At 38.0% G+C, this 57671-nt stretch carries 49 protein-coding genes and 3 pseudogenes (1 of these 52 only partly in view); 18 read left to right on the plus strand and 34 right to left on the minus strand.

Features of this window, described 5'->3' with window-relative positions; all coding sequences use genetic code 11:
• Positions 1–648: the 3' portion of a glutamine amidotransferase gene (locus KTI79_RS02155; protein ID WP_032054078.1), read on the plus strand. The gene continues 75 nt to the left of window position 1, outside the view; the window shows 648 of its 723 coding nt (coding positions 76–723); its start codon lies off the left edge, out of view; its stop codon occupies positions 646–648.
• A 146-nt stretch (positions 649–794) separates the two neighbouring features.
• Positions 795–908 (plus strand): hypothetical protein, encoded by a 114-nt coding sequence (locus KTI79_RS02160; protein ID WP_079284197.1) that lies wholly within the window; start codon positions 795–797, stop codon positions 906–908.
• 77 nt (positions 909–985) lie between these two features.
• Here KTI79_RS02160 and KTI79_RS02165 read toward each other — a convergent pair whose 3' ends face one another.
• Complete coding sequence (locus KTI79_RS02165; protein WP_032054079.1) at positions 986–2713, minus strand: glutamine--tRNA ligase/YqeY domain fusion protein; 1728 nt, start codon at positions 2711–2713, stop codon at positions 986–988.
• A 167-nt stretch (positions 2714–2880) separates the two neighbouring features.
• On the opposite strand from KTI79_RS02165, the gene KTI79_RS02170 reads away from it, so the two are divergent.
• Both KTI79_RS02170 and KTI79_RS02175 read left to right on the plus strand, forming a co-directional pair.
• Entirely contained in the window at positions 2881–3390 is a 510-nt protein-coding gene (locus tag KTI79_RS02170) for a peptidylprolyl isomerase (protein ID WP_002122280.1), read from the plus strand.
• Positions 3391–3405: 15 nt separating this feature from the next.
• The gene (locus KTI79_RS02175; protein WP_032054080.1) at positions 3406–4125 is read left to right on the plus strand and encodes a UDP-2,3-diacylglucosamine diphosphatase; all 720 of its coding nucleotides are present in this window, start codon (positions 3406–3408) and stop codon (positions 4123–4125) included.
• A gap of 7 nt (positions 4126–4132) precedes the next feature.
• Here KTI79_RS02175 and KTI79_RS02180 read toward each other — a convergent pair whose 3' ends face one another.
• Positions 4133–4363: a hypothetical protein gene (locus KTI79_RS02180; RefSeq protein ID WP_032054081.1), complete on the minus strand. Its 231-nt coding sequence runs from the start codon at positions 4361–4363 to the stop codon at positions 4133–4135.
• A 139-nt stretch (positions 4364–4502) separates the two neighbouring features.
• On the opposite strand from KTI79_RS02180, the gene nfsB reads away from it, so the two are divergent.
• Positions 4503–5156, plus strand: coding sequence for an oxygen-insensitive NAD(P)H nitroreductase (nfsB, locus tag KTI79_RS02185; RefSeq protein ID WP_032054082.1), 654 nt, complete (start codon positions 4503–4505; stop codon positions 5154–5156).
• Positions 5157–5192: 36 nt separating this feature from the next.
• Here the strand turns inward: nfsB and KTI79_RS02190 are convergent, their stop codons facing one another.
• From KTI79_RS02190 to tsaE, 5 genes are all read right to left on the minus strand, one after another.
• Entirely contained in the window at positions 5193–6053 is an 861-nt protein-coding gene (locus tag KTI79_RS02190; protein ID WP_032054083.1) for a DMT family transporter, read from the minus strand.
• Between the two features lie 141 nt (positions 6054–6194).
• Positions 6195–6710 (minus strand): RNA chaperone Hfq, encoded by a 516-nt coding sequence (gene hfq, locus KTI79_RS02195; RefSeq protein WP_016140609.1) that lies wholly within the window; start codon positions 6708–6710, stop codon positions 6195–6197.
• 93 nt (positions 6711–6803) lie between these two features.
• The gene (gene miaA, locus KTI79_RS02200) at positions 6804–7748 is read right to left on the minus strand and encodes a tRNA (adenosine(37)-N6)-dimethylallyltransferase MiaA (protein ID WP_032054084.1); all 945 of its coding nucleotides are present in this window, start codon (positions 7746–7748) and stop codon (positions 6804–6806) included.
• A 6-nt stretch (positions 7749–7754) separates the two neighbouring features.
• Positions 7755–9704 (minus strand): DNA mismatch repair endonuclease MutL, encoded by a 1950-nt coding sequence (mutL, locus tag KTI79_RS02205; protein ID WP_032054085.1) that lies wholly within the window; start codon positions 9702–9704, stop codon positions 7755–7757.
• Positions 9697–10170: a tRNA (adenosine(37)-N6)-threonylcarbamoyltransferase complex ATPase subunit type 1 TsaE gene (gene tsaE / locus KTI79_RS02210; RefSeq protein ID WP_032054086.1), complete on the minus strand. Its 474-nt coding sequence runs from the start codon at positions 10168–10170 to the stop codon at positions 9697–9699. The genes mutL and tsaE overlap by 8 nt, the downstream gene beginning before the upstream one ends.
• A gap of 120 nt (positions 10171–10290) precedes the next feature.
• Between tsaE and KTI79_RS02215 the strand changes: the two genes are divergently transcribed.
• The 3 genes from KTI79_RS02215 to KTI79_RS02225 all read left to right on the plus strand — a co-directional run bounded on the left by KTI79_RS02215 (position 10291) and on the right by KTI79_RS02225 (position 12160).
• Positions 10291–11199 carry a pseudouridine synthase gene (locus KTI79_RS02215; RefSeq protein ID WP_032054087.1) on the plus strand — a complete coding sequence of 303 codons (909 nt, stop codon included), beginning with the start codon at positions 10291–10293 and terminating at the stop codon, positions 11197–11199.
• Positions 11200–11309: 110 nt separating this feature from the next.
• A complete protein-coding gene (locus KTI79_RS02220; protein ID WP_002122138.1) occupies positions 11310–11618 on the plus strand; it encodes a type II toxin-antitoxin system RelB/DinJ family antitoxin in 309 nt (102 codons plus the stop codon).
• 98 nt (positions 11619–11716) lie between these two features.
• Complete coding sequence (locus tag KTI79_RS02225; RefSeq protein ID WP_002122286.1) at positions 11717–12160, plus strand: GNAT family N-acetyltransferase; 444 nt, start codon at positions 11717–11719, stop codon at positions 12158–12160.
• On the opposite strand, the gene KTI79_RS02230 is transcribed toward KTI79_RS02225, so the two are convergent.
• Together KTI79_RS02230 and KTI79_RS02235 are read right to left on the minus strand one after the other, a co-directional pair.
• Positions 12153–12857 carry a pseudouridine synthase gene (locus KTI79_RS02230; protein ID WP_032054088.1) on the minus strand — a complete coding sequence of 235 codons (705 nt, stop codon included), beginning with the start codon at positions 12855–12857 and terminating at the stop codon, positions 12153–12155. The two genes, KTI79_RS02225 and KTI79_RS02230, sit on opposite strands and share 8 nt — an antisense overlap.
• Positions 12858–12960: 103 nt before the next feature.
• On the minus strand, positions 12961–13179 hold the full coding sequence (locus KTI79_RS02235; protein ID WP_032054089.1) for a hypothetical protein: 219 nt from the start codon (positions 13177–13179) through the stop codon (positions 12961–12963).
• A 250-nt stretch (positions 13180–13429) separates the two neighbouring features.
• Here KTI79_RS02235 and KTI79_RS02240 point away from each other — a divergent pair, with 250 nt between their 5' ends.
• Positions 13430–13882 carry a DUF441 domain-containing protein gene (locus KTI79_RS02240; RefSeq protein WP_016140600.1) on the plus strand — a complete coding sequence of 151 codons (453 nt, stop codon included), beginning with the start codon at positions 13430–13432 and terminating at the stop codon, positions 13880–13882.
• A 61-nt stretch (positions 13883–13943) separates the two neighbouring features.
• On the opposite strand, the gene KTI79_RS02245 is transcribed toward KTI79_RS02240, so the two are convergent.
• The 3 genes and pseudogenes from KTI79_RS02245 to KTI79_RS02255 form a co-directional block, all read right to left on the minus strand.
• The gene (locus KTI79_RS02245) at positions 13944–14864 is read right to left on the minus strand and encodes a LysR family transcriptional regulator (RefSeq protein WP_002122195.1); all 921 of its coding nucleotides are present in this window, start codon (positions 14862–14864) and stop codon (positions 13944–13946) included.
• 288 nt (positions 14865–15152) lie between these two features.
• Positions 15153–15950 (minus strand): annotated as a pseudogene (locus tag KTI79_RS02250) (DUF4198 domain-containing protein).
• Positions 15951–16102: 152 nt separating this feature from the next.
• Complete coding sequence (locus tag KTI79_RS02255) at positions 16103–16531, minus strand: hypothetical protein (protein ID WP_032054136.1); 429 nt, start codon at positions 16529–16531, stop codon at positions 16103–16105.
• Positions 16532–16756: 225 nt separating this feature from the next.
• On the opposite strand from KTI79_RS02255, the gene KTI79_RS02260 reads away from it, so the two are divergent.
• Positions 16757–17956 (plus strand): MFS transporter, encoded by a 1200-nt coding sequence (locus KTI79_RS02260; RefSeq protein ID WP_032054137.1) that lies wholly within the window; start codon positions 16757–16759, stop codon positions 17954–17956.
• A 26-nt stretch (positions 17957–17982) separates the two neighbouring features.
• Here KTI79_RS02260 and KTI79_RS02265 read toward each other — a convergent pair whose 3' ends face one another.
• From KTI79_RS02265 to KTI79_RS02295, 7 genes and pseudogenes are all read right to left on the minus strand, one after another.
• Positions 17983–18966 carry an ion transporter gene (locus KTI79_RS02265; RefSeq protein WP_057074548.1) on the minus strand — a complete coding sequence of 328 codons (984 nt, stop codon included), beginning with the start codon at positions 18964–18966 and terminating at the stop codon, positions 17983–17985.
• A gap of 123 nt (positions 18967–19089) precedes the next feature.
• Positions 19090–19524, minus strand: coding sequence for a hypothetical protein (locus KTI79_RS02270; protein WP_032054139.1), 435 nt, complete (start codon positions 19522–19524; stop codon positions 19090–19092).
• 228 nt (positions 19525–19752) lie between these two features.
• Entirely contained in the window at positions 19753–22392 is a 2640-nt protein-coding gene (locus tag KTI79_RS02275) for a bifunctional aconitate hydratase 2/2-methylisocitrate dehydratase (protein ID WP_032035482.1), read from the minus strand.
• A gap of 253 nt (positions 22393–22645) precedes the next feature.
• On the minus strand, positions 22646–23008 hold the full coding sequence (locus tag KTI79_RS02280; protein ID WP_079284201.1) for a hypothetical protein: 363 nt from the start codon (positions 23006–23008) through the stop codon (positions 22646–22648).
• Between the two features lie 135 nt (positions 23009–23143).
• Complete coding sequence (locus KTI79_RS02285; RefSeq protein WP_032054141.1) at positions 23144–24379, minus strand: lactonase family protein; 1236 nt, start codon at positions 24377–24379, stop codon at positions 23144–23146.
• A 318-nt stretch (positions 24380–24697) separates the two neighbouring features.
• Complete coding sequence (locus KTI79_RS02290; RefSeq protein WP_086376117.1) at positions 24698–29206, minus strand: translocation/assembly module TamB domain-containing protein; 4509 nt, start codon at positions 29204–29206, stop codon at positions 24698–24700.
• 26 nt (positions 29207–29232) lie between these two features.
• Positions 29233–31737: pseudogene (locus KTI79_RS02295) on the minus strand (autotransporter assembly complex protein TamA); the annotation flags it as partial.
• Between the two features lie 394 nt (positions 31738–32131).
• On the opposite strand from KTI79_RS02295, the gene KTI79_RS02300 reads away from it, so the two are divergent.
• Positions 32132–33454, plus strand: coding sequence for an MFS transporter (locus KTI79_RS02300; RefSeq protein ID WP_079284202.1), 1323 nt, complete (start codon positions 32132–32134; stop codon positions 33452–33454).
• 3 nt (positions 33455–33457) lie between these two features.
• Positions 33458–34093, plus strand: coding sequence for a 2-polyprenyl-3-methyl-6-methoxy-1,4-benzoquinone monooxygenase (gene coq7 / locus KTI79_RS02305; RefSeq protein ID WP_032054145.1), 636 nt, complete (start codon positions 33458–33460; stop codon positions 34091–34093).
• Positions 34094–34139: 46 nt separating this feature from the next.
• Here the strand turns inward: coq7 and KTI79_RS02310 are convergent, their stop codons facing one another.
• Positions 34140–34688 (minus strand): DUF2799 domain-containing protein, encoded by a 549-nt coding sequence (locus tag KTI79_RS02310; protein ID WP_032054146.1) that lies wholly within the window; start codon positions 34686–34688, stop codon positions 34140–34142.
• 407 nt (positions 34689–35095) lie between these two features.
• Between KTI79_RS02310 and KTI79_RS02315 the strand changes: the two are divergent.
• Positions 35096–36516, plus strand: a pseudogene (locus tag KTI79_RS02315) (glutamine synthetase family protein).
• A 75-nt stretch (positions 36517–36591) separates the two neighbouring features.
• Here KTI79_RS02315 and KTI79_RS02320 read toward each other — a convergent pair.
• From KTI79_RS02320 to KTI79_RS02360, 9 genes are all read right to left on the minus strand, one after another.
• The gene (locus KTI79_RS02320; protein WP_032054148.1) at positions 36592–37308 is read right to left on the minus strand and encodes a response regulator; all 717 of its coding nucleotides are present in this window, start codon (positions 37306–37308) and stop codon (positions 36592–36594) included.
• Positions 37309–37319: 11 nt separating this feature from the next.
• Positions 37320–39974, minus strand: coding sequence for a sensor histidine kinase (locus KTI79_RS02325; RefSeq protein WP_032054149.1), 2655 nt, complete (start codon positions 39972–39974; stop codon positions 37320–37322).
• A 38-nt stretch (positions 39975–40012) separates the two neighbouring features.
• On the minus strand, positions 40013–40618 hold the full coding sequence (gene kdpC / locus KTI79_RS02330) for a potassium-transporting ATPase subunit KdpC (RefSeq protein WP_032054150.1): 606 nt from the start codon (positions 40616–40618) through the stop codon (positions 40013–40015).
• A 13-nt stretch (positions 40619–40631) separates the two neighbouring features.
• The gene (gene kdpB / locus KTI79_RS02335; RefSeq protein WP_086376118.1) at positions 40632–42671 is read right to left on the minus strand and encodes a potassium-transporting ATPase subunit KdpB; all 2040 of its coding nucleotides are present in this window, start codon (positions 42669–42671) and stop codon (positions 40632–40634) included.
• A gap of 8 nt (positions 42672–42679) precedes the next feature.
• Entirely contained in the window at positions 42680–44389 is a 1710-nt protein-coding gene (kdpA, locus tag KTI79_RS02340; RefSeq protein ID WP_086376119.1) for a potassium-transporting ATPase subunit KdpA, read from the minus strand.
• 258 nt (positions 44390–44647) lie between these two features.
• On the minus strand, positions 44648–45085 hold the full coding sequence (locus KTI79_RS02345) for a 2-amino-4-hydroxy-6-hydroxymethyldihydropteridine diphosphokinase (RefSeq protein WP_032054153.1): 438 nt from the start codon (positions 45083–45085) through the stop codon (positions 44648–44650).
• Positions 45042–45422 carry a dihydroneopterin aldolase gene (gene folB / locus KTI79_RS02350; RefSeq protein WP_086376120.1) on the minus strand — a complete coding sequence of 127 codons (381 nt, stop codon included), beginning with the start codon at positions 45420–45422 and terminating at the stop codon, positions 45042–45044. The genes KTI79_RS02345 and folB overlap by 44 nt, the downstream gene beginning before the upstream one ends.
• A 15-nt stretch (positions 45423–45437) precedes the next feature.
• On the minus strand, positions 45438–46736 hold the full coding sequence (locus KTI79_RS02355; protein WP_005306693.1) for an ABC1 kinase family protein: 1299 nt from the start codon (positions 46734–46736) through the stop codon (positions 45438–45440).
• A gap of 58 nt (positions 46737–46794) precedes the next feature.
• Positions 46795–47571, minus strand: a complete 777-nt coding sequence (locus KTI79_RS02360; RefSeq protein ID WP_032054155.1) for a HesA/MoeB/ThiF family protein — start codon at positions 47569–47571, stop codon at positions 46795–46797.
• Between the two features lie 169 nt (positions 47572–47740).
• Between KTI79_RS02360 and KTI79_RS02365 the strand changes: the two genes are divergently transcribed.
• Positions 47741–48319, plus strand: a complete 579-nt coding sequence (locus tag KTI79_RS02365) for a flavin reductase family protein (RefSeq protein ID WP_031948802.1) — start codon at positions 47741–47743, stop codon at positions 48317–48319.
• 92 nt (positions 48320–48411) lie between these two features.
• Here KTI79_RS02365 and KTI79_RS02370 read toward each other — a convergent pair whose 3' ends face one another.
• A complete protein-coding gene (locus KTI79_RS02370) occupies positions 48412–49548 on the minus strand; it encodes an acyl-CoA dehydrogenase family protein (RefSeq protein ID WP_032054156.1) in 1137 nt (378 codons plus the stop codon).
• Between the two features lie 19 nt (positions 49549–49567).
• Positions 49568–50338, minus strand: a complete 771-nt coding sequence (locus KTI79_RS02375; protein WP_032054157.1) for a 3-hydroxyacyl-CoA dehydrogenase — start codon at positions 50336–50338, stop codon at positions 49568–49570.
• Between the two features lie 169 nt (positions 50339–50507).
• Between KTI79_RS02375 and KTI79_RS02380 the strand changes: the two genes are divergently transcribed.
• From KTI79_RS02380 to KTI79_RS02390, 3 genes are all read left to right on the plus strand, one after another.
• The gene (locus KTI79_RS02380; RefSeq protein WP_032054158.1) at positions 50508–51536 is read left to right on the plus strand and encodes an AraC family transcriptional regulator; all 1029 of its coding nucleotides are present in this window, start codon (positions 50508–50510) and stop codon (positions 51534–51536) included.
• Between the two features lie 242 nt (positions 51537–51778).
• On the plus strand, positions 51779–52753 hold the full coding sequence (locus KTI79_RS02385) for an aliphatic sulfonate ABC transporter substrate-binding protein (RefSeq protein WP_032054159.1): 975 nt from the start codon (positions 51779–51781) through the stop codon (positions 52751–52753).
• Positions 52754–52756: 3 nt separating this feature from the next.
• Positions 52757–53596, plus strand: a complete 840-nt coding sequence (locus KTI79_RS02390; protein ID WP_086376121.1) for an ABC transporter permease — start codon at positions 52757–52759, stop codon at positions 53594–53596.
• A gap of 2 nt (positions 53597–53598) precedes the next feature.
• Here KTI79_RS02390 and prmC read toward each other — a convergent pair whose 3' ends face one another.
• From prmC to KTI79_RS02405, 3 genes are all read right to left on the minus strand, one after another.
• The gene (prmC, locus tag KTI79_RS02395) at positions 53599–54414 is read right to left on the minus strand and encodes a peptide chain release factor N(5)-glutamine methyltransferase (RefSeq protein WP_032054160.1); all 816 of its coding nucleotides are present in this window, start codon (positions 54412–54414) and stop codon (positions 53599–53601) included.
• Positions 54414–55502: a peptide chain release factor 1 gene (gene prfA, locus KTI79_RS02400; protein WP_002119588.1), complete on the minus strand. Its 1089-nt coding sequence runs from the start codon at positions 55500–55502 to the stop codon at positions 54414–54416. Before prfA ends, prmC begins: the two co-directional genes overlap by 1 nt.
• A 290-nt stretch (positions 55503–55792) precedes the next feature.
• Positions 55793–56632, minus strand: a complete 840-nt coding sequence (locus KTI79_RS02405) for a type 1 glutamine amidotransferase domain-containing protein (protein WP_032054161.1) — start codon at positions 56630–56632, stop codon at positions 55793–55795.
• A 119-nt stretch (positions 56633–56751) separates the two neighbouring features.
• Between KTI79_RS02405 and KTI79_RS02410 the strand changes: the two genes are divergently transcribed.
• Positions 56752–57657 carry a LysR family transcriptional regulator gene (locus KTI79_RS02410; RefSeq protein ID WP_086376122.1) on the plus strand — a complete coding sequence of 302 codons (906 nt, stop codon included), beginning with the start codon at positions 56752–56754 and terminating at the stop codon, positions 57655–57657.
• Positions 57658–57671: the final 14 nt, after the last annotated feature.

Consider the following 57671-nt stretch of genomic DNA (forward strand, 5'->3'; position numbering starts at 1 on the left):
GAAGATGTGTTTTATCAACTTGGATTTCGCGTCCGTTATTTTGAAGCGGGCGTAGATGATTTAACTCCTGCATTTTCACACGATGGATTAACTATTATTTTAGGTGGACCAATCGGGGTTTATGAAACTGAAGATTATCCGTTTTTAAAAGATGAAATCGCTTTACTCAAACAACGCTTAGCTGCAGATAAACCTACACTTGGTATTTGCTTAGGTGCGCAGCTGATTGCTCATGCGCTTGGCGCAAAAGTATATGCAGGGCATCAGAAAGAAATTGGTTGGGGACCACTGAGCTTAAGCCTACGTGCCAATCAGGTGTTATCTCCTTTGCTTAATAATGTACATGTTCTACATTGGCATGGCGATACTTTTGACCTGCCTGAAAATGCTGTGCTACTAGCTAGCTCAGAGATTTATACCAATCAGGCATTCGAAGTTGGGAATAATATTCTTGCATTGCAATTCCATATTGAAACGACAGAAGAAAATTTTGAGAAATGGTTGATTGGCCATACATGCGAACTTCGCAATGCTAATATCTCAATTCCAAAACTTCGAGAAGAAAACTTACAATATGCTCAAGCACTCGAACATGCAGCATTTGAAGTAATTCAAAAATTTCTAAAACGCATTGGATATAGTGGTTAATCGCTTTTTACTACTATAAATAAGTTCAAATGCTTTTTTATTAACCAAAAGGTAGAGTAAAAATCTATCTTTTGGAACATTTTATATTAAATTAAGTCTAATGCTTCACGCTACTTTTACTCACAAATATAAATAGTTAAATCATTATGGAAATCCTGAAATTTATCAAAAGCTTTAATACGGTGAATACCTATTTATCGCTAGCGTCTATTCTTCTTCTAACAACAGTTATTTATTTTTATGTGATTAATCCTACTTAGCCATACGCAAAAGTAATCTTTAAAAGTAAATATCAACCTAAATAAAAAGCCCAACTGAGTTGGGCTTTTTATTTCTCTTACTTTTTCTCAGGCTTAAAGCTGTCTTTTAAATCAAGAATACGGTTGAAAACTGGTTTCTCTGGTGAATGATCATATTGATCAGCGACAAAATAGCCTTCACGCTCAAATTGGAAACGATCCTCAGGATTCGCTTGTGCCAAAGCTGGCTCAATGACAGCTTGTACCACTTTTAATGATTCAGGATTAAGATTTGCCAAGAAGTCATCATCTGCATCAGGTGCGGCTTCTGTGAACAAACGATCATAGATACGTACTTCAGCAGGAACACCTTTAGTTGCAGATACCCAGTGAATCACGCCTTTAACTTTACGGCCTTCCGGATTCTTTCCTAGAGTTTCAGGGTCAATTGAACATTTCAGCTCAATCACCTCACCGTTTGCATCTTTAATTACTTCATCACATTTAATGACGTAGGCATGGCGTAAACGCACTTCACCGTCAGGAATTAAACGTTTAAAGCCTTTTGGCGGTACTTCTTCAAAATCTTTACGGTCAATATAGATTTCCTTAGTTAAAGGAATCACACGATCACCCATATCCACATTAGGATGGCGAGCATGCGTAAGATCCATATCTTCAGGTAAATTAGTTAAAGTCACTTTAAGTGGACTTAAAACAGCCATACCACGCGCAGCAGTATTTTCTAAAGATTGACGAATACAGAACTCAAGCATTGCAACATCTACAATACCGTCAGTTTTTGACACGCCTACACGTTTACAGAAATCACGTAAGCCTTCAGGAGTAAAGCCACGACGACGCATACCGACTACGGTTGGCATACGTGGGTCATCCCAACCATTTACATAAGCACCTTCCACCAATTTACGTAATTTACGTTTTGACGTAATAGTGTAGTCCACGTTTAAACGTGAAGATTCGTACTGATGCGGAACAGCTTTAGATTTTACTTTTTCTACGATCCAATCATAAAACGGACGGTGATCTTGGAATTCCAATGTACAAAGTGAATGAGTAATCCCTTCAATGGCATCAGACAATGGATGAGCATAGTCATACATTGGGTAGATTTTCCATTTATCGCCAGTTTGGTGATGCTCTGAATGCAATACGCGATATAAAATCGGATCACGCATATGTACATTTGTACTTGCCATATCAATCTTGGCACGTAAAACCGCTTCTCCCTCTTTAAACTCACCGCTACGCATTTTTTCAAAGCGAGCAAGATTCTCTTCAATAGATGCATCACGGTATGGAGAGTTTTTACCTGGCTCAACAAAGCTACCGCGGTTTAACTTAATTTCTTCTGGAGATTGTAAATCTACATAGGCATCGCCTTGTTCAATAAGTTGAACTGCCCATGCATATAATTGATCAAAGTAACCTGATGCATAGCGTGGTTCACCATTCCAGTTAAAACCAAGCCATTTCACATCATTCGCAATACCATCAACATATTCTTGTTCTTCAGCATCAGGGTTTGTATCGTCAAAACGCAAATTACACAAACCATCAAATTCTTCAGCCACACCAAAGTTCAAGCAAATCGCTTTTACATGGCCAATATGTAAATAGCCATTTGGTTCTGGTGGAAAACGCGTTACGATCTGCTTTGCACGACCCGTTGCTAAATCATCAGTAATGACTTGGCGAACAAAATCTAAGCCAGCCTGTTGTTCTTGCTGCGCAGAATCGACAGAGGCATGAGTATTCGGTGTCGGGTTATTTGGCAGGTTCGAGACAACATCATTAGGCTTCATAGTGTATCAATCACTTCTTTGTAGATAAATTTCGAAAAATTTAAACGCTATCTTCATTTTTCACAAAGATTTTAACGTTTTTTACTTGCCTTGTAGTTTACAGTTTGCTTATGCTTCTCTCAACCAAAAACCCATGGTCATAAGCCCATGTTTAGGAGATTAATGTAATGAGTTTTCCTCAAGTCGAATTAAACACCAATAAAGGTCGTATTGTTCTTGAACTAAATACTGAAAAAGCACCAAAAACAGTAGCAAACTTTTTAGAATATGTACGTGACGGTTTTTATGACGGCGTTATTTTCCACCGTGTCATTGATGGTTTCATGATCCAAGGTGGCGGGATGGATGAAAACTTCAAAGAAAAAGCAACTCGTGATTCTATCGAAAACGAAGCTGACAATGGTTTAAGCAATGATGTTGGTACGATTGCTATGGCACGTACTCAAGCACCTCACTCTGCTTCTGCACAGTTCTTCATTAACGTAAAAAACAACTCTTTCTTAAACCATACCTCAAAAACTGCTCAAGGTTGGGGTTATGCTGTATTTGGTAAAGTTGTTGAAGGTATGGATGTTGTTGAAGCGATCAAAGGTGTTCGCACTGGCAACCGTGGCTACCACGCTGACGTTCCTTTAGAAAACGTTGTAATCGAATCTGCTAAAATTATTTCTGAATAATTTTAGGAATAAGCTGTGACTTATCTGTTTATTTCAGATCTACACTTGTCACCTGAACACCCTCGACTTGTTCGAGGGTTTTTAGATTTATTGGTGCATTATCAAAATAAACAAACACAGCTTTATATTTTAGGTGACTGGTTTAACGCTTGGATTGGTGATGATTACTCAGCACCATGGCTCGATGAAATTGTTGAAGCATTAAAAGACTTTAACAAAAAAGGAAATCGGATTTACTTTCAAGTTGGTAATCGTGATTTTGCCTTAAATCAGGTTTTCCTTAATAAATTTAACGGTGTATTACTACCCGACATTTATTATCTTAATATTGCTGGACATCATTACCGTCTAGAACATGGTGATGCCCTATGTACAGATGATATTTCTTATCAAAGATTTAAGAAGATTATTCGAAATCCGCTCTTAGTTGCTCTTTTACGTCGTACACCACTGAGTTTTCGAACCAAACTGGTTAATGGCTTTCGTAAAAGAAGCTCCGCTGATAAACAGCAAAAAAGCTATGAAATTATGGATGTGAATGAACAAGCTGTTATTTCTGCTTTAGAGGATGCAGATATACTGATTCATGGACATACTCATCGCCCTTCAATTCATCAGGTACAAGCTAAACAACGAATTGTTCTTGGCGATTGGCGTGAAGATCAAGCTTATATTTTAGAAATTGATCCGTCTTCCAATATGCAACAGCTTGAATTGATGATCTGGAATTATTAGCTAGAAATTAGCCACTTTTTATTTGAACTTTCAATTCTTTAATTTTGTTATTTAAATCAAAATCCCAAATCATACATAAACAGGTAATGAGTACAAATTTCCAGTTTATATGTGCATACTTTTGATATTCGATATATAAAATCAAAAGACTCAAAATAAATGCAAAAATGATAAAGGTTTTAACGATTCTAAATTCTCGCAGCTTACTCTTTTCATCTCTTGGTATTAAATCAATCATTTTCAATAGATTATTAAAACTTTATATAAACATTATATTTCTTTATAAAAATACATAGGAAATGTTTTTGAATAAAATAGCGTATGATGGCAAAGATTAAATTCTCTCAATTGGCATAAGATTGATATGGAGCACACCTATGGACCTATTGAATTCTGTTAAAAGTCGTTATACAACAAAAGCATATGATCCAAATAAGAAAATACCTCAAGAAAATTTTAATAAATTATTAGAAATATTACGTTTCTCTCCCTCTTCAGTAAATATTCAGCCTTGGCACTTTGTAGTTGCAGACAATCTTGCTGCTAAAGAACGTATCGCAAAAGCATTAACAGGAAAGTATGCTTACAATGCTCCTAAAGTGCTTGAGTCATCACATACAATTGTATTCTGCACAAAAACAGATATTTCACCTGAGTATTTAAATCAACTACTTGAGCAAGATGATTTAAGTGGCCGTTTTAAAGATGAAAAAGCTAAACTAGGCCAAAAAGATACTCGCCATGGCTATGTTGAGTTTTATCGGAATGAACAGAAAAATTTATTCGGATGGATGGAAAACCAAACATTCATTGCTTTAGGACAGTTACTGTTTGCTGCTGGCTTAGAAGGAATTGACGCAACTCCTATGGGTGGCTTTGATGAAGAAGTTTTAAATACTGAACTCGGTTTAACTGAAAAAGGCTTAAGAAGCTCGGTGATTGTTTCGCTAGGCTATCGTAGTGAAAATGACTTTAATGCCAAACTTCCTAAATCACGTTTGCCAGATGAAGTGATTTTCACATACTTATAATAATCTCAGTAGTTCAAGAGATTCGACTCTCTTGAGCTATCCAGCCATCGCACTTGCCAAACAAATTACACCACTTATTCCTAAAAGAATCCCCAAAATAGTAGGCCATTTTAATTTTTCTTTATATAAGATGACTCCACTGACAACCCCCAATAACACTACAAGAATATTCATACTTGCAAAAACAATTGCAGGTGAATCTTTTAAAAGAATATGAGCCTTTACATATAAAGCAATATTCAAAAAATTAAGTATGCCTAATACCAAACCAGCTAGCGTGCTTTTAAATTGCCACTTTTGATTTTTCTGTATAAGTAAATATGAAATCGATAATATAAAAGCAGTAATAAAAATAAGATTTAAAATAAGTGTAAACTGAAGTCCTAAACTACTTGTATATTTTAAGAGAATGTCTACTGCTGCATAACCACACCATACACTTAATAGAGCAAATATCGCTTTTCGAGATTGGTGATTTGAGAAAGAATTCATTTGTCCAAATAAGACAAGTAAGACTGCAAAAATTCCTAGACCTATTCCCCACAGTTTTAATGCATTAAATTGCTCATGAAAAAGGAAATATGCTGCAAGTAAAGAAAGAAAAACCGAAAGTCTTTGGGCAAGTTCCGTCTTAACAATTCCGGCATATTCTAATGATTTAGCAAGACATAAAAAAATACTAGGTAAAATTATTCCTAAGGCAATAATTAGCCACCAAGGCGTATGTCGTATTGAAACATGTTGAATATCAGGCTGAAACCACAAAAAACAAAGCAGACTTGCGCTTGCATAATTCCATGCAATCATTTGTAAAGGTTGATAACCTTTTTTCTTTAAATTTTTTAATAGGATAGACACCAAGACACTGCTTAAAGCAGCAGCTAATATTAACATCATTTATTAAAGCCCTATTTATTTAAATATACTAACTATCATGTTCAAATCATTACCTATGACCAGTTAAATATTTGGAATAAACTTTTAAATACACATAAAAAAACCAGTCATTATCTGACTGGTTTCTTTTTTAGATTTCAATTAACGATTATTTTCGTCGTCTTGACCATCTTCAAATTTAGTATCGTTGTCAAAACCACCTTGATGGCCACCGAAGCCGCCTTGACCACCGAAGCCACCTTGACCACCGAAGCCACCTTGACCACCGAAGCCGCCACCTTGACCACCGAAGCCGCCTTGACCACCGAAGCCGCCTTGAGCGCCGCCGAAGCCACCTTGAGCACCGCCGAAGCCACCGCCTTGAGCACCACCGAAGCCGCTACCTTGACCACCAAAACCGCCTTGAGTGCCGCCTTGTGCTGGGAAGCCTGTACCTTGAGCGCCTGCTGGACGTGGGTTACGTGCTGGAACAACAGTTGAAATCGCGTGTTTGTAAACCATTTGACTTACAGTATTTTTTAATAAAACAACATATTGGTCAAAAGATTCAATATGACCCTGTAATTTAATACCGTTCACAAGGAAAATAGAAACAGGGATACGTTCTTTACGGAGAGAATTTAAGAACGGATCTTGTAAAGTTTGACCTTTAGACATTTTTAACTCCAAAAAAAATTTTTAAATCAGCGCAAAAAAACTATCTTTATTTTTCAACTAAAAATTATAAAAAGACAGTGTGCAAATTTTGCTTTATCCATAAGAGTTTCGCAAGTCTTCTTTCGCCTGCTTTATCGTCAAGTAAGTTTTAAAATCGTGTATTTCTTGCAAAGAACGTAACCACGTATATTGACGTTTGGCAAGTTGTCGTGTTGCAAATAAAGCTTTATCCTCCATTTCACGTTTACTTTTGAGACTTAAGTCACTTTTTAATAAAAATTCTAGTGCTTGTCGATAACCCACTGAACGCATTGAGGGTAAATTTTCATCTAAATCGTATTTTTCAATTAGAGCTTCAACTTCACTCAAAAAACCGATATCCCACATTTTGCTTAATCTTTGCTCAATGCGTTGATGTAATTCTACCCGATCTGGAAGCAAAGCATAGTTATGAAATATGTATCGATATGGTACGTTTTTTGGTTGCTCTGCCTGTAATTTAGTAATTGGCTCGCCTGTAATTTTATAAACTTCTAAAGCACGAATAATCCGTTGTTTATCAGTTACATTAAACTTTATAGCAGCGGCCGGGTCTACAGAAACTAACTCATCATAAACGGCTTGCCATCCTTCATTCAAAGCTTTTTCTTCAATTGCTGCTCGAACCTCTGCATCTGCGCTTGGCAAATTACCAGACAAACCCTCTAATAATGCCTTGAAATACAACATTGTCCCTCCTACTAAAATAGGAGTTTTCCCACGCGAATGCATTTCATCAATTAATTTACATGCATCTTCGACAAATTGAGCAGCCGAATAGACTTCTAAAGGAGTAATAATATCAATGAGGTGATGAGGATAGAGCGCTTGTTCTTCACGCGTTGGCTTAGCAGTACCGATATCCATATCTTTATAGACGAGTGCGGAATCAACAGAAATTAGTTCAAAATTTCCACGCTCATATAATTCACATGCCAAAGCGGTTTTCCCGCTCGCAGTTGGTCCCATTAAATTGATGACGGGCAATTGATTTGACATGTAAAACTACTCTCCTCGAGCAAATAATTTATCTAGTTGAGATAATGGAAATGCACGCCAAGTTGGCCGCCCATGGTTACATTGGCTCGCAAATTCGGTTTGTTCCATTTGACGAAGTAAAGCGTTCATTTCTGAAAGACTAAGTTGTCGATGTGCACGCACTGCCCCATGACATGCCATTCCAGCGAGTAACTCATCTCTTTTTTGAAGTAATCCTTGTGCTTCATCATTCGGATCTAAATCATTTAAAAGTTCTGGAATGAGATTTTCAAAATCAGCTTTTTGCAAAATGGCTGGCACACCACGAACAATAACCTGCTCATCACCATATAAATCAATTTCCAAACCTAAGCGCTCAAGCTGAGGTTTTAATTCCTCAACCCTAACAGCTTGCATACGGCTAATGGAAATCACTTTAGGTATAAGCAATTGCTGAGATGTCCAAAATTCCGGTTTATCCCAAGCATTTTTCATTTGCTGTAATAAAATACGCTCATGGGCCGCATGCATATCAACAATAATTAGCCCTTCGGTATTTTGGGCTAAAATATAAATTCCATGTAGTTGAGCAATTGCGATCCCTAATGGAAACTCATCTACTTTAGCAACTGGCTCTATATCTTCATTTACCGAGAAACTCGCAGGTTGGTCGCGAAGTGGGGCTAAATAAGTTTTTAAAGCATTATTTAATTGAGCAGAACCATTATATTTGGGTGTTTGATCTGCATAGTGAATAACTTGCGGACGACTAGCGTTAAAATCGGTTAATAACTCTGTTGGTGCGTGCTGAGTCTGTGGCTCACTATCTGCATTTAAAGTTTCATTTGCTCGGTGCAATGAAAATTGTTCTTGATATTTAGGCTGCGGCTGTACTGAATAATCTGAGCTTTCATCTACTTTCATCGCTTGAGCTAGATCAGCACTCGCTGTCTGAAATTGTGCGAGAGTTTCTTTTGCATAATGCCTTACAAACTCATGCACTTCTCTTTGATTTAAAAATCGAATCTCATGTTTGGTCGGGTGAACATTGACATCAATATTTTCAGGATCGACTTCTAAAAAAAGTAAATAAGATGAATGTTGATGACCATGTAAAATACCATCATAGGCCATGCGTAGCGCATGCGAAATTGTTTTATCTTTGACAATACGACCATTTACATAGACATATTGCATGTCGGCCTGTGCACGTGCGTCTGAAGGATGACCAAGCCAACCTGATAAACGCATACTAATACTTTCAGCATCAATCCAATATGCATTTTGTACAAATTGCGAGCCTAATAATTGCTGAACTCGCTGAAAACGTAGCTCTCCGCTATCTGCTATCGGTAAATTAATTCTAATATTATCATTGTGTTCAAGCACAAAACGTATATCGAAATGCGTTAGGGCTAGACGGCGAACGATTTCTTCAATATGACCAAATTCAGTGGTTGGTTTTTTTAAGAATTTACGACGCGCAGGAACATTAAAAAATAAGTCCTGAACTCGAATATGAGTACCTTTTTGTGCTGCAACAGCTTGTACCTCTTGATGATCAAATGCTGTACCGTTTACCTCAACCTGATGGCCAATACCACTTTCATCTTGGCTACTGGTCAAAGTCAATCTTGAGACAGCAGCAATCGAAGCTAGGGCTTCACCACGGAATCCCAAACTCACAATCGCATGTAAATCTTCAGCAGTTTTAATCTTACTTGTGGCATGACGCATGACAGCAAGTGCCAAATCATCCGGATGAATACCATGCCCATTATCAATGATTTCGATTAAAGTCGAACCACCTTGAGCAATCCTTACAATCAGCTCAGTCGCGCCGGCATCGATAGAGTTTTCTAATAATTCTTTGACCACAGAAGAAGGTCGCTCAATCACCTCACCTGCTGCAATCTGGTTCGCTAACGCTGCGTCTAATGTATGAATACGACGTTGTGTTAGCTTTTCATCAGTCATGAAGCTGTTCCTGCAAAGTCTGGTACAAATTTTCTGTTGGTAAAGTTAACGTTACGAACCGGCTCAACTCATCATCTGACTTTTGAATGTCAATGATGATATCCGCTTGTGGAATTTCATCACCACCTTCAGAGGGCCATTCAAACAAAAATAAAGCATCAGTAATATCTAAATAGTCACGGATTCCCATTAATTCAAGTTCGTACGGATCATTCAGACGATATAAGTCAAAATGAAAAATTTCTTTATCATTAATTTTATATGGCTCAACGAGTGTATAAGTTGGACTTTTAACAGAGCCCTTGTGGCCCAAAGCTTGTAAGAAATAGCGCGTAAGTGTGGTTTTACCCGCCCCTAAGTCCCCAATTAAATAAATTACACCCGACTGAACATGCTGCGCCAAAGCTTGAGCTAAACGCTCAGTATCTTCTTCATGATTTAAGACCAATTTCAATGAATACGACATAGCACACATAACATGATTCGAAATAATCGATATGATAACATTGCCCTGCCTTAAAAGCCTACTTAAGCCCTAGAAGTTGGCTTTTTTTATATCAATTTTCTTAAATATTCACACTTTCTTATGTCTAGTCCAAACGAATTTCTGCCACCCATGATTGATGGAGTAAGTGCGAGTCAAGTCTACCTTCCTATGCAAACAGATGCTCAAACTATTTATGAGTATCTCTGTGGTCACTTTCCACATATTAAAACTGAAGAATGGGAACAAAGATTTCAAGACGGTCTTATATATGCAGCAAATGGGGATAAATTAACTGTAACCAGTCCATATGTCAGCAACACCCATATTTTTTATTATCGCTTTCTTGCGTATGAACCACATGTCCCTTTTAAGCATCAAATTTTATTTGAGAATGATGATTTACTGGTGGTCGATAAACCCCATTTTTTAACGATTAGCCCCACTGGACAATATGTTCAAGAAACACTTTTAGTCCGACTAAAAAAACAAACAGACAATGAATTTTTAACCCCTATTCATCGCTTAGACCGTGAAACTGCTGGCGTGGTTCTATTTTGCAAACGGGTTGAGTCTCGCGGTATTTACCAACAATTATTCGCAGAGCGCCAAGTCAATAAAATTTATCACGCTGTTGCACCTTATAAAAAAGATTTAACTTTTCCTCAGGAATTACATTTGCATTTAGATAAAGGTCATCCTTTTTACACCATGCAAGTTATAGAAAATGCAAAAACAAACACCGAGACTTATATTGAGCTGATCGAACATAACCAGATTTGGGCAAAATATCGCTTAACACCGACAACGGGCAAACAGCACCAACTTCGAGTGCATCTTAATTACTTAGAAATTCCGATTAAAAATGATCCATTTTATCCAGTAGTTCAACACAAAGCTGAAGATGATTTCTCGGAACCATTACAGCTGCTAGCTAAGCACATTTCATTTACAGACCCCGTCACAAAGGAGGGAATGTCTTTTAATTCTGAGTTTGAATTGACATTGTAATGTAACCGTAATGACAAAAAGATTATTTTTTATGCCAAAAAGCATTGAAATTACATTGCGATGGTTTAAAATAAATTCCTAAAAATTAAAATCATTTGGTTTTGTTATTCATGCGAAAAACAGAAGTTTATCAGGTTCGACTTGACTCCCAAGAAAAAAAGCAGGCTTTTGCTGTTTTTAAACAACTGGGAATTACCCCTGCCCAAGCAGTACGACTTTTTTTTAAACAGGTCGTATTAACTAAATCTATTCCTTTTGCGATCGAAAATCAGAATATTAATATGGAACAATTATTAAAACTGAGAAAAGCAAAAGCATCTTCATTAAACCAAAATTCATCAACTTTAGCTGAAGATGATGACCATGAAGATTTATTTGAAGAATTGAATGCACTTCTTGGTGAAAGCGACAAAACTTAACACTGTTGCATTTATAAACAAGTTTTAACGTCAAAAAGCTCTTTTTTTCGTTATGCTCTCTTTGTAAAAACATAATGATAAGTTACAAGGAGTGCCAAATGATCGTTAGACGAGCGACTTTTGAAGACTTAGAGCAACTCGCCGTTTTATTTGATGAATATCGCCAATTTTATGGGGCCTCTTCTAATTTTAATGAATCCCTTCACTTCCTAAAACAACGTTTTGAGAATAGAGAAAGTGTGTTCTTCATTCATATTAAAGACGATAAAATTACGGGTTTTATTTTACTCTATTTAGGTTTTTCTTCAGTTGCTTGTTCAACTTACTATATCTTAGATGATGTCTATGTTACCCCCGTTTTCCGTCGTCAAGGTTCAGCTAAACAGCTCATCGATACAGCAATCTTATTTGCAAAACAAGAGAATGCTTTGCGGATTAGTTTGGAAACTCAAAGTAACAACCATGAATCTCATCGTTTATATGAACAAATGGGATTCATTCGAGATAGTGAGTTCCAAACTTTTCATTGTTTTCTCAAATAATATTTTGAGCAAGCTGTTTTTGTTGTTCAGATAAATACACCCATTCTCCATCTTCAAGTTCAGGTAAAACCAATTGTCCTACTTGATGGCGGTACAATGCTTCTACTTTATTTCCTACAGCTGCAATCATTCTTTTGACTTGATGATAAACACCTTGATGAATCGTCATGGTTAATTGATGAGTTTCTAATATCGCTACATCCGTTGCAGCAAACACACCTTTTTCTTGATGCAAACTTACGCCTTGACTCAACATTTCAATTTGCTCAGGTGTGACTGGATCTATAGTCGTAACATGATAAACCTTTGGAACATGTTTACGAGGATGGGTTAAAGCTTGAAGATATTTACCATCATCAGTAAGTAAAAGTAAGCCTGTGGTATCTTGATCTAGACGGCCAATGGCTTGCACGCCACGTTGAATCATGATTTCTGGTAAAAGACTAAATACGCTTTGATGATGGTGAGGCTGATGTGAACATTCAAAACCTTTTGGTTTTTTTAAAGCGAGGTAAACTTTTTCTCGATATTGATAAGTTTCTCCAAAAAGAGAAAATTCTAAATTTTCTGGAGAGAATTGCTTTTTGAGATCATCTGCAACCTCTCCCTCAATACTTACAGATCCATTTTTTATTAACTGCTGACAATATTTACGTGAACCAAACCCTTGTGATTGTAAAATTTTTTCCAGCAGCATGAAGTTTTCTCATTAGAACTAAGCTGTTATTTTAACGTAGTTTCTATTTTTTGCTAAACACTACTCTCTACTGTTTTCATCTATTTGATTTAAGTCGCTTTTCTTAATCTTCCACTACTCGATAAATATTTTCGTTTTGTTCACTTTCAAACAACAATTCAGTGGTAGGCAAAATAATTTCATTATCAACAATAATATGCTCAATACGTTGGCTCAGCTTTAAAGGCTCATTTTCATGTTCCACTAAATTTTTCTTTAGTTGCGCTTTTGCATCATGAATCTGGTCAAACTGATCTTTAATTTTAATATCTATAATGTCCATAAAATTATCCTGTACTCATGAGTAATGACTATTTTTATATCACAACTTTAAGAAACTAAAATTTTTAACTTGTTAATTTATATAACATTGTGTCCAAGCGTAACCAGAAATTAAAAATCTTTATCATTTATAGATATACAATGATTTTTTATCAAAAATTAGATTTAAAATCGGCTATATCTTTTAAAGCGTTCACATCAACACTCTTAAATATTATACAATTCCACTTATTTACTTGCTCTGCACCCTCATGCTTGCCCAATTTGATGTGAATTTAGTTGTTTTACTCGTCCTGTTGATTTGCGGTTTATTAAGTCAAAATGCAGCTGTAACGATTGCAGCAGGTGTGCTTATTGTCGTTAAAATTACGCCATTAAATGAGTTTTTCCCCTATATTCAAGCCCATGGCCTTAATTTAGGAATTCTTATCTTAACGATTGGTGTACTCACCCCGATTGCCAGCGGCAAGCTCAGCGGCGAGAGTATTTTAAAATCCTTTATTAGTGTTAAATCACTGGTGGCTATCGCAATTGGCCTATTAGTCGCCTGGCTAGGGGGTCGTGGAGTAAAATTAATGTCGAGCCAGCCCGATGTGGTTGCAGGTTTACTCATTGGTACGGTTGCTGGTGTTGCTTTACTCCGAGGCGTACCAGTCGGCCCACTGATTGCAGCAGGTTTACTCTCTTTATTTATTGGTAAATAAAAGTTCGATAGAAAAAAGGTGCAATTAAGCACCTTTTTAATACTTAGGCTAATTCATTGTTTTAGCCAGAGTAATAGGCGTTTCGTTTTAAAGAGAACTTTTCCAACTGCTTTAAAAATCCTTCAAAATAACTTTTCTCTTTTTCTTCAGTTCGGTAACCTGCATATAAAGTTCGTCTTAAACCTGTAGGAGAAACACAATCTAAACGACGACTAGTAACCCATCCCTTTTGTTCATATTCATTTACAACCCAATCAGGTAAAGCAGCAATACCTCGTCCACTTGCAACAAGTTGTATCAGCATTTGGGTTAAATCTGTTGTTCGTATTTGCTTAGGCTGAATATTCGCGGGGATGAAAAGTTTAGACATAATATCTAAACGATGCTTATCAACCGGATAAGTAATTAAAACTTCTTCGGCCAACTCTTGAACTGTAATATTTTCAGCCCGCACCAAAGGATGAGTATTTGATAAGACTAACCGTGACTCATATTCAAAAATTGGAAAATACTCAATTCCTTTTAATGCAATTGGGTCAGCTGTAATCAATAAATCAAATTCTGCATTTTGTAAAAGTTCATGCGGATTGGCTTCAAAACCTGAGGCAAAGTCTAAATCAACATCTGGATATTGTTGGCGATACTGATTTAACAAAGGCATTAACCAGTCAAAACAACTATGACATTCCGATGAAAAAATAATTCTGCCAGTCTGCCCATGCACAATACGTGTAATATCACTATGAGTAATTTGAATTTGTGGCAAAACATCATCGGCTAACTTTAATAAGCGCTGCCCAACATTAGAAAAACTAACAGGTCTGCTCCGACGATTAACCACTTCTACTCCATACCAATGATCTAATTCTTTTAATTGATGGGAAATAGCAGAGGGTGTTAAACAAAGATCGTTAGCTGCCGAAACTAATGAACCATGCTCACGTAAAGCAACTAAAGTTTTAAGGTGACGAATTTCTAACATGGGCCAAGCCTAAAAAAGAGATTTATCTACAAATGGATAAAGCTCATCTTTACTTTTCCATAAAACTTTCGACAAATCTTTATTAATGAATTTTATTCACTTTAACACAGAATTAGTTAGTTTGTCTCAACATGAATTTTATTTCACTATTTTTATTTACGATGAATTTTGGTATCTCCAAAAAATTAGGAAAATTAACACGATTTTATGAAAATTTTTTAAGTAGTTAAAAAAATATGAAAACCTAAAATAGACCTTATAAAGGTCTATTTTTTAAAACATTAAAAGCTACTGTGGTGATACATTTAAACTAATAATTGTATAGCTCTGATCCTTAGGTTTTAATTTCAAATTTAAAGGAGCGGTTACTTCTACTAGATACTCTCCAGCTTTTGGAAAGCTAAGCTCAACCTGACCGTTTTTTTCTGCTTTAAACTGCTGAACTTATTTGTCAGTTGCGCCCTTTTCTCTTAAATTCACTTCAGCATAAGCTAAAGGCTGTCCTTTTTCAGTGATAGCTAATTTAACAGGCTGAGTAACTTTAATCTGGTTAGGATGTACAGAGAAACTAACTTTAATCAGTGTATTAGGAAGCTGAATATCTGAAACTTTTCCTTTAGAAAGGTAACTCTGCAATATCCACTCACGTGTTACTTGCTCTGTTTTAATTGTTTTTGTTTTAAGATCAGCTGGAATCACATATTCACGCTCTGCTTTTGGTGGAGCTTTATCAGCTGACATATCAAAAAATAGATGCCAAGCTTTTTGGTCATATACGTATTTTAAAGGGTAACTCGCCTGGGTTTGAACAATGTAGGTCCCTTCTTCAGGTAGATCTACATCAAACACAGTTACAGACTTATGCAGAGCCTCTGAGTTGACAGTTTTAAGCTCCTTTTTAGGTGTAATTACAGTAAGCTTAGCATCTTTTAAAGCATATTCACTATTTAGTGCTTCTTCAGCATAACCAGCAATTACTGGTACTTGGGTTTGTTCTGTTTTATAAGCTACAGGAGCTACATAAGGTTCGTGAGCAAAGCCTGTTGTACATATCAATGCAAGTCCCGTCATTAGAAATCTATTCATTATTACAAAATCCTGTTATACGCAAAGTTAAAAATTTCAGACAAAATATAAGCGGATACAGTATACACAAATAAAAATAATTCTTATTATCATTAATAAATTTAATTTTATACAAAAAAAGACCCGTAGGTCTTTTCTTATTTAATTTGATTTTATTGCTGCTTCACTTTTGGAAATGTCTGCTCGAAATCAATTAGCTTATAGCTTTTCACTAAATCATCTGGTCCATAAGATACTTCGTATGAGATTTCTTTACCATTAAAATATGCTTCTGTCGGAGTCCCAAACACTTCCCAAAGGCCGATTGAAGCCACATCTGCTACACCATGACCAAAAGCTCTGCCGACTTTCACCCACTTTGAATAACCTTGCTGAAAAGTATAGATCTCAACGCGTGTTCCATCACGGTATTCTGAAAGTACAGGCGCACCAAACTCGGCAATCACATAATTACGAGAGCTGCCTGGATTTAGAACATTTAAATTTTTTTTACTTGGTTGATTACCTGCCATAAATACTGCGCAACCAGACATAGATAACATAGCCATACCTATAAGGCAGGTAATAAATAATTTTCTCACGTTTTAGCATCTCTATTTTTAGATATTTATACAACTTGTTGTAATGACTAAAGTATTACGCGCTAATCATATATAATTTTTAAAAGTTTTTCGATGAATTATTCCATATAAAATTTAAATTTACCTCATTTAAATACGTAATCATTTTCTCATTAATTTAGTTTTTTATTATTCTGTTCACTTTTCCCTTATACTTCTCTTTTTTGTGTCTTCCCTTAACTTATTATGGCGTCCCCGCAATTCCCTCTTTCTACACATCAACATTATTCTCTCTTTTTGGCAATTTTCTCACTCGCTGTAGGTGGTTTTTGTATTGGAACCACTGAATTTGTCGCAATGGGACTGATTCAGGAAATTGCAAATAATTTAAATATTACAGTACCTGAAGCTGGTCACTTTATTAGTGCCTATGCATTGGGTGTAGTTATTGGTGCTCCTATCATCGCTATTCTCGGAGCCAAAGTTCCCAGAAAAACTTTATTACTCGGCTTAATGCTTTTTTATGGTGTTGCTAATGCGTGTACTGCTTTAGCTCATACCCCTGAAACTGTTTTAATCTCACGTTTTATTGCAGGTTTACCACACGGAGCATATTTTGGAGTCGGAGCCTTAGTTGCCGCTGAACTAGCGGGTCCATCAAAAAGAGCTTCTGCAGTTGCCCAAATGATGATGGGACTTACTGTCGCAACTGTCATTGGTGTTCCTCTCGCAACATGGTTAGGCCAAAACTTTGGTTGGAGAGCAGGTTTTGAGTTTTCAGCAACTATTGCTTTCGTCACTTTAATTGCTGTTGGATTCTTTGTACCCAATATCCCAGTTCAAGCTACTGCCAGTATCAAAACTGAATTAGCTGGCCTTAAAAATATCAACATGTGGTTAACACTAGCAGTAGGCGCCATCGGTTTTGGAGGCATGTTTTCAGTTTATAGCTATGTTTCACCAATTTTGACTGAATACACACAAGTTAATATCCAAATCATTCCTATCGCCTTGGCTATTTGGGGCATTGGTATGGTTATTGGAGGATTAGCGGCAGGATGGCTTGCAGATAAAAACCTCAACAAAACGATTGTAGGTGTATTAATTAGCTCAGCTATCGCTTTTGTAGTCGCTAGTTTTTTAATGAGTAATATCTATACTGCCATCGCATCTTTATTTTTAATTGGTCTCACAGTAATGGGACTAGGTGGAGCTTTGCAAACCCGTCTAATGGATGTTGCAGGCGACGCCCAAACATTAGCAGCGTCACTCAACCATTCTGCCTTTAATATGGCCAATGCATTAGGCGCATTTTTAGGAGGATGGGTACTCAGCCATCAAATGGGTTGGATCGCTCCAATCTGGGTGGGTTTTGTTTTAAGCCTTGGCGGACTGATTATTTTGCTTATCGCATTTGCAGTAGAAAAAGCCAGCAAAAAAGCTTAATTAAAGAAAAGGCTAACTTATTACTTCTAATCAGTTAGCTTTCCTCCACAGTGTGGACAATAACATTTTTTCTCACGACTGGACTCTTCTTCCTCTAATACTTTTTCACGCATAATTTGAATAATCAGGTTATGCGCTTGCTCTTTTGGCAGTCCTACTTTTTGACGAACTCGTTCTATTTCAATTTCATCATGTAAAATATCAATGCCTCGTGCTTGAAGTAACTCACGAAACTCTTGCTCCAATCTTTGATTACGTTGATTAAGCTCATTTGCGAGTCCAGACGCCAAAATACCAGCCGGTAATGCCGCAATCCCCACACCCAAAATAGTAATAAGCGCTCCTAATAACTTTCCTAGGCTAGTTACCGGAGTAACATCGCCATAGCCCACTGTAGTTAAAGTAACCACCGCCCACCACATAGATTTAGGTATTGAACTAAAAGCTTCTGGCTGAGCCTTATTTTCAACTACGTAAATTCCAGAAGCAGTCATAATAATCATGATAATTAAAATAAAGATAACGGCTTGAAAAGATCCCTTCTCACGTTTAATTACGCATAATAATATCTGTAGCGAGATGAAATAGCGTGTTAATTTTAATAAACGCAGTAAACGTAAGATCCTAAGCATACGAAGATCGATTCGTACAAAGAAATTTAGGTAAGCCGGTAAAATTGCCATCAAATCAATTATAGCTTCACCGCTTTTCATCCAGTTCAAGCGGGTTTTCCATGCAGATTGTGTCGTATCTCGATCAGCAATACTCCACAATCTTAATAAATATTCGATACTAAAAATTGCGATTGAAATATTTTCAAAGTAGTCAAACCAAATACGATAACTTGTGTACAGATCATTTACCGTTTCCAATAAAACCGCAGCGACATTGCCAACAATTAAAACAACTAAAAAATAGTTAATGCATTTACTTACCGTAGTTTCATAGTCATGGTTATGAAGATTATTATAGAAAAACTTACGCAATCCCTTCAAAGCTGAATTTTGCATATGGCTCTGACCACTTGATAATGTAGATATAGTAAGCGCTTAGTCTGTATTCACCAATATAGTCTCTAACAATTTTTACTTTTACTGACTTCAATATTTAAGCCTTAAAATTTACTTCATGCATCAATCGGCGGCTACACATCGGAATTCATTCTCTTCCCACCACATCACATCGTAGATACCGGGATGTGATTTTAAAATAATATTTATATAGTTTTGCAGCACCATAATATGATGAGTAATATCAAGTTTTCTAAATAGAAACTTTCTTAAAATTGGCGTATTTGGAGAAATAAAAATTGCGAATCCATTGCTATATTCTTCATAAACACTGATTCCAAGATACATTGTTATTTCAGGTAGAGGAATCTCAATTTGCCACCCCCATTTCTCACTATATAGTTCTATATTTAAATGATATCTATTCTTTAATATACTAAAAATATACTGTGCAATATCTTCAGTTTTTTGAACTAAAATACCGCCGTCATCAGCATGCGTTTTTTGATTATTTAATTGATAATCATCAAATTTAAATTCAACAATTGTCTTTAACATTCTTAAGTTCCCTATATAAAATACTCATATTTTTTTTAATTATTATTAAGTTCGTTCAATTATTTTAAAGCAAAAAACGTTTTAATATCTAGAGTAATATTTATTTTTACATTTTCATTAAATAAAATTTGATCTATTTATTATTTTTAAAACTAATTATGTATAAAGTCTCAGTTAAATAAAAAAGGAGCTGAATAATCAGCTCCTTTTTTGCACTAAATCGAGGTATTAAGTCAATTGAGCAGCTTGGATTTTTTTAGTATCAACTTGATCAGCTTCTTTAGTATATTCGCTCATCTTGTCGAAGTTTAAGTATTTGTAGATGTCAGCAGATGCACTGTCGATTTGTGACGCATACTGTTGATATTCTTCTGGGCTTGGTAATTTACCAAGTACCGCAGCTACAGATGCAAGCTCAGCAGATGCTAAGTAAACGTTTGCACCTTGACCTAAACGGTTCGGGAAGTTACGAGTAGAAGTCGATACACAAGTTGTGTTCGGCGCTACACGTGCTTGGTTACCCATACATAATGAACAACCAGGCATCTCTGTACGTGCACCAGCACGGCCATAGATGTTGTATAAGCCTTCTTCCATTAATTGGTGCTCGTCCATACGAGTTGGTGGAGCCAACCATAAACGAGTAGACAATGAACCACCAGGTACTTTGTCAAGTAACTGACCAGCTGCACGGAAGTGACCGATGTTCGTCATACAAGAACCGATGAATACTTCATCAATCTTGTCGCCTTGAACGTCAGAAAGAAGTTTCGCGTCATCTGGATCGTTCGGGCAGCAAAGAATTGGTTCTTTGATGTCAGCTAGATCGATTTCATAAACTTTTAAGTATTCAGCATCAGCATCAGCTTTTAACAAGCTTGGGTTATCTAACCACTTCTGCATGTTTTCAGCACGACGAGCAAGTGTACGTGCATCACCATAGCCTTCTGCAATCATCCACTTCAACATCGTGATGTTAGAACGTAGGTATTCAGCAACTTTCTCTTCAGAAAGTGTGATTGAACAGCCTGCAGCAGAACGTTCAGCTGACGCATCAGAAAGTTCGAATGCTTGTTCAACAGTCAAGTCATTTTCCATTTCTGATAAATCGATCTCAAGGATACGACCAGAGAAGATGTTTTTCTTACCTTTCTTCTCTACAGTTAAATCACCCGCTTGAATTGCATAGTAAGGAATTGCATGTACAAGGTCACGTAAAGTGATACCAGGTTGCATTTTACCTTTGAACTTAACAAGTACAGACTCAGGCATATCAAGTGGCATAACACCAGTTGCTGCTGCGAACGCAACAAGACCTGAACCCGCTGGGAATGAAATACCGATTGGGAAACGAGTATGTGAGTCACCACCAGTACCTACTGTATCTGGAAGTAACATACGGTTTAACCAAGAGTGGATAATACCGTCGCCTGGACGTAGAGATACACCACCACGGTTCATGATGAAGTCAGGTAATGTATGGTGAGTTGTTACGTCAACTGGTTTTGGATACGCAGCAGTGTGACAGAAAGACTGCATTACTAAGTCAGCTGAGAAGCCCAAGCATGCTAAATCTTTTAACTCGTCACGAGTCATTGGACCTGTTGTATCTTGAGAACCAACAGTTGTCATCTTAGGTTCACAGTAAGTTCCTGGACGGATACCTTGACCTTCTGGTAAACCACATGCGCGGCCAACCATTTTTTGAGCTTGTGTGAAGCCTTTGCCAGTGTCAGCAGGTTGTACTGGAGTACGGAACAAAGTAGAAGGTGCAAGACCTAATTCTTCACGTGCTTTAGCAGTTAAACCACGACCAATGATCAAGTTAATACGACCACCAGCACGTACTTCGTCTAAAAGTACAGGAGTTTTAAGTTCTGCTTCAGAGATTTGTACGCCATCTTTAAAAGCAGTTACTTTTGCAGCAGCATGGTCAATCTTCAATACTACTTCGTCGCCCATGTTCATGTTAGCAACGTCGATTTCTACAGGTAATGCACCTGCATCTTCCATAGTGTTGAAGAAAATTGGAGCGATCTTAGAACCTAAGCACACACCACCATCTTTTTTGTTTGGAATGTGTGGAAGTTCATCACCAAAGAACCAAAGAACAGAGTTAGTTGCAGATTTACGGCTTGAACCTGTACCAACAACGTCACCAACGTAAGCAACTTGATTGCCTTTCGCGATAAGTTCTTTAATTTGGCTTAATGGACCAACTTCACCAGGTTTTTCAGGGTTGATACCATCACGCTCGTTTTTCAACATTGCATTTGCGTGTAATGGAATGTCTGGACGGCTCCAAGCATCTTGAGCTGGAGACAAGTCATCAGTGTTTGTTTCACCAGTTACTTTGAACACAGTGATTTTGATTTCTTCTGGAACATCAGGACGGCTAGTGAACCATTCTGCTTCAGCCCAAGATTGTAAAACAGCTTTAGCAGCTTCATTACCAGCTTTTGCTTTATCTGCTACGTCATGGAATGCATCAAATACAAGAAGAGTTTTCTTTAATGCTTCAGCAGCTAAGCCTGCAAGTTCAGCATTGTCAAGAAGTTCAACAAGTGGTGCTACGTTATAACCACCTAACATAGTACCGAGTAAGTAAACTGCACGTTCTTTAGAAACGAGTGGTGAAGTTGCTTCGCCTTTTGCAATCGCTGCCAAGAACGCTGCCTTTACGTAAGCTGCTTGGTCAACACCTGCAGGAACACGGTTTTCAAGCAAATCAACCAAGAACGCTTCTTCGCCTGCTGGTGGATTTTTTAGTAATTCAACAAGCTGAGCTGTTTGAGCGTCATCAAGTGGCTTCGGTGGGACTCCGAGTGCGGCACGTTCTTCAACGTGTTGGCGGTAAGCTTCTAGCACGGTGTTCATTCCTCTTTTTTTGAAAAATTACTTGCAAATTCCAGCTTTCTTAAAAGCTTCACAAGTAATATGGACTACAAAAGTTTACTAGAGTTCAAGGTAAAAGTTAATGAGCGCGGGGTGTTTCTCCGTGATGCCCATTATTTTGTATCTAAATACCTGTGTTTAAATAACGAGCATATTGGGCCGAATTGAGCTTTTTTTGAACAAATTAAGCTTTGATTGGATAGAAATTCGATAACCTCATCCACAATTAGAACGATTTATATTTTGGCATTTTGTCATGAGGGGTTGCCAAACACTCATCCATCATTTGCTTTCTAACTTTTTCTTGAATTGCTTGAGAATCTTTTGTCAGTTCTTCTTTTGGAATTGCGTAAACTTTTTCAATAATATTAAGAATGAAATTTTTAGTTATCTCATCTTCAATCTTATTTGCATGCTCGACAGCCTGAGTTTTTTCAATAGCTTGTTGACGATCAAAAACAATACTTCTAGCTGCATTTCCTACGCTAGTACAAAAGCCGTGCCATTGCTCTTCTGGCGTTAACGGTTTCTTTTCTGAACAACCGACAAAGAACAAACTCACTGCAATCAATAAAATCTTTTTCATCACTTCACTACACTAATTATTGCTGTTCATATCATACGGAAAATCATCATTTTTGCAAAAACTGCTATAAAAAAACCGAGATAGCAAAATCTCGGTTTTTTATATTAAGCATTAGACATGCCTGTTTCATAATTTGAATTAATTAAAGAATTTGATATCCGTAGGTGTTGATATTTTTGCTGCATCGCCAGCTGGTTTTAAGGTGCCATTTTCTGCATCAAAACGGAATAAACTAATATTATTACTATAAACATTGGTTACATATAGATATTTACCAGATGCATCAAATGAGAACGCGCGTGGTTCAATACCATTGGCTTTATAAACTACTGGTTTACCAAGCAATCCATTCTGTTGGATTTTAAATACTAAGAGTTTATTGTCCGCACCTCGATTGGCAGCAATCACATATTTACCATTTGGACTGAGAATAATTCCACTCGCGCTCTTAAATTCAGGTGTTTTGTCCTCATGGATCAGTTTCAGCTCAGCCACTTTTTTCAAATGACCATCTTGCACATTAAATGTCACAATCTCACTTCGCATTTCTGCAGTAACATACGCTTGTTTGCCATTTGGTGAAAAAACCATATGGCGTGGGCCAGAACCATGGGTAAAAGTCACATCTCGAGTGCTATCCGCTTCGAGTGGTTGAGGGTTGTTTGGGTTATAACGAAAGGTGTAAATTTTGTCATTTCCAAGATCGCTAGCATATAGATACTTACCGTCTGGGCTGAAGGTTGTCGAATGTGCATGACCACTGTCCTGACGGCCTTTGACGTGACCAGAACCTTCGTTAAAAACAATATTTTGTACTTTTTGACCTAAGTGGCCATTTGGTAAAATTGGTAAAACAGCCACACCACCACGACCTTTATCAAATGCCGAATAGTTCGATACAAACAAGAATTTACCGTCTAAACTGATTGATGCATGTGTTGGGTGCCCACCATGGCTATCCACAGTGTTCAATACTGCTACCTTTCCATTTTGAATTGATAATGCAGTCACCGCTCCTTCATTTTCTTCATTAGTGGTATATGCAAAACGTCCATCTTTCGACGTCACAATCCAAGAAGGACTTTTCATTTTCAATACATTAACTGGAGTTAAAGTTCCATCGCTATTTACTTGAAGCTGATACAAACCTTCACTGGCCTGTTTTGGTTTTTGCACAAGTGGTGCATCAGGAATTGATGTCCATGTTCCGACTAAAGCAATTTGTTGTTGTGCGGCATTTACGGCGGAGCCCCATCCCAATGATAAAAGCGTCAATGACAATGTTGCTGTTAACTTTTGAATTAGCTCACGATATTTAATATTTGTATCGCTTTCCTTGCTATATTTAATTTCAACACAAGTATCTATTTTCACTGGTATATCCTTGAAAAATTACCTTATTTACACATATCAACAAGGTATCATTAATTTAATTTCGTTTGATAATTCTGAAAACTAATTTATAAAACAGCAATTTTCAAGTGAATTTTCTTTAATCAGAAGCCTGATGAAGGTTTGCGAACCTATAGGAGAATGGATCGTGTATATGATAAATATTCAAATTTTTAAGTCTTATAAAGAGGTTATCAAATAAAAAGCCCACTTGACGTGGGCTTTTTATTTATGAGTCGTATTGAAACCCATTAAGGCATTTCCGATACTAACGTACTTTTAATGCTTGATTTCCAACCACTAAAAACGCCAGTTATAGAAAAGGTCGATTGCTCTTTCTAAAGACTGACTCGCTTCTAGATATAAACGTCGATTCATTTGATAACGTAAAGTAAGTTTATTTACTGGCGTAAATACTCCGACACCATAACGAATAAACAGATCTGGTGTGATATAACCCGTTAAACTCACTTGCGTATCATCACCTGTACCTTGTGCATCTAAAGCTAGGCCGCTCAAACCAAACGTACGTCCAATCTGGTTAGTTAAAGCACGTGTACCACCTAAGCCCATACTAATACCTGCTGCAGCAATGGTGTTGTTTACATCAGATTTAAAGCCCTCTGCATTACTCAAGCCACTCGAACCTTCATTAATACGCCCAGTAACAAGCGCATTTAATGCTTCTTGTTCAGATAAACCTGCATCGTTATAAACCTGAATGTTTGGTGAGGACGCCGTACCTGTAACACGAACCCCCACCATACTACCCTGAACATTTTTATTCGCATCGATATCTAAAGTCGGGTTTGCCAATGGTCCATTAAAACGGGCAATTGCTCGGTTCAAGTCTAGACTTTGCCCATAAGCTTCAATTTTCACTTTTTGGCTAACACCAATCGCCCCGTTAGCTCTCATTGCCGTCTCATAGCCACGTTGGCTTAAGTTTAAACGGCCAACCAATGGAATGTTACTGTTAAAGCCTTGGAATATCACTTGTTTTCCAATATTAACGGAAATATCAGCTCGAATATCCCAAGGTTTAGCAGCCCGTAAAATTGCAAGTGGGTCTTGACCTTGGCGTACGATACGAACATCTGATGAAGTATTAATAATTGGAGCAGTTGTTTCTGGCATTGAAATACGTGCACGAGGAACATCTACAGATCCTTTTAAGCTTAACCGCTTATCAAAAGGATACATATCAAGTGTCAGGTTCGGGTTGGCAATTGCAGTAATTAATGGAGCTTGACGCACCAGTAAATTATCACCTTTCAGATTTAATTGAAGGCGTGGTGCATCTTTCCATTCAAAACTACCTTTGAGTAAACCCACACCCTGTCCACTGTTAAATGCTCCATCAATTGTTGCCATATCTTGACGAATTGATGAGTAAACCTGAACGTTGGTTAAGTTAACTGGCAAAGAAATCATACTGATTGCACCATTTTTCAGACGCATTTCACCAGTAAACTGAGGTTGAGTTAATGTACCGTTGATTTTACCTGCCAAGGCTAAGGTACCACTCATTGATCGAACATCTTGGATAAATGGTTTTAAAACTTTTAATTGAACATCATTAAAAGCCACCTCACCATGCATTGGCATTGAAGACTGGAATGGGTTGATAATAACGTTCGCATAACCCGTACCAATATCAGGTGTTTTAACATCAACTCGAAATAACAGTCCCTCTGATACACTTTTTGCAATCACGCCTAACTCATCATAAGCCAGAGTAGTTGCAGGGTCTTGCGGATCTTCAGCAGCCAAACCAATTTCACCTTTACGCGTAATTAAACGTGCATCAAGTTTTGGATTACCGCCATTTACCCATGATGCTTTGGCATAACCATTTAATTGTCCAGTCATTGCCAAACCTTCTGGCATAAATGCCGCGAAGTCGCTTAAATCCATGTTCTGAGTTACAAAAGAAACATTACCTCGTGCTTTACTCACTCGTAGCGGCTGATCAAAACAGAGTTGACTGTTAGTACTTTGCCAGCAATGTTGACCTACATATAGCTCAGACTTAGCAGAAGAAAAAATTACCGGAGCATTTTGATTTTGTGCCAGACGAATGCGTCTTGAATCAAAACTTCCTTTTTGGATTTGTCCTAACCAATCATTATTTTGGTTAAAACCACCTGCTAACTGAACATAGAACTTGGAAATACTATTATTGCCGAGTACTTTCAATAAATGCGCTTTTCTTGTTCCTGTTAAATTCACTTCAGCAGACTGAATTTGTCTATTTCCACTACGCAAATTATCTAATTTTGCGGTTAATTGAGTCGGTGTTGTTTCCGAAGTTGGAAGCTCACCTTGAATACTCAATCTCTTTACGCTGACTAGTGTATTAAAAGCAAAATTATCTACTGCAATATTTGCTGTTGCTTTTAAACGTGGTTGTGATTGAACATTCAGATCTCCATAAGCTCGACCACGTAGCCCTGGATATAACTCGTAGAGTGCTGGCGCATTCAGCTTAATTTTTAGATTTTGTGCATTGCCAGTAGCTTGTAGCTGGTTCTGTCCATACACTAAAAATAAGTTATTTGCTTCAAACTGCTGAGGTAAAAAGCCATTTTGATTGGAATCCATCAATAGAGATAGATTACCTTTACCTCGAACAGGTTTATTATTCAAAAAGCCTGCAAGATTCAATTGTTGAATATTAATTCGCTTTAAGTGATCAGACCAAACCCCTTGAGTTTTCAGGTTTCCTGAAATTTCACCTTTAACAGTTGAGGCAAAATATTGAGGTTTAAAGCGTACTAATGAACTATTAATATCCCATGCAATGCGGTCTTTTAAATTGACAGAACCAGTAGCATAGATTTTTCCAGCCACACCATCGTGTTGTAATTGGCTAATTCGAATAAAATCTGGCGTGCCCGCTATAGAAAACTTCAACAAACCATTTGCCTGTTTTAAGGCTTTTAAAGACCCGTCATAATTAACCGCAAAGCCTTTAAAACCGCCGCCAGCTTTAACATCATGAAATAATAATGCTGCTGTACTTTTTCCACCTAAACTTACAGTTTCTTGACCTGCTTGAGCTAATCGACCAGTTAAATCAATTTTCTCAAACTGAATAATTTGCTGGTTTGGTTTAGCGAAACCATTTGCCTTAATCGAACCGTTTAATAAATTGACCGGCGCTGCTGCATGAATACTTTGCGGATTAAAATCTTTTGCATTTAATAAAGCATTCCAAGCCAGCTGACGTTTTTCAGTAGGTAATAAAACTTTAGCCTGACCTGTTAAGCTACCTTTTTCAGCAGCAAAACTAAAATTAGGCACATTTAAGATATTATCTTTAACATTTAAATTAGCTAGATATTGTCCTGCTGGCAATAAAGTTTTTTCATGCTGATATACTTTTGTAGCAACCTTAATATCTTGTTGACCGTCACGTAATGTTAAATCGACTTGACCATTGTCACTACTTAACCATCCAATATAAGGCATTGCGCGGTCTATATTTGCCCACGCCACATTCATGAGCATTGGCTGAGATTTATTATTCTTTTCTGGCGCCTGATTAAGTTTGAGTTTCCATGACTCGTAACGGTCAAAGTCAATATTAGCAAATACTTCTGTACCTTTTTCCAAAGACCCAGTTGAGGCAACAGCAGCATCTAAACTTGGCGGTAAAAAGTCTTGAACTACCTGAGGAATTGCTTTGTCTTTAGGACTAATGCGATCTAAACGGCCTTTGATGTCCCAAGTCACATGATCTTTCCAACTCACCAGACCTTTAAGATTAACGGCACCTTTCATAACTTGGCCATTAAAATCAGTGATATTCAACTGATGAACCAAATCAGTATTCATTAAAGCGTTGTACTGACCTTCAGGTAAATTCTCACCTTTTAAATCTGTATCAAGTGCCAAATTAAGCTGTTTAATATCACCTTGAAACTTGATCACGCCATTTTTTGCAAAGAGTTTCTGCTCTTGTAATAAAGGTAAGTGATAGTTTTTTAGTAATAATTCACCTTGCATCGGAACTTCATCACGAACAGGGTGCAATACAACCCAACCTGTTAATAGATCAGGACTAGTTGTTGCAACCCCAGCTTTTATAGTATCTAAACTTCCCCGAGCAGCCACTTTAATATTCTGAATATTTAAACTTTTTAAAGATGGGATTCTTAAATCTGCTGTGGCATCTAATGGATATTTACCACTAAAGTCCATTTTGCCTGTGGCGTTGTGGACTGAAAGATAGCCCATATCCATACTGGATTTTTCAAATTCTAGTTTTGTCTCTGACCAGAGCGCATCTTGCAAATGGACATTATAGAAACTTACATCTGAACTCGACAATTTAAGCTCTAAATGATCAACATCACCTTCATCTACGCGTAAAACAAAGGGCAACTTGATTGGTTTAAATTCAAACGGTTTACCAGAAGGCGGAGTTTTATTAATAATGCGTAAGTTGCGCACATCTGCATGGCTTAAATGTACTTCTTTTTCTAATAATAAAGAACGCCATCCTAAGCCTACATCAGCTCGATCTAACGAAACATCAACGTCTTTTAATTGCACTAACACATTTTTGAGAATAATGCCTCGCAATAAGTTGCCGCCTTCATATTCATATTTAATTATTTTCTGAGCTTCTAATACCCGATCTAATAAAAAACGACTGCCGCGATCCGTTGACATCATGATGACTAACGAAGAAGCTAATAATAACAATATGATCAATATCGTCAGTAAGAAGCTACGCAAAATGCGACGCTTCTTCTTAGGAGAGCTTGGTGCCGAAGTGGGCTGCTGTTCTACTTCCGCCATAAAATAAACCTAATAAAATTTTATTTTTAAAGTTGTGGGCCTATAAAGAAATGTAAACGAATCGGATGATTTTCATCTGAAATACCCGAAGCGACATCTAAACGGATTGGCCCGATTGGAGACTTCCAGCGAATTCCAACCCCAACGCTATAAGCTGCCGGATTATTAAAGTCTTTATCGTAAGCATTACCAAAGTCAGAGAAAACAGCTGCTCGCCATCCATCTTTGAACTGATAGTTATATTCTAAAGAACCTACAGCTAAAGCTTGGCCCCCAATTTTATATCCATCTACTTCTGGAGAAAGACTCTTATAGTCAAATCCACGAATTGTTTGGTCACCACCCGTAAAGAATCTAAGATTGTACGGAACTTTATCAAAGTCATCCGTAAAGATGTAGCTAAGATCAGATCTTCCAACGAATTGGTGATCATCATTTTCACCTAGAGAATAAATAAATCTCCAACCTGCACTCGCAATTGCCATATTGGCATCAGAGAGTAAACTCTCACTACCTAATTCTAATTTATAAGTTTGTTTAAAAGCTTTGGTTGGGTTTAAACGCGTATTACTCGAGGTTTTAGAAGTTTCATAACTAAATAATAATGCTTCTTGCTCAGATGCAGCCGTTTTGAACGCATCCGGTAACTCAGAAATATCAACATCCCCTTGTTGAGTCAAACGGTCTAAACGATAACGGACCCCAATAGTATGTTGCCAGTTCCCTAGTGGACGTTTAATTATTCGCTCACCCCCAACAACTGCGGATTCAGTAAGCAAACTTACATCTGGACCAATATCATCACGTGTTTCACGCTCATATCCGCCCACGATATTAAAATAGTCATTTAAAGGATGTTTATAAGGAATACTATATCGGCCATCAATAGATTGACGAATTTGCGAGACTTCTAAGTTGGCATCAAAAGAATGACCATACTTATTTACAATAGAACGGCGATACTGACTACGTAATCGCGCACCTGTATCGGTCCCGTAACCAATACCAGTTTCCAGACTATTTAGCTTATCTGCATTTAAAGTCACTATAACCGGAATTCTTTTTGTTTCTCTGGCTTGGGCTTGTAAACGGTCTTGTTCTGTTTCTTGTTGATCTTGTGGAACTGCTGCACTTTGCAACATCGCTGTTTGAGGCTCTGCCTCTTTTGCATTTTGCGTTCCAGCAAACTGTTTTTCATCTACTACGTTTTGTGTAACTTCTTTATTCGACGTCGCTAATTGACGTGCTTTCGCAAGTTGGCGTTGTTCTGGTGATAATAAATTAGACTCATCAACATCAATATTTTGCTCATCGACCAAAGCTTGTAAATCTGGCGGTAGCTCAAGTGGCTTTTCAATCGGATCTGGTTTAATGCTATCAACTAAGGTGTAATTAAAATAGCGTGAGTTAGTTAGATTGTTTGCTAACACATTTACACGCCAGAAGGCATAGTCATCACCTTCTTTCCAAGGTGCCATACTTTCTAAAATATTTTGATTTAATGGTAAAGGTTTCGAGGGATCGCTCATACGAAACTCGACCTTATCTAATTTATAGCGCTCACCAGTCTCGTAGCGTAAATTGATATCAGCCTTATTTTCTGGCTGACTCACTTTCACGTCGTGCAGTCGCCAATAGGCATCAAAATAACCATTATCAGATGCTGCATCGACAATACGGCTTTTAGTGGTTTCATATAAACCATGGTTAAAGATATCACCGACATCTTGATCAGGAACTAAACGAATAACCTGAAATTGCGGCTGCTTTTCACCTGGACCTGTAAATTCAATATTTTGCTCATTAATCCGTACTGGCTCATTTGGCGTAACTCGAACACGTACCCGACTTGGACTTAATTTTTCAAATCTGAACTCAGCATTATAATAACCAACAGCTTGCGCAGCTTGATTACTCAATGTCCTAAGCTGAGGTAAAGCAGCATTAAAGTCTTCAAAGGACTCTTGGGTAAATGTTGATAATTTACCTTTAATATTTTTAGCCAGCACATCTGAAGCGCCTTCCACTTCTGCACTAATACGCGGTACTTGTTCCATCGGAATTGCACGCGGCGGACGCACTTTATTTAAAATACGCTTAAAGAAGCCTGCTTGTTCAGGCGGTTCTTCAACTTCTGGCGTTAATTCAGGCAGTGTTTTTCCGGTCTCATTGGCTTCAACTACAATCTTACTGTCAGATTTAATCTCTTGCATGAGCTGATCAATATTTACAGGTGCCTGATTAATTTGATTTAATTCAGATTGAGTTGCATCGCTTACAGTAACTTCAGGCTGCTTTTGTGCCCCATTTTGAAAGTTCTGTGCTTCACTTTTAGCTTCTTCCGCTACCCTATAAATTTCATTTGCCATATTTTGGTCAACAGGCAAGTCGGGTAAATCTTCAAGATTATCAAGAGTAATTGGCTTAAATTCATCAATTTGATTTGGAAATTGTTCTTGTTGTTGCAATATAGCCAAGCTATCTTGTTGCTGCTGAGCTTGGGTCACAAGTGTAGCAATATCTGTAACTGGAGCAGTGTATTGTTGATTAGTCTGAGCTAATTGTTCAGTTGACTCATCAGATACGGTCTTGTTTAAAATGGATGAACTATTCTCAACAGAAGTTTGAGCAAAACTTGGCGTTACAAAAACACTTAACAACAAGCTGCTACAAATAAGTTTAGGAATGCCCTGCATTTTTAAAATTAAATGCATAGAATGAGAGAGAGTTGACTGTTTAAACTTAATTTTAGAAGGCATAGAAAACTCTAGACTTATTTTTTAATAAAACGCACCAAGGTAAGTGTAAAACTCACTCAAAACCATTGATTTTTCATTTAATCAAGCGTTAAAAATATCATACATGGTTTTCGATGCAAATTAACACTCGGTCACATTTTTTTATAAAACACAATGAAGTTTGCACATGATGAAACAAGATGAGCACCTGATGACCTCACGTCGGTTTGTACCGATGTTTTTTACCCAGTTTTTTGGCGCATTAAATGATAACGTTTTTAAGCAAGCTTTATTATTAGTGATTACTTATGGATGGATTCAGCAACAATCTGCTCCCGTAAGTACTCTTAATAATCTGGCAGCCCTCTTGTTTATTCTGCCATATTTCTTTTTTTCAGCCACAGCTGGACAAATCGCCGACAAATACGAACGTTCTCAACTCGTCCGTGGTATTAAAATTTTAGAAATCATCATTATGCTCATCGGTACTGCAGGTTTCCTGTTAGGAAACTTATGGCTACTTCTTTTTGCTTTATTTTTGATGGGTACACATTCGACGTTCTTCGGTCCGATTAAATACGCAATTTTGCCTGAAATCTTAAAACCGAACGAGTTAATGTCCGGTAATGCGCTATTTCAATCTGGCACATCCATGGCAATCTTGTTCGGGATGATCTTAGGTGGTGCCGTAATTGCCTCATCAGATGGGAATTTATTGTGGATTAGTATCACCGTAGTGGCTATTGCTTGCATAGGCTATTTATTTAGTCGCTTCATTTTGCCGCAAAAAGTTTCTGCACCTGACTTAAAGATTGACTGGAATTTCATTCGTACCAGTTTCCAAACCATCAAATATGCCAAAAGCTTACCACTAGTATTCACAATTTTGCTAGGCAACTCATGGTACTGGTTTTATGGCGCGACTTATTTAACTCAAATTCCGCAGCTTACCCAGCAAAACCTTCATGCATCAGAAAATGTCGTTAGCCTGTTACTGACTTTCTTTTCAGTCGGTATTGGTGTGGGTTCTCTTCTTTGCAGTAAAATTGGTGGTTCAGAAATTAATATTAAAATGGTGCCGATTGGTGCAATTGGCCTTACTGTTTTTGCGCTCTACCTTGCTGCCAGTTTAGCTTTTGTACCAGAAAGAACCGGGGCATTACTTACCTTAAAAGACGTTTTTACCCAAGGCTGGGTTTACTACCATGTCATGATTGCGGTGACTTTATTGGGTATTAGTGGCGGTTTTTATATAGTTCCTTTGTATGCCATGATGCAGGCTTATTCACCACGTTCACATCGTGCACGTGTTGTTGCAGCGAATAACATCCTAAATGCCGTTTTTATGGTTTCTTCTGCAATTTTTTCAATCTTAATCTTAAGTGTTTTAAAAATTGATATTAAAATACTCTTTATTATTACAGCTGTACTTAGTGCAATCTTTAGTATTTGGCTTCTAGCACGTCTAAAACCAATGCTTGCCACAGCACATCTTTCTTTGGAGGACTAATTTATGCGCCACTATACTGGAATTGATCAGCTCATTAACTCTTTTGATCAAGCATTACGTAGTCTTGTTCCGGGTGCAACCGCAGCACAGCGCCAAAATCCGGCCGAATCGGTTGAAGCAAAACTAGGTGTAGAAGATGCTCGTCATGTTGCAGGCTTAATGCGTGTTAACCATAGTGGTGAAGTGTGCGCACAAGCCCTTTATCATGGACAAGCATTAACGGCGAAATTACCCAATGTACGCCGTGAAATGCAGCAAGCAGCAATTGAAGAACAAGACCATTTAGCTTGGTGTGAAGATCGTTTAAAAGAGTTAAATAGCCATACAAGCTTATTAAATCCTATCTGGTATGGCCTTTCATATGGTATGGGCGCTCTTGCGGGTATAGCTGGTGATAAATATAGCTTAGGTTTTGTTGCTGAAACTGAGCGTCAGGTAAGCATGCATTTGCAAGACCATTTAAACCAATTACCTGCTCAAGATGAACGCTCGCGCAAAATTCTAGAGCAAATGAATGAGGATGAGTTGCACCATCGTCATACTGCACTTGAAGCAGGCGGTGTTGAATTACCTTATGCAGTAAAAATTAGTATGACTGCTATTTCAAAGTTAATGACAAAAACTAGTTATTATCTTTAAAAAAACAAAGGATTGATCTCATTCGGATCAATCCTTTTTTAAAATATTATTTTAAGCCGTGATCATATTTGAAACGTTCGATATCTCGAATTGAGTTCCAATAGTTTCTGTTAATACGGTCACGATCAATTTGTAATTCTCTTAAAAGCTTACGATAACGTTCACGCTCTTCTGGCTTTAATTTTTCGTTGTAAGCATTATCGGAATACTGCTTAAACTTTTCGTCATAACGGTCGTATTCATTTTTTGCATTGTAGTAATCGGAAGCTGCTCGATAATAAGGTCTTAAACGATTACGCTGCTCAACTGGGCATACATTAATATTGCCGTTACCCTCTAAAGCGTTATAAAAAATATTTGATGGCTGGCAATAATACCCTAAGCCCTCTTTATACCCACGTTCATATGACTTTTGATCTGGAACAATATTGGCTTTTCCACACGCTTTATAATATTGATCTAAACGTGGCGAAGCCCCCTTTGAACCATCTTTCTCACCCACTAATGACCAATTCGCAGTCTTACATTCTTCTACGCTCATTGCAGCACAACCTGAAAGACTGATTGCTAAAATGGCTAAACCGATATTTTTCATATTAAGAAAACTCAAAAATAAAAATTAAAAAAACGCAAAAAATAAAATTCCAGTACATGTGCTATATAAGCCTTGCTCAATTCAAGATTTATACATAAATGTTTAACTGGATAAGATTTTAAGTTTAAAGCAGTTTGACCATCTCACCAAATGAGAAGCTAAAATTTTTAGCTTTGTTTAATTTTAAAAAGAGAAATCCATAGAATTTTATAATGCGCCGACTGCTCTTATACGCTAATTTTACTTTAAAAATTGATTATAAAAATTAGAATCAAGTGATTGATTATTAATAAATAAAAACAAAAAACCCCATAAAAAAACCTTTCATTATTTTACTCTTTTTTTACGAGATTAACTTCAAAGGCTACGTTAGGATTTTAGCTAAATAACCACCAAGGTTTTTTATAATGAGTACGCATATTTACCCAAATTTAAACTTACAAAATTCTCACTTTAAGGCATTTAAAATATCAGATGATTTTATTCCTCCAACACAAACCGACATTTTCAACTCAGAGCTTTTTTTGAAAGAAGTTGATGAATATTTAAGTTTATATTCCCACACTCAGCACATTGATATTTGTCTGCATGACTTAAACGGGCATATTCGTGCCAAACGAATTGACGTTAAGAGTCTGAAAAATCTCTCTCATGGATGTTATTTTCCACTTTCTGTTTACGCCATGAGTCTGGATGGAAAAGTGATTGAAGAGACAGGGCTAGGAAAATATATTGGTGAACCAGATAGACTTTGCCTGCCCATTTTAGGCAGCTTGCAACCAAGTGCCTTATCCCCAGAATTAAATGCTCAGCTTTACCTATCCATGCAAGAAGAAGATGGTACAGACTGTCGCTATGAACCACGCAATATATTAAAAAAATTATTAAATCAGTTACATACTAATAATTATTTCCCTGTCATGGCTGCCGAGCTAGAGTTTTACCTTTTCTCACCTCAGCATCAGTCTGAAACCTGCATAGAAAACCAATGTTTCGATATAGATGCACCGAATAACTATCAGCAAGTCCTAGATGAAGTTGAGAAAGCAGCCCTACTTCAATTGAAATTACCGCTATTGTTGCGGAATCATCCCCTGGACAATACGAATTAAATCTTCAACACAGCCATGATATTTTAAAGCTCTGCGATCAAATTAATGCCTTAAAAAGAATTGTAAAACAAGTTGCAAGAAAGCATGACTTAACCGCTTGTTTCATGGCGAAACCGAACTTGGCAAAGGCTGGTAGTGGCATGCATTTTCATATGAGCATGCTGAATCAGTACCATGAAAATATATTTAGCTCAGAAGTACAAAAAGATGAGCTTTCAGCCAAATTATTGAGCGCGATTAGTGGCCTAATTGAGTTAATGCCTGCATCTATGGCGATTTTAGCGCCTAATATTAATTCTTATAGACGTTTTAAAATTGGGCATCATGTGCCATTAGAAGCCAATTGGGATACCAATAATCGTAATGTCGCAATCCGTATCCCATGCTCAGACATACAAAATCAACGTTTAGAATATCGGGTTGCTGGAGCGGACTGTAACCCCTATCTGGTTGCAGCGACTATTTTAGCTGGCGCATCTTATGGCTTATCTCATAAGTTACCGCTGCCAAAACCTGCTCATCTTTTGAAGTTTCAAGATGAGCACATTTTATTAGCTAATAATCAGCCAGAAGCCTTAAAAATATTTAAAGGAAGTCTTATTTTAAAAGGATATTTAGGCGCTGACTTTGTCGAACATTGGTACACAGTTAAGCAGGCTGAATATCAAAATATTTACAGCCAAATGACTGAAGCAGAACAACATTGGGATATATAAATAAAAAAAGCAAAAAATATAAATCGCTTTGCAAACCCTTAGGGAGAAATACCCTAAGGTTTTTTTTATATCTAATTAATGATTTTTCTGTTTAGCTAAAAAGCGTAATCCCACACCTGGTTCAGTTGCAATATAACGTGGCTGAATCGCGTTATCCCCCAGTTTGCTTCGCAACTTACCCACCAAAATACGCAAATAATGCGTATCTTCCTGATGGGTTGGCCCCCATAGTTCTTTTAAGAGCTGTGGCTGTGTTAAAAGCTGTCCTTGATAGCGCATTAATAGTGTCAAAAGTTGAAACTCTTTCCGAGTTAAAGTAATTGGTTGTTGCTCGACCCATACTAAACGCTGCGTAACATCAACTTTGAGATAACCATCGTCATAAACATGTGCTTCTTGCTGAATCGGTTGATTTCTTAGAATGACACGTATGCGCGCCAAAAGCTCTTGTACACTAAAAGGCTTAGTCATGTAGTCATTTGCGCCAGCATCGAGCAAAGCAACTTTTTCGTATTCATCAGCGCGTACAGATAGCACAATAACCGGCACATTTGACCAGCTGCGTAACTCTTGAAGCACTTCTTTCCCATCTAAATCAGGTAAGCCCAAATCTAGAATAACCAAATCAGCCCCTTGTGTTGCTAAAGCCTCTAGACCTTTGTAACCCGTTTCGCAGAGCGTGGTTTTATATTTTTGAGTTCTTAAAGCAATGTCTAGAAATTTACGGATTTGAGGCTCATCATCAATAATCACAATGCGTGTTTCTACAGGTGATGTTTTGGAACTTATCATGAATTTACAACTTATTCTTTTACTGGATAAATGGGTAATTTGATTTGAATTAAAGTACCTTTATTTTGGCGCCCTGAAAATGCTTCTATTGTACCCATATGAGCACCAATAATCGCTTTTACAATTGTTAGCCCTAAACCTGTACCGAATTTTCCACGGTCTCCACGCTCCATAGTATAAAACATATCGAAAATGCGGTGTCTTTCGTCTTCAGGGATTCCTGCACCTTTATCTTCAATTTCAATTCTTACTTCATTTTTTGATGAAAGATGAGTACGAATCATGACTGGCTCATCTGGAGGTGAAAAGTTTGCAGCATTTTCTAAAACATTAAAAATAGCTTGCTCTACCAGTGCTGGGTGGACATACAAACTAATCGGTTGCTCAGGTAACTGAACTATCACTTGCGTATCTGGTTTATAACGCTTTAAACGGCGGGTTGCCGAACCAATTAATTCATCTACACCAATCCAGTCCCTTTTTAAAGTTAGACCTTCGTGTCCCAAACGGGTCATATCAAGTAAGTTTTGAATATAACGGTCTAAACGCTCACCTTCCAAATGAATTGTTTCAAGTAAATCTTGCTGGTCTTGTTCTGACATTTCAGCTTTAAAATTGGCAAGTGTGTCTGCTGCCCCAATGATAGAAGCAAGTGGCGAGCGTAAATCATGCGATACCGAAGATAATAAAGCAGAACGTAAGCGCTCTGTTTCACTGGTGACTTTTGCTTGTTCAAGCTCATTCACCAATTCAGTTCGAAGTACCGCCTGCGCAATATATTCGATTACACTTTCAGTCAATTTCTTTTGCTCAAAATTTAAGGAAACCACTTCATCCTTAAAGTAAATTCCCACAATACCTAGGCTATTTTTTTGTTCTAAAAGTGGTAAAAACCACCAATTCGACTGGCTGAGTGTATCGGTAAAATGTCCACACGGTTGTTGATGTTTTAAGCACCAATCTGCCGCGACTTTTTCTTTATCGCTTAGCTCTATATCAGATGAAATGACTCTATCTTGAATAGAAATCCACACCTTCGTTTGAAGTTGGGTTTCTAAAGTCATACGTCCTGTTTGCATGACTTCTTCAAGGTTCACGGCACTAGAAAGCTTACGTGCTAAGTCTTGCATTACCGTAGTGTAGGCATTTGCTGCTTTTAAAGACAAAACTTGCTGGCGTAACTGAGAAGCCAAACGCCCAGCAATTAAAGCTGCTGCAAAAAAAGCAACAACGGTGACTACCCCTTGGTGTGCTGAAATCTGAAAGGTATAACGTGGTGCAATAAAGAAAAAATTATAAGCCAAAAAACATATTAAGGCTGCCACTACGGCAGCTAACATTCGAGTTTTACTTGCAACAATTAAAACAGAAATAATAAAGATGACAGAGAAGTCTTCAATACCAAATAGAACTTCGGCGAAGTGAGCTAGAAAAATGCTACCGCACGTCACAGCTAAAACAAAAATGCTTTCTTTTAATGATAAAAATGAAGACTTTTCGAGCTGATTAATCTTTTTAGTGCCCTGTTCTGGGTGCAAAATGGTTAAAGCAATCGAGTTTTCTTGATTTAATAATTGCTGAGCTAAATTTTTCTTAAATAACGTTAACCACCACGGTGAAATACTTTTACCAATGACTAGATTGGAAATACCTCGGTCAACGGCGGCATCCATTAGAACAGATGCAACTCGATGCCCATATAAAACCTCGGTTCGACCACCGAGTTGTCGAGCCAACTCAAAGGCGCGGTCAATCTCAATGTATTCTTTTTTATAAGAACTCACTGAACTCTGTCCAAAGTCCAAACTTTTAGCAACATTTACTACAGTCCATGTAGCACCATTACGTTCTGCTAAACGACAGCCTGCTCGCACTAAATATTCAGAAGAGCCTTGCCCATCTATCGCAATCATCAATTCATTTTGCAACGATATAGATTTCAAGCCCTTCGAGGCATAGCTCTCTTTTAAGTCTGAATCGACATGCTCAGCAACGCATTGCATTGCGAGTTCACGTAATGCTGTTAAATTTGAAATGCTAAAAAAGCCTTGTAATGCCAGATTTGCTTGCTCTGGTACATAGACTTTTCCTTGATGGAGCCTTTCAATGAGTTCACTGACGGGTAAATCAATTAAGCGAATGTCCCGAATACGATCAAATACCCGATCTGGTACCGTTTCATTTACTCGAACGCCCGTAATTTGATAGACCACATCATTTAGGCTTTCTAAATGTTGAATATTAATGGTCGTAAATACATCAATACCTGCATCTAGCAATTCATTGACATCTTGCCACCGTCGTTCATGACGACTATTTGGGACGTTGCGATGAGCCAACTCATCAACCAAAACGATTTCTGGATGCCTGAGTAAAATAGCATCCAAGTCCATTTCTTCTAAAGTATGCCCCTGATATTGAATTTCCTTTCTAGCAATCTGAGGCAACCCTTCCAAAATTTTTAGAGTTTCGATTCTTCCATGGGTTTCAACAATACCCACCACAACGTCTGTGCCCTGTTGAAATAATTCTTTGGCGCGGGCGAGCATGGCATAGGTTTTTCCTACACCCGGCGCCGCACCAAGAAAGACCGTTAGTCGACCGGCTTGATATCTGTTGACATGATTTAATAAGGCCTCAGCCTGATTTTCGCGATTGCTTTGCACTTGATATCATCCGGTAAACTAACAACTTTATTTTTAAGTTAATGTGTAGATTGTAATTGATCTAAAGCGATATTTAGCTCTAATACATTAACACGAGCTTGTCCCAATACACCAAACTGCTTCGGTTCAACATACTTTTGCAAAAGCTCTTCCACAATCTTAGGGTCTAAATGACGCGCTTGAGCCACTCGAGCAACCTGTAACTGAGCAGATTCAAGACTAATATGCGGATCGATACCACTCCCCGATTTAGTCACCAAATCACTTGGTATAGGTGTATTGCCCGTGTGGTCTTGTTTTTTTACCGCAAGAATCTGAGCATCTATTTGTTGCTGTAGCTCAGGATTAGTACGCGCTAAGTTTGTACCTACCATCGCCATCGGGTCATAAGCGACTGCTGAAGGACGTGGATGAAAATAAGCCTCTCCAACAAATGGCTGAGCAACTAATTTTGACCCTAAAACTTTATGATCTATTTCAATCAAACTACCATTTGCTTGATTGTTGAATAACACCTGTCCCGCACCTGTAGCAATCGCACTATAAGCAGCGCCACAGCCAACTAAGGTAAAAATTAATAATCCCAAAGATGCTCTTAAGGTCTGACCCAAATTTGCTTCTGAATTTTGTACATAAGTTTTCATTTCAAACTCCAGATTACAAACCAAATAATTGAACAATCACTACATCAATTGCTTTAATGGCAAGGAATGGCAGAACCACACCGCCCACACCATAAATCAACATATTTCGACGTAATAACTGAGTTGCCGTTGAAGGTTTAAATTTCACGCCTCGGAGTGCGATTGGAATTAATAGCGGGATAATAATCGCGTTAAAAATTAGTGCAGATAAAATCGCGCTGTTTGGACTTGCTAAGTGCATCACATTCAATACTTGCATTTGTGGAATCGCAGTAGCGAACAATGCAGGCAAGATGGCAAAGTATTTAGAGACATCGTTTGCTAACGAAAACGTTGTTAAAGCACCGCGGGTAATCAACTGCTGTTTCCCAATCTCAACTACAGCAAGTAGTTTGGTTGGGTCAGAGTCTAAATCAACCATATTGCCGGCTTCTTTTGCAGCTTGTGTACCCGAGTTCATGGCTAAGCCAATATCGGCTTGTGCTAATGCCGGCGCGTCATTGGTTCCGTCACCGACCATCGCAACTAAACGACCTTGTTGTTGTTCGATGCGAATACAAGCCAATTTGTCTTCTGGTTTTGCTTCGGCAATATAATCATCTACACCAGCTTCAGCAGCAATCGCGGCCGCAGTTAATGGGTTATCACCTGTAACCATTACGGTTTTGATGCCCATTTCTCTTAAACGAGCAAAACGTTCTTTAATACCGTGTTTAATCACATCTGAAAGCTCAATCACGCCCAGTACATGATGTTGATTTGCGACGACTAAAGGTGTTGCACCCTTTTTGGCAACTTGCTCAACACGTGCTTTTAACTCTAAATCTTGAGAATAATCTTCATCTACAAACTTTAAGATTGCATCTAAAGCACCTTTACGAATTTGGTCACCATTCGGTAAGTTCACGCCAGAAATTCGGGTAGAAGCACTAAAAGAGATAAATTCGGCTTGCTCAGGTTCTTGCTGTTTTAGCCCTTGCTCTTTTGCTAACTTAACAATCGATTTCCCTTCTGGTGTTGGGTCGGCTAGTGAACTTACCCAAGCAGCAGCTCTCAACTCAGACTCAGTTATGGAAGTTAAGGGATAAAAAGAGGTCGCTTGACGGTCACCATAAGTAATGGTTCCTGTTTTATCGAGTAAAAGCACATCAATGTCACCCGCGACTTCTACAGCTTTACCTGATTTTGCCAAAACATTGGCTTTGAGTGCACGGTTCATGCCCGCAATACCAATCGCAGGTAACAAGCCACCAATGGTTGTAGGAATCAAGCAGACCAATAACGCCACGAGCACGACTGGATCAAGTTCAATATGCAAATACTTGGCAATAAATGGTAAGCTAATCACGACAATTAAAAACGTGATTGTCATCACTATTAACAAGAAGCCAAGCGCAATCTCATTCGGTGTTTTTTGACGATTTGATCCTTCAACCAAAGCAATCATACGGTCTAAGAAACTTTGACCAGATTCAGCAGTCACTTGTACGATAATACGATCTGTAAGCACTTTGGTTCCGCCAATAACACCTGAACGGTCTGTTCCAGCTTCACGTAGCACAGGTGCTGACTCACCTGTAACAGCCGATTCATTAATGGTCGCAAAGCCTTCTACAATCTCACCGTCGGCTGGAACAAGCTCACCTGCATGTACTTCAATAAAATCATTTAAATGAAGTTCGGTCGCTGCAACTTGAGTCGCTTGACGGTCTGTCAAAGATTTGAGTCTTCGAGCCGTTAAATTTTCTCTGGCTGCACGTAATGAAGATGCCTGTCCAAGACCTCTAGCCTCTGCAACAGCCTCGGCATAGTTAGCAAATAAAATGGTAATAAACAGAATTGCTGTAACCACTAAACCAAATAACAGTGTGGTGTAACCCAAGACTGTACTAATTGCAGTAACCACTGTTCCAAGCCATACAATTGCCATCACAGGGTTTTTAATTGCATGCTGTGGTAGCAGTTTCACAAATGCATTTTTCCAAACTTCAAAATTTGGTACTGCCATGGTTTGTTTATGGCTATTTACATAAGTTTGCGTATTCATTTTCACTCGCCTCCTTAGCCTTTAACCAACAAAAGTTGATCGGCAATAGGCCCAAGGACAAGAACTGGCATAAATTGTAATAAGGTAAGCAACACAACAATCGTAATCAGCGTTAAAGCAAAGGTTGGAGTTTCAACCTGAAGACTACCTGCTGTTTCGGGTGCTTTTCTTTTTGCTGCTAAACGTGTCGCAATCATTAATGGCAAAATTAATGTCGGAAAACGTCCTAACAGTAGAGCGATACTACAAGTAACATTCCACCATATAGTATTGTCTCCGAGACCTTCAAAACCTGAACCGTTATTAGCAAACGCAGAGACATATTCGTACAACACTTGGCTAATACCATGTGGTCCCGGATTACTAATTCCAGATATGCCTGGAATGCTGAGGCTTAATGCGGTAAATGCAAGAATGACTAAAGGTTGAATCAAGATAATAATCGCGAGCAACTTAATTTCTGCCGCTTCAATCTTGCGTCCAAACAATTCAGGGGTACGACCTGTCATTAAACCTGCAATAAATACTGCGAGTAAAAGATAAATCATAAACTGTTGCAGACCACAGCCCACACCGCCCCAAATCGCATTAATCAGCATGTTAATGAGTTCGACTAAACCGGTAAGCGGTGCAGAAGAATCATGCATCATATTGACCGAACCGTTATTTACCTGCGTAGTAAGCGCTGCCCAAACTGTTGATGCGGCTGGTCCAAATCGTTGTTCTTTACCTTCCATTACGGCAAATTGAGATGCTGTCGCTGACATACTCTCAGACCAGACAGCAGCTGCACCTGAAATAATTGACATGAAAAACATGCTGCCAAAGACGAAGTAGGCAAATTTTTTACGCTGAATAAAATGCCCGACCATAAAAATGACTGTGATTGGAATAAGTAAGATCGCAACCATTTCTAGTAAATTAGAAAATGGTGTTGGATTTTCTAAAGGCACAGAACTATTTGGACCGTACCAACCACCACCGTTACTACCTAATTGCTTAATCGCCACCATTGGTGCAACTGGTCCTAAAGGAATTTTTTGAGTTTCAACGCTATTGGCTTTATCAATAAGCTGTACTTCTGGCCCACTCTGGAAAGTTGATGGCACGCCTTGGCTGTTAAGCAATAATGACCAGACAAAACAAAGTGGAAGCAAAAAGCGAACTGTAGGGCGAATTACATCTGCCCAATAGTTACCAATTAAAATTTGATCTGGCTGCTCGGCAACATCGGCCGCAATATGGCTTGGACGCTGATAAAAGAAAGCTCTTAATGTCGCAACAACCAAAGCCAGCCCCATCATTGGAGTAATGACTTGCAGCCCCACAATACCTGTCATTTGCGACAAATAAGATAACTGAGCCTGACCAGAATAATGCTGTTGGTTGGTGTTTGTTAAAAATGAAATAACAGTGTGTAGCGCTAAATCCCAACTCATATTTGGTGCATGGTTCGGGTTTAATGGTAGCCATGCTTGCGTCATAAAAATAGCAAAAATGGCTACAGCTAAAAAAATACAGCTAACAACAAATGCTAGCGAATATTGTTTCCAGTTCATTTGTTGTTGCGGAGATATACCTAACAAGCGATATACAGGATTTTCAATCCAGCGAAATAATCCATCACCCCACATCGGCTGATTTGCCATCACTTTGGATAGATATTTACCGAGGCACCATGCTAAAAAAATAGCAATAAATAAAACAAGTATAAGTTCTAACATGACTATTCTCCACTATACCCCTTGGCTTGATTTGCCAAAACGGAAATAAGGAGAGATGAAGAGATATCATTTGTTTTTAGTCGGCATAAGACAATGCCAGACTGATGCAAGATGCGCATTTGAGAATTTATAAGCATCTTTATTGTCCTGAAATAACACTAATTTAGTGAATTTCAGTATCGATAAAATGCCCGTAAATTCTCTATTGAGAAAGTCCAAGACCGCGTAAAGTTTGCGTAAAATCTAGTTTGAAAGCTTTTAAACTTTAAAATTGACGACCGGATAAAGTGGACTATCAACCTTTAAACTTTCACAATGCCAAAGCTCATATAAAGGGATTTTTACATCAAGGGCCAAAGGTAATTTTTTTGAATTAAATTGCATATGGTCGAGATCACTTCCCCATGCAATCAAATCTACATCTAAAGAAATATGATGCGATGGACGAACACGCCCCGAATCTGACTCAAGTTTCTTTAAAAAAGATTCTATTTGATCACACGATAAAGTGCTTTTTAATAGACATGCTGAATTCCAATAATCATCTCCAATACCATCTCGGCATGGAATTTGATAAACAGATGAAAACTGCACTTTCCCCAAAGTTGCTAATTGCGTATACGCAAAAGTAAAGTGCTGATCTGCGTCTAAATTACTCGCTAGGGCGAGCGCAAAAATTTTTTCTGGTGCGTTCAAGACGAATTCCTACAGCATTAGCTTCTGCAATGATGGCGGGCTTACGGATGGTTATGGTAATTTTTTCAATTGTTGGAAAGGTTTCAAACAAACATTTCAAAACAAGATGTGCTGCATGTTCAATTAATTCAGGTTTGGCTTGTTGAATGGTTTGAGCCGATAACTCACAAATCTGGGCATAGTTGAGTGTGTCCTCAAGTTTGTCAGACTCTGCTGCTCGGCTCAAATCATTATGGATGGTTAAATCCAACATTAAAGGTTGAATAATTTGTCTTTCCCAGTTGAAACAGCCAATCACTGTCTCAACCTTCAAGCCTTCAATAATAATGGCATCCATAAATTTAAACTGACCTTAGTGCTTTAACAACGAAGCAGGTTCCATATTTTGAACCATTTTCAAACGTTGGTCTGCATAAATATCAGTATATGGTGCGAGTACGCGCATAAAACGATCGAAATAAAGCATTTGCTTAAATAATAAAGCGAAGTCACGTGGGAATTTAATACCGTGGCGCTCACCAACTCCTACCATATCCATCATGATATCGTTTAAATCGGCTGGATTTGAAGCGAGAATTTGTTGAGGGTCAGACATTAATACGCCGTTAAACAAGCGCTCTAAATCTTGTGCCAATACATCAACATCAACTTTGTTATGAGTCATACCCATTTTCAGCATATTTTCAGCCATGGCCTGATAATCAGTTTTTTGCAATGCATCCATAAAGGCCATACATGCTGTCCAGACTTCAGGCTTTAACTGGCCGACAATACCAAAATCGATAAAACCAATTCGACCATCTTCAAGCAACATTAGGTTTCCAGCATGTAAATCCGCATGGAAACTCTTGCATAGCATGAGGCTACCGAACCATGTATTCATGGCCGTAATCAGTACTTGCGATGGATCTTTAGCATATTGTTTTACAACACTAAAGTCTGTCAAAGACACGCCGTATAGGCGTTGCATAGTTAAGACACGACGTGTAGAAAACTGATGATAAACTTTAGGTGCAGTCGCAGCTTTGTTTTGTGAAATATTCAGATATTCAATAAAGTCATCTAAGTTTTGTGCTTCTTCAATGAAATCGACTTCACGAACCATACGGCTTTTAATTTCATCAACAATTTCAGAAAGAGCAGCAAATTTAATCTTTGGTACAGCACGTTCGAGCAGCTTAGCAGCCCAATGCACTACACTTAGGTCCGTATATAAAATAGTTTCAACACCAGGCTTTTGTACTTTAATAACAACATCTTCACCTGTGGTCAGCTTAGCTGCATGAACCTGAGCAATTGACGCAGAAGCTAATGGTTTTTCATCGATATAGCTAAAAATCTGGCTTAAATCGCGCCCTTCAAACTCAGATGCAAGCACGCCTTGAATATAACTAAATGGCAGAGTTGGAGTCTGATCTAAACAACCTTGGAATTCTTCTACATATTCACGTGGGAAAAGCGATGGAGTACTCGCAATAAACTGACCAAGCTTAATATAAGTTGAACCAAGTGACTCAAAAGTCTCTCGCATGAGTTTAGCATTACTTGGTTTTTCAGTTGCGTATTTAATTCCAGCTTTGGCCGCAACCACTGCTGTTTCACCAATACGGGCGACTGAACGCAGCCCATCAAACAAAATATTTTTTTTCATATTTCTTCAAAACCAAATCATTCAGGTTGAGTGTAGCAAATTTTGTTTAATTTACTGATTAGCTTGCCTGACAAAGTGGGCAATTTACATCTTTATCAAAACTAACAATACGTTGTGTCATATTTAAACCATCCCACAATAATAGTTTCTGCTTTAAAGGTGTACGATTTAATCCTAAATATAGCAAAGTGTGATGTGCTTGTAATGACGCTATCATTACAGGAGTAGTTGCAAGTACCCCTGACTCTGCACAGCGAAGGCCTTCATTACTATGTTGTTCTTTCGGAAAAAGACATTCATAGCAAGCTGAATCTCCTTCAACCATAAACATTTGTGCCTGAAAACCAATTGCTGAAGCACTAATTAATGCGACCTGATGTTTCTTACAAGCTGCGTTTACCAAATAGCGAGTTGTAAAATTATCGCAGCCATCTAAAACCACATCTTGGTGTTCAACCAGTCTATCAATGTTATGTTCGTCTAACCGTTCGTTATAGTATTCAACACAGATATAAGGGTTAATTTTCTGTAAACGTTTAGCCAAAATTTCTGCTTTATAACGACCAACATCTTCATGACCAAATGCAATTTGACGCTGTAAATTACTTATCTCGATCGTATCTGCATCAATCAGTGTAATTTTCCCAACCCCGGCTCGCGCTAGTAGTTCTGCACTGCTACAGCCTATTCCGCCAGCACCTACAATCAGCACATTAGCAAGTTTGAGTTTTTCCTGAGCTTCAATATCCCATCCATCAAGTAAAATCTGACGGCTATAGAGATGCATTTCTTCATCACTTAACTCTACAAAATCGATATCTTGAAGCTCGGTCACGCGTTAATCCTTTCTCTTAGAAGCCAAGTGATTTTATGACTAAGTTAATCATTATGAAAGTGATAAAATGGAAACAACTTTTTTATTCGGTTAATACCCTATCACATTACTTCTCTCACACTTTCTGCAACAATAAGGCTATCTATTTTCTGTATTACTTAGGCTAAATATGACGCAATCATATATTGCACCTGTAGAGTTAGAAAAAGCTTATCGTTTGTTAAATCATGGTCCTACTGTCCTTGTTTCTGCACAACATGGTGATGACCGTAATGTAATGGCTGCCGCATGGGCATGTGCCTTAGAGTTCAAACCAGCCAAAGTGTCCGTCGTTTTAGATAAAAGTACGAAAACTCGACAGCTTGTTGAGCAAAGCGGTTACTTCACCTTACAAGTTCCTTGCTATGCACAGCTCGATCTAACTCATCAACTTGGAACCATTAGTAAGTTGGATGATCCACAAAAACTTGAGCATTGCGGTGTTGAGCTATTTTATCAAGAAGAACTTCCTAGCCCACTTGTATCAGGTTGCATCGCATGGCTTGTATGTAAACTTATTCCAGAACCCCATAATCAGTCGGCTCATGATTTATTTATTGGTTCTGTTGTAGGTGCATGGGCTGATAGCCGTGTCTTTAGAGATGGGCACTGGCATTTTCAAGATGCGCCGAAAGAACTTCGAAGTCTGCACTATATTGCAGGTGGAACTTTTTATTTAATTGGTGAGGAAGTCAAAGCTCAAATTTAATCATTAAAAAGCGAGTTTCATTTAATTGCAAAAAACCGCATAACAATTGCGGTTTTTTTGCAGTCAGTGACTCTTTTTTTAAAATCTAATACTTAAACTTGAGCCACTTCACGAGCAATCACCAAGCGTTGAATATCAGAAGCACCTTCATAAATTTGGCTTACACGAACATCACGATAAATTCTCTCTACAGGGAAATCACTTACATAGCCATAACCGCCATGAATCTGGATTGCATCCGAACATACTCGCTCAGCCATAGTAGACGCAAATAGCTTTGCCATTGAGGCTTCTTTTAAACAAGGCAGCCCAGCATCTTTTAAAGCTGCAGCATGTAAAACCAACTGATGTGCCGCTTCAATTTGGGTTGCCATATCGGCTAAGCGAAAACCAACCGCCTGATGCTGAACCAGCTCTACACCGAAGGCCTTACGTTCATTTGCGTATTGGACAGCCGCATCAAAAGCAGCTCTTGCCATACCAACAGATTGAGCCGCAATACCAATACGACCAGCCGCTAAATTTGATAGCGCAATTTTATAACCTTCACCTTCTTGTCCCACCAAATTTTCTAAAGGAATCCGGCAGTCCTCTAACGTAATGGTTGCGGTGTCCGAAGCATGTTGACCCATTTTGTCTTCAATACGAGTGACTAAATAACCTTGTGTATTGGTCGGTACAAGGAAACATGAAATGCCTTTTTTGCCAGCTTGTTTATCGGTGACCGCAAATACCAAAGCCACTTGAGCATTTTTACCACTGGTAATAAATTGCTTTACGCCATTGAGTACCCAATGGTCGCCATCTCGCTCGGCTTTACATAAAATCGCGCTTGCATCAGAACCTACATGTGGCTCAGTTAAACAAAAGCATCCTAGCCATTCGCCAGATGCAAATTTTGGCAAATAGGTTTGTTTTTGCTGCTCTGAACCGTATGCCAATGTAATACCGCAAATCAAAGAGTTTTGAACACTTACGATTGTCGAAATAGCACCATCACCCGCAGCAATTTCTTCAATTGCAAGCACTAAAGATACATAATCCATTCCGGCACCGCCCCATTCATCGGGCACGGTCATCCCCATAGCACCTAGTGCACCTAAATCTTTTAATTCCTGAGCAGGAAATTCATGGGTTTTATCGCGATGTGCGGCTGTTGGTTTTAACTGATTTTGCGCATAGTTACGCATCATCTCCTGAACCATACTTTGTTCAGCATTTAAGATCATTTCAGCATCCTTATTTTTATTATTTTGCTGCCATACGAATCGCACCATCTAGACGGATGACTTCACCATTTAAATATGAATTTTCAGCAATATGCCCAACTAAACGAGCAAATTCTTCGGGTTTTCCTAAACGCGATGGATATGGCACCATTTGTCCCAAAGCATCTTGCACATTTTGTGGCATACCCTTAAGCATTGGAGTTTCCATAATTCCCGGTGCAATGGTCATAATACGAATGGCATGTCGCGCAAGCTCACGAGCAATTGGCAATGTCATCGCAACAATAGCACCTTTTGATGCAGAATACGCAGCCTGACCGATTTGACCATCAAACGCTGCCACAGACGCAGTGTTAACAATTACACCGCGGTCTTCTTCACCTTCTTCAAGCGTGTTTTTACTCATTGCATCTGCTGCAAAACGCAGCATGTTAAATGTACCTGTAACATTAATATTTAAAGTCTTTGAAAATAATGCCAAATCATGTACGCCTTCACGACCAACTACTTTCGCAGAAGGGCCAATACCGGCACAGTTCACCAAACCATGCAAATGACCATGTTTTGTCAAAACATCCTTAAAGAACTGTTCAGCAGCAACTTCATCGGTCACATCAAATTTTACAAAGTCAGCTTTTGGACCCAACTGTTTTGCTTGTTGCTCGCCTGCTTCTACATTCATGTCTACTAATGTGACTGAAGCACCTTGCTGGACTAAATACTCAGCTGTTGCAGCACCCAAACCAGACCCACCACCTGTAATGACGAAATGTTTCCCTTGAATTTTCATTGTGTAATGTCCTATAGAAATGTTCTTTAAACTTAGTAGTGAGAGTAAAAGTTGTTGTTTTCCGATACAATTTCAAAAAGCCTCAAAATGCTTGCAGCTTTTGATCAATCCAAATTTTAAATATGCAGTATTTCACTTGAAATATATGAAGAAAATATGAGTCTTTGACATGGTTGTCCAATCATCTTTAAGTAAAGGCACAATTTCGATTGCACTAGTACATGAAGCACTGAGTGCGGCTTATGCCAAAGGCCTAAATACACAAATAATTCTAAATAAAGCAGGCATCCCCGCTGAATTACTGATGTCTCCAAAGGCACGTGTGCCTGTTACGACGTATGCCCAATTGTGGATAGAGCTAGCCAATGCCATGAACGATGAGTTTTTTGGGATGGATAGCCACCCCATGCGTCGTGGAAGCTATAAATTACTGACTAAACTCGTCAGTACGGCTGAAACTTTAGAAAAAGCACTCTACGATATTTTGAAGTTTTTTAACTTTGTTTTAGATGATATGCATGGAGAACTCATTCGAGAGCAAGACAAAGCTTATTTAGTGATTCATGATCATGAGCAACCTAAACGTATGTTTACCTACGCAACCTTTTTAATATTAGTACACGGACTTATGTGCTGGTTGGTAGACCAGCGAATTGGTTTAAATACTATTATGGTACGTTGTGCTAAACCGAACGATATTCAGGATTATTTAGTTCGTTTTGGTGAAGATATTCAATTTAATGCTGAGATAAATCGAGTTGAGTTCGATGCCCACTATTTAGATATTAAAATTAAGAAAGATAAAAAAGCGCTTTATGATTTTTTAGAGCAAACTCCGCAAAATCTTTTAGTTCGCTTTAAAAATGAAAATGCCTTAAGTGTACTTATTCGTCGCCATTTATTGAAACTCCACCCTGCACAATGGCCCGAACTTAAAGATGTAGCTCACCAACTCAATATTTCAGAAGCCACCGTTCAACGTAGACTGAAACATGAAGGTGTAAGCTATCAACAAATTAAAAATGAAATCCGCTGTGATATTGCTGTTCAACGCTTAAGCAAAACGAATGACTCAATTCAAGATATTAGTGAAGATTTAAGCTTCCATGACCCAAGTGCATTTCACCGTGCTTTTAAAAAATGGACAGGTGTCAGCCCAGGTGCATATCGAGATAATTTAACTGGACACAAGCAATAACATATACATCGAATGAAGCGTGAGGTATTAGAGTTTAAGCTTATGATATTTATGTCTTTTAAATTCAATATTTCAGATAAACGCATTATTTAAAATTTAATAATGGTCATAAAAACAGTGATTTATAATTCTATTCAAACTTTTATCTTTCAAACTGATTTATAAATCAAAATAACTAAGTTTATAAGTCTCTAAACACGTGAAAGGATGATCTCCTATTTCATTTCGGTTTTATTTTTATCATGTCTTTAAAATCAAAATTTTCTCTACCAAAGACTTTGTTGGCATCAACATTGGGGTTTGTATTTACTTCATCTGCTTTTGCAGCAATTCCGACTACGCTTAAACTTGATTATGCTTACTATGCACCAACTAGTTTAGTCGTTAAAGATCAAAAACTTCTCGAAAAAGCACTGCCAAATACCCAAATTAAATGGGTTTTTAGTCAAGGTAGTAACCGCTCATTAGAATATCTCAACAGTAACAGCATCGATTTTGCTTCTACCGCTGGATTAGCTGCTGTATTAAGTCGAGCGAATGGTAGTCCAATTAAAACGATTTATGTACAAAGCCAACCGGAATGGACCGCGCTTGTTGTCACAAAAAATTCATCAATTAAAAGCCTAAAAGATTTAAAAGGTAAGAAAATTGCAGCCACCAAAGGAACCGATCCTTTCTTATTTACACTACAAGCACTAGATACAGTCGGTTTGAGTAAACGTGATGTACAACTGGTTCATCTACAACACCCAGATGGAAAAACTGCATTAGAGCGTGGCCAAGTAGATGCTTGGGCTGGACTTGATCCATTAATGGCTTCAGCTCAAATTCAATCGGGTGCAAAATTGCTTTATCGTAATGTTGGATTTAATAGCTATAGCGTACTGAGCGTTAAAGAAGATTTTGCAAAGCAAAGCCCTGAAGCGGTAGAAGCCGTTATTAAAGCCTACGAACAAGCCCGAAAATGGGCAAAGGCCAATCCAGATAAAGTGGCAGCACTTTTAGCTCAAGAATCAAAACTTCCTCTACCTGTGGCTAAACTACAACTGAGCCGAACCAACTTCGATCAAAGCATTCCATCAGCAACTCAAGCACAAGCGCTAAAACGTTCTGGGAAAATTTTGACAGAAGAAGACTTGGTTAGAAAAGATACCAACGTCAATCAAGTGGTTGATCAGTTGCTAGACCCACGTTTTGCTCAAAAAGTCGTGAAATAGTATATGAGTGATTCACTTAACAAAGCTGAGCTAAATCACTTCTTAGCTCAGCAGGCTTTAAAATCTCAGAAAAAGTATTTAAACCACAAATTTACTCGTTGGTTTAAAGCGCTACTCATTCCACTTATCTTTTTAATGGCTTGCGAGTTTTTAGTCAGAAATGGCTATATCAATGCTTATCTACTCCCTGCACCGTCTAGTTTATGGCAATCTTTTTTAGATTTAGCTCATAGCGACCTATTTGCCCATATTTATATTAGTACATGGCGTGTTCTGTTGGGCTTTATTATAGGAAGCGGTTTAGGTTTAGTTTTTGCGATTTGGGTGGGATTAAGTAAAGAAGCAGAAGCATATTTAGAACCAACTTTTTCAGCAATTAAATCGATCCCAAGTCTTGCGTGGATCCCTTTATTATTACTTTGGTTAGGAATTGATGAAGGTTCTAAAATTACATTGATTGCAATCGGAGCATTTTTTCCAACCTATACCAATACAGTTGCAGCAATTCATAATGTAGATAAAAAGCTCATTGAAGTTGGAAAAGTTTATCGGCTTAATGCTTTTCAGCGGATTATATCTATTATTTTACCGGCAGCCTCTCCCGGCATTTTAACGGGTTTACGCAACAGCTTAAGCTTATCTTGGATGTTTATGATTGCAGCTGAACTGATTGCAGCCACTCAAGGGATTGGCTATTTACTCAGTGATGGCCGAGAAACGTCTCGACCAGATATTGTTATCATTGCAATTATTTTATTGGCGCTATTGGGTAAAATAACCGATACCCTAATGAAACTTATAGAAAACTGGTTATTACGTTGGCGAGATACACTACAAAAGTAATTTTAAATCCAGCATGCCAAAGTGACTCGATCATTTTGGCCATAGTCTTGAATAGTTTTAATTTGGCTAAAACCATGCTCTGTGAAAATATCTCGAACAGCTTGTCCCTGATCATAACCATGTTCTAGTGCAATCCAGCCTTGCGGTTTTAACCAGTTTTTGCCTTGAGCAATAATAATTTCAATATCAGCCAGTCCCTGATGGTCTGCAACCAATGCACGGCGCGGTTCTGTAGCCAAAGCTTGCATGTGCTCATCTTCTGGGTCAATGTACGGCGGATTAGAAACAATTAAATCAAACTTTTGTGGTTCAAGTGCGTCAAACCAAGCGCCGCAGGCAAATTTCACACGTTGCAAATTATGAACTTGTGCATTTTCTTTTGCGACTTCTAAAGTAGGCGCATAAATATCAGTTGCCGTGACTTGCCAATCTGGACGTTCACTTGCTAATGCAAGCGCAATTGCACCTGTTCCCGTTCCCAAATCAACAATATTTGCAGTATTTGGCAAATTTAGATTTAAAACGGTTTCAACTAGAATTTCAGTATCAGGTCGTGGCACTAAAGTATCAGACGTTACTTTTAAATCGAGTGTCCAAAATGGCTGTGAACCCGTCACATAAGCTAAAGGCTCACCATTTTGGATACGTTCAAGACCAGCCAAGTAATCTTGCTCTTGTTGGGCTGTTAACTCTTGCTCAAGTCTAAACTTTAATTCAAGCGAATTGATTTTTAGAAAATGCTCAAGTAACCAAGCATTTTCTTGCCGTTCATAACTGTCAGGCTCACCACGAATTGCAAGCGCTTGAGCAATATTCATTAGCCGCCATTTTCCTGTGCAAGCATCGCAAGCTGATCTGCCTGATATTCACGATGTAAGCTATCGAGCAATTCAGTTAAATCACCTTCCATAATTGCGTCTAACTTATATAAAGTTAGGTTAATACGATGGTCCGTCATACGACCTTGTGGGTAGTTATAAGTACGGATACGTTCAGAACGGTCACCAGAACCAACCAAATCACGGCGCATTTCAGAAGTTGCTGCATCTGCTGCTGCACGTTTAGCATTTTCTAAACGCGATACTAACAATGCCATCGCCTTAGCTTTGTTTTTATGCTGTGAACGCTCTTCTTGACACTCAACTACTGTACCGGTTGGAATGTGAGTAATACGCACCGCTGAATCAGTTTTGTTAATGTGCTGACCACCCGCACCTGATGCACGGTAAGTATCGATACGTAAATCTGCCGGATTAATTTCAACGTTGGTATCAACATCAATTTCAGGCAAGATCGCAACTGTACATGCTGACGTATGCACACGACCTTGTGATTCAGTGGCTGGAACACGTTGCACACGGTGAGCACCACTTTCAAACTTTAAGCGACCGTAAACACCATCACCATCTACACGGCAAATAACTTCTTTAAAGCCACCATGCTCGCCTTCATTTTCAGAAAGCACTTCAATACGCCAGCCTTGTGTCTCGGCATATTTACTATACATGCGGAACAAATCACCAGAGAAAATCGCAGCTTCATCACCACCTGTTCCAGCACGGATTTCTAAATAAGCCGCATTAGAATCATTCGGATCTTTTGGAATCATCAAAATGTTGAGCTGGCTTTCTAATTCTTCAAGCAATGTTTTATTGGCTTGAATTTCTTCTTCTGCCATATCTTTAAAGTCTGGGTCCGACTTCATCATTTCAGCAGTTTCAATATCTTCTTCTGCTTGACGGTATTTGCCCCAAACTTCGGTAATTTCAGATAAATCACTATGTTCACGAGACAATTTACGGAAACGTTTGTTATCGGAGATCACTTCAGCATCTGCAAGCAATGCAGTAAGTTCTTCATGTCGATCACAGAGTTGATCAAGTCGTAAACGGAGTGACGCTTTCATAAGAGGAAATATCTCAAAAGTCCAAAAAGCTTATCGAACGCTATGTAAGTATAGAAGATAAGCAAAATCGTAAAAATAGCGCATAGTTTACAGATTATGCTGCTTAAATGACATATATAATCAGCCAATTCATCAACTTTCCCAATAAGTAGAGGCGTATAAATATAATGATTTCGAATAAGATTTATTTACTTGCCTATAATTTGGCTTTTCTGTAGAAAATAATAAGTCATATTTTCCCTTTATATGACAATAGAGGCTTTATTTAAAAACCTCTTTGCCTAGCCAACTTATTTTAATTTTTCTAATAAGGTTTCGCCCACCAAAACAGCTGATGCTGGATTTTGTCCTGTTATAAGTTCACGGTCCACTACCACGTTTGGGGCCCATGCAGTGGTATTACTTTGATACTTACCTCCAAGTGACTGTAATGCAGTTTGAGGATAAAACTTCATTTCTCCACCTTTTAATAAAGCTTTAGCCTGTTCCTCTTCCTGATTACTAATCACCGTCATTCGATAATTTTTATATATCCATGAACCGGTTTTTACTGGCTTGCCTTGTCCAAGTTGATTAATAGCTTCCGAAGCATTAGGTAAAGTAGACATTAATGCAATTGGACCATGACAGACCAACGCAGTAGGTTTACCAGCTTTATGGAAAGCAGTAAGTACTTTTCCAAGTTGTTTATCTTTTAATAGATCTTGCATAGGCGCATGCCCACCTGGAATATAAATAGCATCGAACTGGTCTACGCCAATTTGCTCAATACGAGATAGGCTCACAACTGGAGAATCTTGAGCAGATGTTAACTTTAGATCATGCAATAAACCTGCATACTGCTTTAACGCTTTTTCATCTTGATTAAAATACATCGCATTATTCGATGATTCATCTAAGGTTGGAGCTTTCCCTTTTGGTGAAGCGAAAGTTACTGTATGGCCTGCATCTAAAAGCATTTTTGTAGGTTGCATCAATTCATTAAGGTAAAAACCCGTTTTAAAAACCTGATTATTCTTTAGCTCTAATTGGGCTTCATCAGATAAAACAATTAATACATGAGCAGCATTTGCACTTAATGCTGCTGAAGCGGTAATCATAGCGAGCATTACTTTATTTAACATCTTCATTATTTGACCTTTATTCCAACCATTTGCTGGTTTTATAACTGGGATGGATATATTCTATTTTTGCTAGTAAGGTAGATAAACAACCATATTTACAAATCTTTTTTGCGTTTGAGGACAAAATGTCTCGTCAATTTGACCATCTTGCAGATGTTGAAGTGTTTTTAATTGTGGCTGAAAAGCTTTCTATTAGTGCAGCTGCAATTTATTTAGCAACAACTCCTTCAGTCATTAGTAGAACAATTACACGACTTGAGAAAAGATTAGGTATTCAGTTTTTTAGAAGAACAACTCGTCATTTAAGTTTGACCGAAGCAGGTCAGCTTTATTATGAAAAGATGCAACATGCATTTCAGTTAATTGACCATGCAGAGCGTGCTATTCAAGGTAAGCAACTGCAAATTTCCGGCAAAATTAAATTAAGCGTCCCCACAACTTATGGGCATTATCGTTTACCTCCTTTATTAGAAAAATTTCTTTTGCAATATCCAGACATTCAAATTGAAATCAGCATCTCTAATCGAAACGTTGATTTAATTGCTGAGGGATTCGATTTAGCTATTCGTCAAGGATACCTTCCAAATAGCTCTTTTGTGGCTCGAACTTTAGAGCAGGCACCTTTAAAACTTGTTGCCTCACCCACTTACTTAAAACGTATGGGTACTCCAAAAACACTAGAAGAGTTAAATTATCATCAATGTATTGCCTTTGAGTTGCCAAGTAATGGCAAGGTCACTCCGTGGTTCTTTAAAGATATAGATCAGGAAATTCAGTGGATACCAACGAATCGGATTTTAGTAAAAGAAGATATTTTAGGAGTCGTGTCTCTTGCTGAAAATGGGCTAGGAATATGTCAAAGTTACGACTTTATCGTTAATGAAAAAATTCAACAAGGAAAGCTACAGCCTTTACTTGAACCATATGCAGGTCATACACGCCCTTTCTCTTTACTATATGCACAACATAAGCATATGTCTTCTGCCACACGAGCTTTCATTGATTTTTTGTGTTCAACTGACCATAAATAAACTTAAGAATGTTA

The organism is Acinetobacter sp. WU_MDCI_Abxd143, from assembly GCF_025514195.1.
Taxonomy (GTDB): Bacteria; Pseudomonadota; Gammaproteobacteria; order Pseudomonadales; family Moraxellaceae; genus Acinetobacter; species Acinetobacter pittii_H.

Coding starts and splice junctions, on each gene's coding strand:
- KTI79_RS02160 (WP_079284197.1), top strand. CDS start 795: ATGGAAATCCTGAAATTTATCAAAAGCTTTAATACGGTGAATACCTAT.
- KTI79_RS02165 (WP_032054079.1), bottom strand. CDS start 2,713: ATGAAGCCTAATGATGTTGTCTCGAACCTGCCAAATAACCCGACACCG.
- KTI79_RS02170 (WP_002122280.1), top strand. CDS start 2,881: ATGAGTTTTCCTCAAGTCGAATTAAACACCAATAAAGGTCGTATTGTT.
- KTI79_RS02180 (WP_032054081.1), bottom strand. CDS start 4,363: ATGATTGATTTAATACCAAGAGATGAAAAGAGTAAGCTGCGAGAATTT.
- nfsB (WP_032054082.1), top strand. CDS start 4,503: ATGGACCTATTGAATTCTGTTAAAAGTCGTTATACAACAAAAGCATAT.
- KTI79_RS02190 (WP_032054083.1), bottom strand. CDS start 6,053: ATGATGTTAATATTAGCTGCTGCTTTAAGCAGTGTCTTGGTGTCTATC.
- hfq (WP_016140609.1), bottom strand. CDS start 6,710: ATGTCTAAAGGTCAAACTTTACAAGATCCGTTCTTAAATTCTCTCCGT.
- miaA (WP_032054084.1), bottom strand. CDS start 7,748: ATGTCAAATCAATTGCCCGTCATCAATTTAATGGGACCAACTGCGAGC.
- mutL (WP_032054085.1), bottom strand. CDS start 9,704: ATGACTGATGAAAAGCTAACACAACGTCGTATTCATACATTAGACGCA.
- tsaE (WP_032054086.1), bottom strand. CDS start 10,170: ATGTCGTATTCATTGAAATTGGTCTTAAATCATGAAGAAGATACTGAG.
- KTI79_RS02215 (WP_032054087.1), top strand. CDS start 10,291: ATGTCTAGTCCAAACGAATTTCTGCCACCCATGATTGATGGAGTAAGT.
- KTI79_RS02220 (WP_002122138.1), top strand. CDS start 11,310: ATGCGAAAAACAGAAGTTTATCAGGTTCGACTTGACTCCCAAGAAAAA.
- KTI79_RS02225 (WP_002122286.1), top strand. CDS start 11,717: ATGATCGTTAGACGAGCGACTTTTGAAGACTTAGAGCAACTCGCCGTT.
- KTI79_RS02230 (WP_032054088.1), bottom strand. CDS start 12,857: ATGCTGCTGGAAAAAATTTTACAATCACAAGGGTTTGGTTCACGTAAA.
- KTI79_RS02235 (WP_032054089.1), bottom strand. CDS start 13,179: ATGGACATTATAGATATTAAAATTAAAGATCAGTTTGACCAGATTCAT.
- KTI79_RS02240 (WP_016140600.1), top strand. CDS start 13,430: ATGCTTGCCCAATTTGATGTGAATTTAGTTGTTTTACTCGTCCTGTTG.
- KTI79_RS02245 (WP_002122195.1), bottom strand. CDS start 14,864: ATGTTAGAAATTCGTCACCTTAAAACTTTAGTTGCTTTACGTGAGCAT.
- KTI79_RS02260 (WP_032054137.1), top strand. CDS start 16,757: ATGGCGTCCCCGCAATTCCCTCTTTCTACACATCAACATTATTCTCTC.
- KTI79_RS02265 (WP_057074548.1), bottom strand. CDS start 18,966: ATGCAAAATTCAGCTTTGAAGGGATTGCGTAAGTTTTTCTATAATAAT.
- KTI79_RS02270 (WP_032054139.1), bottom strand. CDS start 19,524: ATGTTAAAGACAATTGTTGAATTTAAATTTGATGATTATCAATTAAAT.
- KTI79_RS02290 (WP_086376117.1), bottom strand. CDS start 29,206: ATGGCGGAAGTAGAACAGCAGCCCACTTCGGCACCAAGCTCTCCTAAG.
- KTI79_RS02300 (WP_079284202.1), top strand. CDS start 32,132: ATGATGAAACAAGATGAGCACCTGATGACCTCACGTCGGTTTGTACCG.
- coq7 (WP_032054145.1), top strand. CDS start 33,458: ATGCGCCACTATACTGGAATTGATCAGCTCATTAACTCTTTTGATCAA.
- KTI79_RS02310 (WP_032054146.1), bottom strand. CDS start 34,688: ATGAAAAATATCGGTTTAGCCATTTTAGCAATCAGTCTTTCAGGTTGT.
- KTI79_RS02320 (WP_032054148.1), bottom strand. CDS start 37,308: ATGATAAGTTCCAAAACATCACCTGTAGAAACACGCATTGTGATTATT.
- kdpC (WP_032054150.1), bottom strand. CDS start 40,618: ATGAAAACTTATGTACAAAATTCAGAAGCAAATTTGGGTCAGACCTTA.
- kdpA (WP_086376119.1), bottom strand. CDS start 44,389: ATGTTAGAACTTATACTTGTTTTATTTATTGCTATTTTTTTAGCATGG.
- folB (WP_086376120.1), bottom strand. CDS start 45,422: ATGGATGCCATTATTATTGAAGGCTTGAAGGTTGAGACAGTGATTGGC.
- KTI79_RS02355 (WP_005306693.1), bottom strand. CDS start 46,736: ATGAAAAAAAATATTTTGTTTGATGGGCTGCGTTCAGTCGCCCGTATT.
- KTI79_RS02365 (WP_031948802.1), top strand. CDS start 47,741: ATGACGCAATCATATATTGCACCTGTAGAGTTAGAAAAAGCTTATCGT.
- KTI79_RS02370 (WP_032054156.1), bottom strand. CDS start 49,548: ATGATCTTAAATGCTGAACAAAGTATGGTTCAGGAGATGATGCGTAAC.
- KTI79_RS02375 (WP_032054157.1), bottom strand. CDS start 50,338: ATGAAAATTCAAGGGAAACATTTCGTCATTACAGGTGGTGGGTCTGGT.
- KTI79_RS02380 (WP_032054158.1), top strand. CDS start 50,508: ATGGTTGTCCAATCATCTTTAAGTAAAGGCACAATTTCGATTGCACTA.
- KTI79_RS02385 (WP_032054159.1), top strand. CDS start 51,779: ATGTCTTTAAAATCAAAATTTTCTCTACCAAAGACTTTGTTGGCATCA.
- KTI79_RS02390 (WP_086376121.1), top strand. CDS start 52,757: ATGAGTGATTCACTTAACAAAGCTGAGCTAAATCACTTCTTAGCTCAG.
- prmC (WP_032054160.1), bottom strand. CDS start 54,414: ATGAATATTGCTCAAGCGCTTGCAATTCGTGGTGAGCCTGACAGTTAT.
- prfA (WP_002119588.1), bottom strand. CDS start 55,502: ATGAAAGCGTCACTCCGTTTACGACTTGATCAACTCTGTGATCGACAT.
- KTI79_RS02405 (WP_032054161.1), bottom strand. CDS start 56,632: ATGAAGATGTTAAATAAAGTAATGCTCGCTATGATTACCGCTTCAGCA.
- KTI79_RS02410 (WP_086376122.1), top strand. CDS start 56,752: ATGTCTCGTCAATTTGACCATCTTGCAGATGTTGAAGTGTTTTTAATT.